At 73.0% G+C, this 57,409-nt stretch carries 45 protein-coding genes, 3 tRNA genes and 1 pseudogene (2 of these 49 only partly in view); 27 read left to right on the forward strand and 22 right to left on the reverse strand.

Features of this window, described 5'->3' with window-relative positions:
- From purL to ACH4PY_RS04830, 3 genes are all read left to right on the forward strand, one after another.
- Window positions 1-1,078, forward strand: the final stretch of a protein-coding gene (purL, locus tag ACH4PY_RS04820) for a phosphoribosylformylglycinamidine synthase subunit PurL (protein WP_398175880.1). 1,181 nt of this gene lie to the left of the window's left edge; only the last 1,078 of its 2,259 coding nucleotides appear in the window; its start codon lies beyond the left edge, outside the window; the stop codon is at window positions 1,076-1,078.
- 479 nt (window positions 1,079-1,557) lie between these two features.
- Window positions 1,558-2,160, forward strand: a complete 603-nt coding sequence (locus ACH4PY_RS04825) for a Uma2 family endonuclease (RefSeq protein WP_398175882.1) — start codon at window positions 1,558-1,560, stop codon at window positions 2,158-2,160.
- Between the two features lie 53 nt (window positions 2,161-2,213).
- Window positions 2,214-2,651 carry a GNAT family N-acetyltransferase gene (locus ACH4PY_RS04830; RefSeq protein WP_398175884.1) on the forward strand — a complete coding sequence of 146 codons (438 nt, stop codon included), beginning with the start codon at window positions 2,214-2,216 and terminating at the stop codon, window positions 2,649-2,651.
- Window positions 2,652-2,661: 10 nt separating this feature from the next.
- On the opposite strand, the pseudogene ACH4PY_RS04835 reads toward ACH4PY_RS04830, so the two are convergent.
- Both ACH4PY_RS04835 and ACH4PY_RS04840 read right to left on the reverse strand, forming a co-directional pair.
- Window positions 2,662-2,940, reverse strand: a pseudogene (locus ACH4PY_RS04835) (Uma2 family endonuclease); the annotation flags it as partial.
- A gap of 93 nt (window positions 2,941-3,033) precedes the next feature.
- Window positions 3,034-3,906 (reverse strand): helix-turn-helix transcriptional regulator, encoded by an 873-nt coding sequence (locus tag ACH4PY_RS04840; protein WP_398175886.1) that lies wholly within the window; start codon window positions 3,904-3,906, stop codon window positions 3,034-3,036.
- A gap of 170 nt (window positions 3,907-4,076) precedes the next feature.
- On the opposite strand from ACH4PY_RS04840, the gene ACH4PY_RS04845 reads away from it, so the two are divergent.
- The 3 genes from ACH4PY_RS04845 to ACH4PY_RS04855 all read left to right on the forward strand — a co-directional run bounded on the left by ACH4PY_RS04845 (window position 4,077) and on the right by ACH4PY_RS04855 (window position 6,618).
- Window positions 4,077-5,117 (forward strand): aldo/keto reductase, encoded by a 1,041-nt coding sequence (locus ACH4PY_RS04845; protein WP_398175888.1) that lies wholly within the window; start codon window positions 4,077-4,079, stop codon window positions 5,115-5,117.
- Between the two features lie 79 nt (window positions 5,118-5,196).
- The gene (locus ACH4PY_RS04850) at window positions 5,197-5,970 is read left to right on the forward strand and encodes a glycosyltransferase family 2 protein (protein WP_398175890.1); all 774 of its coding nucleotides are present in this window, start codon (window positions 5,197-5,199) and stop codon (window positions 5,968-5,970) included.
- A 270-nt stretch (window positions 5,971-6,240) separates the two neighbouring features.
- On the forward strand, window positions 6,241-6,618 hold the full coding sequence (locus tag ACH4PY_RS04855) for a nuclear transport factor 2 family protein (protein WP_398175892.1): 378 nt from the start codon (window positions 6,241-6,243) through the stop codon (window positions 6,616-6,618).
- Window positions 6,619-6,645: 27 nt separating this feature from the next.
- Here the strand turns inward: ACH4PY_RS04855 and ACH4PY_RS04860 are convergent, their stop codons facing one another.
- Window positions 6,646-7,092 carry an ATP-binding protein gene (locus ACH4PY_RS04860; protein WP_398175894.1) on the reverse strand — a complete coding sequence of 149 codons (447 nt, stop codon included), beginning with the start codon at window positions 7,090-7,092 and terminating at the stop codon, window positions 6,646-6,648.
- Here ACH4PY_RS04860 and ACH4PY_RS04865 point away from each other — a divergent pair.
- From ACH4PY_RS04865 to purM, 7 genes are all read left to right on the forward strand, one after another.
- Window positions 7,078-7,662, forward strand: a complete 585-nt coding sequence (locus tag ACH4PY_RS04865; protein WP_398176098.1) for a DUF5753 domain-containing protein — start codon at window positions 7,078-7,080, stop codon at window positions 7,660-7,662. The two genes, ACH4PY_RS04860 and ACH4PY_RS04865, sit on opposite strands and share 15 nt — an antisense overlap.
- Window positions 7,659-7,871 carry a DUF397 domain-containing protein gene (locus ACH4PY_RS04870; protein WP_398175896.1) on the forward strand — a complete coding sequence of 71 codons (213 nt, stop codon included), beginning with the start codon at window positions 7,659-7,661 and terminating at the stop codon, window positions 7,869-7,871. The genes ACH4PY_RS04865 and ACH4PY_RS04870 overlap by 4 nt, the downstream gene beginning before the upstream one ends.
- 443 nt (window positions 7,872-8,314) lie before the next feature.
- Window positions 8,315-9,577 (forward strand): MFS transporter, encoded by a 1,263-nt coding sequence (locus tag ACH4PY_RS04875; RefSeq protein WP_398175898.1) that lies wholly within the window; start codon window positions 8,315-8,317, stop codon window positions 9,575-9,577.
- 87 nt (window positions 9,578-9,664) lie between these two features.
- Window positions 9,665-9,868: a DUF4177 domain-containing protein gene (locus tag ACH4PY_RS04880; RefSeq protein WP_398175900.1), complete on the forward strand. Its 204-nt coding sequence runs from the start codon at window positions 9,665-9,667 to the stop codon at window positions 9,866-9,868.
- 74 nt (window positions 9,869-9,942) lie between these two features.
- Window positions 9,943-10,749 (forward strand): sterol carrier family protein, encoded by an 807-nt coding sequence (locus tag ACH4PY_RS04885; RefSeq protein WP_398175902.1) that lies wholly within the window; start codon window positions 9,943-9,945, stop codon window positions 10,747-10,749.
- 606 nt (window positions 10,750-11,355) lie between these two features.
- Window positions 11,356-12,873 (forward strand): amidophosphoribosyltransferase, encoded by a 1,518-nt coding sequence (purF, locus tag ACH4PY_RS04890; RefSeq protein ID WP_398175904.1) that lies wholly within the window; start codon window positions 11,356-11,358, stop codon window positions 12,871-12,873.
- Between the two features lie 42 nt (window positions 12,874-12,915).
- Complete coding sequence (gene purM, locus ACH4PY_RS04895; protein ID WP_398175906.1) at window positions 12,916-13,983, forward strand: phosphoribosylformylglycinamidine cyclo-ligase; 1,068 nt, start codon at window positions 12,916-12,918, stop codon at window positions 13,981-13,983.
- Between the two features lie 87 nt (window positions 13,984-14,070).
- Here purM and ACH4PY_RS04900 read toward each other — a convergent pair whose 3' ends face one another.
- Both ACH4PY_RS04900 and ACH4PY_RS04905 read right to left on the reverse strand, forming a co-directional pair.
- Entirely contained in the window at window positions 14,071-14,346 is a 276-nt protein-coding gene (locus tag ACH4PY_RS04900) for a DUF3073 domain-containing protein (RefSeq protein ID WP_398175908.1), read from the reverse strand.
- Window positions 14,347-14,642: 296 nt separating this feature from the next.
- Window positions 14,643-15,761, reverse strand: a complete 1,119-nt coding sequence (locus ACH4PY_RS04905) for a Leu/Phe/Val dehydrogenase (protein WP_398175910.1) — start codon at window positions 15,759-15,761, stop codon at window positions 14,643-14,645.
- Window positions 15,762-16,044: 283 nt separating this feature from the next.
- Between ACH4PY_RS04905 and ACH4PY_RS04910 the strand changes: the two genes are divergently transcribed.
- Both ACH4PY_RS04910 and bldC read left to right on the forward strand, forming a co-directional pair.
- A complete protein-coding gene (locus tag ACH4PY_RS04910; RefSeq protein ID WP_398175912.1) occupies window positions 16,045-16,893 on the forward strand; it encodes a hypothetical protein in 849 nt (282 codons plus the stop codon).
- 463 nt (window positions 16,894-17,356) lie between these two features.
- Entirely contained in the window at window positions 17,357-17,563 is a 207-nt protein-coding gene (gene bldC, locus ACH4PY_RS04915; RefSeq protein WP_003949541.1) for a developmental transcriptional regulator BldC, read from the forward strand.
- Between the two features lie 513 nt (window positions 17,564-18,076).
- Here bldC and ACH4PY_RS04920 read toward each other — a convergent pair.
- Together ACH4PY_RS04920 and hrpA are read right to left on the reverse strand one after the other, a co-directional pair.
- Window positions 18,077-18,151: transfer RNA gene (locus ACH4PY_RS04920), tRNA-Asp, on the reverse strand.
- Between the two features lie 68 nt (window positions 18,152-18,219).
- Window positions 18,220-22,161, reverse strand: coding sequence for an ATP-dependent RNA helicase HrpA (hrpA, locus tag ACH4PY_RS04925; protein ID WP_398175914.1), 3,942 nt, complete (start codon window positions 22,159-22,161; stop codon window positions 18,220-18,222).
- 172 nt (window positions 22,162-22,333) lie between these two features.
- On the opposite strand from hrpA, the gene ACH4PY_RS04930 reads away from it, so the two are divergent.
- Complete coding sequence (locus ACH4PY_RS04930) at window positions 22,334-23,359, forward strand: ABC transporter permease (RefSeq protein WP_398175916.1); 1,026 nt, start codon at window positions 22,334-22,336, stop codon at window positions 23,357-23,359.
- Window positions 23,360-23,422: 63 nt separating this feature from the next.
- Here ACH4PY_RS04930 and ACH4PY_RS04935 read toward each other — a convergent pair.
- The 4 genes from ACH4PY_RS04935 to ACH4PY_RS04950 form a co-directional block, all read right to left on the reverse strand.
- Window positions 23,423-23,496 (reverse strand) — tRNA-Phe (locus ACH4PY_RS04935).
- 4 nt (window positions 23,497-23,500) lie between these two features.
- Window positions 23,501-23,575 (reverse strand) — tRNA-Asp (locus ACH4PY_RS04940).
- Between the two features lie 182 nt (window positions 23,576-23,757).
- Window positions 23,758-24,309, reverse strand: coding sequence for a nucleoside deaminase (locus ACH4PY_RS04945; RefSeq protein ID WP_398175918.1), 552 nt, complete (start codon window positions 24,307-24,309; stop codon window positions 23,758-23,760).
- Window positions 24,306-25,115, reverse strand: coding sequence for an LLM class flavin-dependent oxidoreductase (locus tag ACH4PY_RS04950; RefSeq protein ID WP_398175920.1), 810 nt, complete (start codon window positions 25,113-25,115; stop codon window positions 24,306-24,308). The genes ACH4PY_RS04945 and ACH4PY_RS04950 overlap by 4 nt, the downstream gene beginning before the upstream one ends.
- Window positions 25,116-25,209: 94 nt before the next feature.
- On the opposite strand from ACH4PY_RS04950, the gene ACH4PY_RS04955 reads away from it, so the two are divergent.
- Complete coding sequence (locus ACH4PY_RS04955; protein ID WP_398175922.1) at window positions 25,210-25,665, forward strand: Lrp/AsnC family transcriptional regulator; 456 nt, start codon at window positions 25,210-25,212, stop codon at window positions 25,663-25,665.
- Between the two features lie 6 nt (window positions 25,666-25,671).
- Here ACH4PY_RS04955 and ACH4PY_RS04960 read toward each other — a convergent pair whose 3' ends face one another.
- The gene (locus tag ACH4PY_RS04960; RefSeq protein ID WP_398175924.1) at window positions 25,672-26,286 is read right to left on the reverse strand and encodes a YbhB/YbcL family Raf kinase inhibitor-like protein; all 615 of its coding nucleotides are present in this window, start codon (window positions 26,284-26,286) and stop codon (window positions 25,672-25,674) included.
- 154 nt (window positions 26,287-26,440) lie between these two features.
- On the opposite strand from ACH4PY_RS04960, the gene ACH4PY_RS04965 reads away from it, so the two are divergent.
- A complete protein-coding gene (locus ACH4PY_RS04965; RefSeq protein WP_398175926.1) occupies window positions 26,441-27,340 on the forward strand; it encodes a helix-turn-helix transcriptional regulator in 900 nt (299 codons plus the stop codon).
- A 12-nt stretch (window positions 27,341-27,352) separates the two neighbouring features.
- On the opposite strand, the gene ACH4PY_RS04970 is transcribed toward ACH4PY_RS04965, so the two are convergent.
- The 7 genes from ACH4PY_RS04970 to ACH4PY_RS05000 form a co-directional block, all read right to left on the reverse strand.
- Window positions 27,353-28,225 (reverse strand): LLM class flavin-dependent oxidoreductase, encoded by an 873-nt coding sequence (locus tag ACH4PY_RS04970; protein ID WP_398175928.1) that lies wholly within the window; start codon window positions 28,223-28,225, stop codon window positions 27,353-27,355.
- Window positions 28,226-28,297: 72 nt separating this feature from the next.
- Window positions 28,298-28,615, reverse strand: coding sequence for a putative quinol monooxygenase (locus ACH4PY_RS04975; protein WP_398175930.1), 318 nt, complete (start codon window positions 28,613-28,615; stop codon window positions 28,298-28,300).
- Between the two features lie 103 nt (window positions 28,616-28,718).
- Window positions 28,719-30,740, reverse strand: a complete 2,022-nt coding sequence (locus ACH4PY_RS04980) for a beta-galactosidase (RefSeq protein WP_398175932.1) — start codon at window positions 30,738-30,740, stop codon at window positions 28,719-28,721.
- 92 nt (window positions 30,741-30,832) lie between these two features.
- The gene (locus tag ACH4PY_RS04985) at window positions 30,833-31,843 is read right to left on the reverse strand and encodes a LacI family DNA-binding transcriptional regulator (RefSeq protein WP_398175934.1); all 1,011 of its coding nucleotides are present in this window, start codon (window positions 31,841-31,843) and stop codon (window positions 30,833-30,835) included.
- Window positions 31,844-31,959: 116 nt separating this feature from the next.
- The gene (locus tag ACH4PY_RS04990) at window positions 31,960-32,910 is read right to left on the reverse strand and encodes a carbohydrate ABC transporter permease (RefSeq protein WP_398175936.1); all 951 of its coding nucleotides are present in this window, start codon (window positions 32,908-32,910) and stop codon (window positions 31,960-31,962) included.
- Complete coding sequence (locus ACH4PY_RS04995; RefSeq protein ID WP_398175938.1) at window positions 32,907-33,959, reverse strand: ABC transporter permease; 1,053 nt, start codon at window positions 33,957-33,959, stop codon at window positions 32,907-32,909. Before ACH4PY_RS04995 ends, ACH4PY_RS04990 begins: the two co-directional genes overlap by 4 nt.
- Window positions 33,960-33,972: 13 nt before the next feature.
- Window positions 33,973-35,670 (reverse strand): ABC transporter substrate-binding protein, encoded by a 1,698-nt coding sequence (locus ACH4PY_RS05000; protein ID WP_398175940.1) that lies wholly within the window; start codon window positions 35,668-35,670, stop codon window positions 33,973-33,975.
- A gap of 532 nt (window positions 35,671-36,202) precedes the next feature.
- On the opposite strand from ACH4PY_RS05000, the gene ACH4PY_RS05005 reads away from it, so the two are divergent.
- The 4 genes from ACH4PY_RS05005 (at window position 36,203) to ACH4PY_RS05020 (ending at window position 44,927) form a co-directional block, all read left to right on the forward strand.
- The gene (locus tag ACH4PY_RS05005) at window positions 36,203-39,166 is read left to right on the forward strand and encodes a glycoside hydrolase family 3 C-terminal domain-containing protein (RefSeq protein ID WP_398175942.1); all 2,964 of its coding nucleotides are present in this window, start codon (window positions 36,203-36,205) and stop codon (window positions 39,164-39,166) included.
- 582 nt (window positions 39,167-39,748) lie between these two features.
- Window positions 39,749-41,488 carry a TIGR03767 family metallophosphoesterase gene (locus tag ACH4PY_RS05010; RefSeq protein ID WP_398175944.1) on the forward strand — a complete coding sequence of 580 codons (1,740 nt, stop codon included), beginning with the start codon at window positions 39,749-39,751 and terminating at the stop codon, window positions 41,486-41,488.
- Between the two features lie 106 nt (window positions 41,489-41,594).
- A complete protein-coding gene (locus ACH4PY_RS05015) occupies window positions 41,595-43,922 on the forward strand; it encodes a glycosyl hydrolase family 95 catalytic domain-containing protein (protein ID WP_398175946.1) in 2,328 nt (775 codons plus the stop codon).
- A 165-nt stretch (window positions 43,923-44,087) separates the two neighbouring features.
- Complete coding sequence (locus ACH4PY_RS05020) at window positions 44,088-44,927, forward strand: SAM-dependent methyltransferase (RefSeq protein ID WP_398175948.1); 840 nt, start codon at window positions 44,088-44,090, stop codon at window positions 44,925-44,927.
- Window positions 44,928-44,984: 57 nt separating this feature from the next.
- Here the strand turns inward: ACH4PY_RS05020 and ACH4PY_RS05025 are convergent, their stop codons facing one another.
- Window positions 44,985-45,467, reverse strand: a complete 483-nt coding sequence (locus ACH4PY_RS05025) for an ATP-binding protein (RefSeq protein ID WP_398175949.1) — start codon at window positions 45,465-45,467, stop codon at window positions 44,985-44,987.
- A 637-nt stretch (window positions 45,468-46,104) separates the two neighbouring features.
- Entirely contained in the window at window positions 46,105-49,296 is a 3,192-nt protein-coding gene (locus ACH4PY_RS05030) for an AfsR/SARP family transcriptional regulator (protein WP_398175951.1), read from the reverse strand.
- Window positions 49,297-49,528: 232 nt separating this feature from the next.
- On the opposite strand from ACH4PY_RS05030, the gene ACH4PY_RS05035 reads away from it, so the two are divergent.
- Window positions 49,529-51,940: an ATP-binding protein gene (locus ACH4PY_RS05035; RefSeq protein WP_398175953.1), complete on the forward strand. Its 2,412-nt coding sequence runs from the start codon at window positions 49,529-49,531 to the stop codon at window positions 51,938-51,940.
- 531 nt (window positions 51,941-52,471) lie between these two features.
- Here ACH4PY_RS05035 and ACH4PY_RS05040 read toward each other — a convergent pair.
- Window positions 52,472-53,611, reverse strand: coding sequence for a hypothetical protein (locus tag ACH4PY_RS05040; RefSeq protein ID WP_398175955.1), 1,140 nt, complete (start codon window positions 53,609-53,611; stop codon window positions 52,472-52,474).
- Window positions 53,612-54,024: 413 nt separating this feature from the next.
- Here ACH4PY_RS05040 and ACH4PY_RS05045 point away from each other — a divergent pair, with 413 nt between their 5' ends.
- The 4 genes from ACH4PY_RS05045 to ACH4PY_RS05060 all read left to right on the forward strand — a co-directional run.
- Window positions 54,025-54,372, forward strand: a complete 348-nt coding sequence (locus ACH4PY_RS05045; protein WP_398175957.1) for a polyprenyl synthetase — start codon at window positions 54,025-54,027, stop codon at window positions 54,370-54,372.
- On the forward strand, window positions 54,365-55,423 hold the full coding sequence (locus ACH4PY_RS05050; protein WP_398176100.1) for a polyprenyl synthetase family protein: 1,059 nt from the start codon (window positions 54,365-54,367) through the stop codon (window positions 55,421-55,423). The genes ACH4PY_RS05045 and ACH4PY_RS05050 overlap by 8 nt, the downstream gene beginning before the upstream one ends.
- 128 nt (window positions 55,424-55,551) lie before the next feature.
- Window positions 55,552-56,718: an oxygenase MpaB family protein gene (locus ACH4PY_RS05055; protein WP_398175959.1), complete on the forward strand. Its 1,167-nt coding sequence runs from the start codon at window positions 55,552-55,554 to the stop codon at window positions 56,716-56,718.
- Window positions 56,719-56,844: 126 nt separating this feature from the next.
- Window positions 56,845-57,409, forward strand: partial view of a hypothetical protein gene (locus ACH4PY_RS05060; RefSeq protein ID WP_398175961.1) — the 5' portion only. Its footprint extends 1,499 nt past the window's final position; 565 of the gene's 2,064 nt are visible here — the first part of the coding sequence; it begins with the start codon at window positions 56,845-56,847; the stop codon falls past the right edge of the window.

A 57,409-nucleotide genomic window follows, 5' to 3' on the forward strand; every position in this document is an offset into this window, starting at 1 on the left:
CCGCCCCGACTGGCAGGACGCGCTCCAGGCCGACACCGCCGACACGCTGGCGCGCCCGGCGAACGGCGACGAGCTGCGGGCGCAGGTGCTGCGGGTCGTCTCCTCGCCCAACCAGGCGTCCAAGGCGTGGGTCACCGACCAGTACGACCGCTTCGTGCAGGGCAACACGGTGCTGGCGCAGCCGGAGGACTCCGGCGTCGTCCGCATCGACCCCGACACCAACCTCGGCGTCGCCCTCGCCACGGACGGCAACGGCCGCTTCGCGAAGCTCGACCCGTACGCGGGCGCGCAGCTCGCGCTCGCGGAGGCGTACCGCAACGTCGCCGCGACCGGCGCGAAGCCGCTCGCCGTCTCCGACTGCCTCAACTTCGGCTCGCCCGAGGACCCGGCGGTCATGTGGCAGTTCGCCGAGGCCACCCGCGGTCTCGCGGACGGCTGCCTGGCGCTGGGCACCCCGGTGACCGGCGGCAACGTCTCCCTCTACAACCAGACCGGGGACGCGGCGATCCACCCGACGCCCGTCGTCGCCGTGCTCGGCGTCATCGACGACGTCACGCGCCGCACGCCCATGGCGTTCGCGGAGCAGGGCCAGCTCCTGCTGCTGCTCGGCGACACCCGCCCCGAGTTCGGCGGTTCGGCCTGGTCGCAGGTCGTCCACGACCACCTCGGCGGGCTGCCGCCCGTGGTGGACCTGGAGCGGGAGAAGCTGCTCGCCGAGATCCTCATCTCCGGCTCGCGGGACGGCATGATCGACGCCGCCCACGACCTGTCGGACGGCGGCCTGGTCCAGGCCGTCACCGAGTCCTGCCTGCGCGGCGGCCACGGCGCCCGCCTCGTCGTCCCCGACGGCCTGGACGCCTTCACCTTCCTGTTCTCCGAATCCGCGGGCCGCGCGATCGTCGCCGTCCCCCGCTCGGAGGAACTGCGCTTCACCGACATGTGCGCGGCCCGCGGTCTGCCCGTGGCGCGCGTCGGTGTCGTCGACGGCGACGCGGTCGAGGTGCAGGGCGAGTTCACGATCCCCCTCACCGAACTGCGGACCGGCTACGAGGCCACGATCCCGTCCCTACTGGCCTGACCGCCCCTTCGCACCGCCCGACGGCGCGCCCCCCACGACGGGGAGCGCGCCGTCGTGCTGCGCGGCTCAGGCGGCGCCTTCGGCCTTCGCGAGCTTCACGGCCTGCGCGGTGACGAGCTTCGCCGGGACCTCGGGGGTGCCGGCGGCGGGCACGGCCTCGGCGCTCTCCAGCTGCGCCTGCGTGAGGGTGGGTGCGTCCCCGACCCTTCGGGCTCGGTGCGTTCGCCGCGCCCTTCCCCTCCCCGCCCCCGTCCCCGCAGCCCGCCGTCGTGACCAGCGCGGCCGTGAATGAGGGGTGCGGTGAACGGAGTTGCGGGGTCCGACCACCGGGGATGGAGGGGTGATCACTCGCATGAGTGAATGAATATGCTTCTGGCATATTCATTCATGCTGGGCCCTGAAGGGTGCGGCTCATGAGTGAACAAGCTGTCACCATGGGTTACGGGCTTCCCGGACGCCTTCCGGATAACGTGGACGACATGGAGCCTGAGACGTACGCCGCCCTCCGCCGAGTGGCCGAGGATCTGGCCGAGCTTCCCCAGGTGGGGAAGGTGGAGATCGCCGACGGCCACGTCATCGTCATGATGGCGCCGGTCAGGCGGCACGAACTCGCTGTCCTACGGCTCCGCCGCCAGCTGGACGCGCAGGTTGCCAGGACGCACCCCGGCTTCGTCGCCCACGCGGGCGCCCACCTCGAGGAGGCCGGACTCGGGAGGCTCCGCTGCCCGGACATCATGGTCTTCCCTGAAGTGGCCCTTGAGGAAACGGGATCGGCTCTGCACCCCCGCGAGGTGATGCTGGTCGTCGAGATCGTCTCGCGCTCGAACCCGCTGAACGACTACCGCGACAAGGTCGCCGACTACGCCGCCATGGGAATCCCGCACTACGTGCTCGTCGATCCTCGGGACGGCACGGGCATCGTCCACTCCCTGCCCGGCTATCCGCAGCGCACCCCGTTCGTCTTCGGGGACACCGTCGCGGTCGGCCCGTGGAAGCTCGATACGACGGTGCTGCTTCCCTATGGCTCCGGTGTGGTCATCGACGAGGAAGAGGCGGACACGCCCGGCGCGGCGAGCGCCTAGGTCTCCGCGAAAACCGCTGGCCCGGGGGTGGGGCGGGCTGGTTGGGTGCGGGGATGGGAAAAGGTGAGCTTCCGGGCGGGTACGAGATATCCGCCGACCCCGCACGGATCGATGTCGCGCGGGTGCACGCGTGGCTGTCGCAGGACGCGTACTGGGCGCGCGGGCGCGCCCGCGAGAAGCAGGACGCGGCCATCGCGGGGTCGTTGAACTTCGGGGTGTACGACAGCGCGTCCGGCGAGCAGTGCGCGTACGCGCGGATCATCACGGACATGGCCACCTTCGCGTGGCTCTGCGACGTCTACGTGGACCCCGCCGCCCGCGGCAAGGGCCTCGGCACCGCCCTGGTCGCCGCGATCCGCGACCACCTCGCCCCGCACGGCCTGCGCCGCATCCTGCTGGCCACGGCGGATGCGCAGGGCGTCTACGCGCAGGTCGGCTTCACGCCGATCGAGAACCCGGAGCAGTGGATGGTGCTGGGCCTCCAGATGTAGCGGCCCGCCGTCACTCCTCCTCGGTGGCCCAGCTCAGCAGTTGCTGGGTGTCCAGCCCGAAGCCGACGGGCTCGGGAAGGGGAACCGTCTTGCCGAAGGGGACGGTCAACCGCCCTGCATACGCGCCCTGTTCGGGCCGGCTGTGGACGGTGACCTCGCGCGTGTCGGGGTCGACGAGCAGGTACACGGGGATCCCGGACTCCGCGTACGCGCGCGGTTTCCCGACGCGGTCGTGCTGCGTGGTGTCGCGGTCGAAGGACGTGACCTCGACGACCATCAGCACGCCGTCCGGATCCGCCCACTCGCCGGACCGGACGAAGTGGGCCGACCGGAACGAGCGTGGCCGTAGGGCCCGGCAGCCGCCGGGAAGCGGCGGGCGGCCTCAGCGCGCGGCCCGCGCGGTTTCGTGGGACCAGGTTGCGAGCAGGCGCAGGGCTGTCGCGGAGGGGGAGTCGGGTTCGACCGTGTGGATGACGAGGGCCTGGTCGGGGGTGTCGGGGAGGCGGAAGGTCTCGAAGGCGAGGTCGAGAGGGCCGACCACGGGGTGGTGGTAGCGGTAGCCGCCGTGGGTCTTGTCGCGGAGGCGGTGTTCGGACCAGACCTCGCGGAAGAGGGGGCTGGACGCGTCGAGTTCGGCGAGGAGGGCGGCGAGGGCGGGGTCGTCGGGGTGGCGGGCCGCGTCGAGGCGGAGGTAGGCGGCGACGTCCTGGGCCTTCGCGCGCCGGTCGGCGTACAGGCTGCGCGTCGCCTCGTCGAGGAAGACCAGGCGGGCCATGTTGCGTTCGCGGGGCGGCAGCGCGCCGAAGTCGGTGAGCAGGGCGGCGGCGAGCGTGTTCCAGGCCAGGACGTGGGTGCCGCGGCCGATGACGTACGCGGGGACGTCGGCGGCGGAGTCGAGCAGGCGGCGCAGCCCGGGGCGTACGCCGTCGGGGTACGGGTGCGGGTTCGGGTCGGTGGGGGAGGCGGGGGCGGCGGGGCGGGCCAGCCGGTAGAGGTGCTCGCGTTCGACCGCGTCGAGCCGCAGCGCGCGGGCGACCGCGTCGAGGACGGCCTCCGAGAAGTGCAGGGTGCGGCCCTGCTCCAGCCGGACGTAGTGGTCGACGCTCACCCCGGCGAGCTGGGCCAGTTCCTCCCGGCGCAGGCCGGGGACGCGCCGCAGGCCGCCGTGCCGGGGCAGTCCCAGGTCTTCGGGGCGCAGCCGGGCGCGGCGCGAGCGCAGGAAGTCGCCCAGTTCGGTCCGTCGGTCCATCGCCATGCCCCAAGTATCGCGGCAGAGGGGGACGGTGGGCGCGCGGTGCCTGGTCATGCCGTGCCCAGGCACGGGAGGGCCGTGGCTGCGCGGCGCGAACCCGGCGAGGGTGGGAGGACCGGAAGCGTTCCGGGGCCCGGCGCCGACCGGGCCGCGTACACGGGGAGTTCACCGTCATGAGCAGCATGGACACCGTCCCGCTCGGCCGCAGCGGCCTGCACGTCTCCCGCCTGGGCTTCGGTTCCTGGGCGGTCTCCGGCTCCAACTGGTCCTACGGGTGGGGTGACACGGACGACACCGAGTCGATCGAGGCGATACGGCACGCGGTGCGCTCGGGCGTCAACTGGATCGACACCGCCGCGGTGTACGGCCACGGCCACTCCGAGGAGCTGGTCGGCAAGGCGGTCGCGGGGCTCGCCCCGGCCGAACGCCCCTACCTCTTCACGAAGGTGGGCCTGGTGTGGGACCCGGCGGACCCCTCGGCCGCGCCCCTGCGGACGATGCGGCCGGACAGCGTACGGCGCGAGGTCGAGGACTCGCTGCGGCGGCTCGGCGCCGAGCACATCGACCTCTACCAGGTGCACTGGCCCGACACCGGTGAGGTGCTGGGCGAGGGCGGCTCCCTCGCGCCCGTGGACCCGACACCGCTGGAGGTCTACTGGCAGGTCATGGCCGACCTCAAGGCCGAGGGCAAGGTCCGTGCGATCGGCCTGTCCAACCACGCGCCCGCGCTGCTGGACGCGGCCGAGCGCATCGCGCACGTGGACGTCGTCCAGCCGCCCTTCTCCGCGATCAACCGCTCCGCGGCGGACGAGATCGCCTGGGCGCACGCCCACGGCACGGGCGTGATCGCCTACTCGCCCCTCCAGTCCGGACTGCTGACCGGCACGTTCTCCGCCGAGCGGGTCGCGGGTCTGCCCGCGGACGACTGGCGCCGCTCCCACCCGGACTTCACCACCGCCCTCCCCGCCAACCTCGCCCTCGCCGACGCGCTGCGCCCGATCGCCGCCCGCCACGCGGTGAGCGTCACCGAGGTCGCCCTCGCCTGGGCCCTGGCCTGGCCCGGTCTGACCGGCGCGATCGTCGGCGCCCGCACCCCGGCCCAGGTCGACGGCTGGCGTGACGCCGCGTCCCTGCGGCTGACCCCGGAGGACATCGAGGAGGTGGCCGCCGCGATCACCGCGACGGGGGCGGGTACGGGCCCGGCCCGGCCGTGAGACCGCGCCGGGGGGCCGCGTAGCCTTGGCCGGCGGCACCAACGCCGTCCATGACGACCCATCGGGGAGGAGCACCGCCGTGCCGCTGGTTTCCGTGGTGATGCCCGTGCACAACTCCGCGGCCACACTCGGCGCATCGGTGCGCTCGGTGCTCGCGCAGACCCACGCGGACGTGGAACTCCTCGTCACCGATGACGCGTCCACCGACGACTCCATGGACCTGCTGCGGGAGCTGGCCCGCCAGGACGAGCGTGTGCTCCCGCGGGCCGCGCCCGAGCAGGGCGGTGCGGCCAGGGCCCGCAACCTCGCCATGGAGCGGGCGCAGGGGGACTACGTCGCGTTCCTGGACAGCGACGACATGTGGCTCCCGGAGAAGCTGGAGCGGCAACTCGCCTTCGCCGCCGCGGGCGACGCCCCGCTGACGTTCACCTCCTACTACAAGGTCGACGGCGACCACACGGGCGAGGCCTGCGACTTCACGCCCAACGGCCGCGTGGTCGCGGCACGCGAGCGCGTGACCTACCGGGACATGCTGGTGCAGGACCACATCGGCGCCCTGACGGCCATGTACGACCGCGACGCGCTGGGCACGAGGCTCATGCCGGACATGCCGAAGCGGCAGGACTACGCCCTGTGGCTGTCGATCATGCGCGACGGGCACCCCGCCCGCGGCCTCCAGGAGCCGCTCGCCGTCTACCGCGCGGGCCGCGCCGGATCGCTGTCCTCGAACAAGCTGGCCCTGGTGGAGCACAACTGGCGCCTCTACCGCGAACACGAGCACCTCTCGGTGCCGCGGTCCACGCTGGCGCTGTCCGGCGCGGTGTGGCACTCGCTGCGCAAGTCCCGTATCTAGGGTCTGTCGTTTGGATCTCCGTGGAGGAAGGAGCGGGGTCCGGTGCGTGCAGCTGCAAGGCGGAGGAGGGAGGCAACGCGGAGCGTTGTCGACCGACGACAACGCTGGGGGCACCTCCCGCCGAAGGCAGGGGGAAGATGTGCGTGCCGGGGCACGCGACGCCGCGGAGATCCAAACGACAGACCCTAGTCCCGTGACCGGAACGGCCGACCGCGATCGGAAGGTGATTCGCGGGACGAGCGCACACGAATCGGCTGGTATTACTGGGGCATGCAGGAAGAGACCGCACGCTCCGCGATCGACACGTTCATCTCCGCTTTCAACGCCTCGGACGACAGCTATGTGACCGCCCTGCTCTCCCAGGCCCTGACCTCGGACGTGGTCTTCTGGGGGCCGCTGGGCCGCAGCGAGGGAATCCTGGCGGTCGAGCGGTTCGTGCTGGACATCCGCCGCCACCCGGCGGGGACCGGCACGATGGTGCGCTGCTCGGCGGTGGACATGCCCGACGAATGGGCCCGGTACCAGTGGGTCTTCACCACGCCGGACGGCGGCCCCCGGCTCGCGGGAACGGACGTCGTCCACCTGCGGCGGAGCCTCATCGACCAGCTCATCGTCTTCGCGGGCGAGATCGAGCCGACCGCCCCCTGAACCGGTCTGCCGCCGCCCCCACGGGCCTCATCGGGTCGGCCCGGAAAGCGTCTGCGCCGCGGCCAGGTCCAGGACGAACCACACGACCTTGCCGACATGACGGCGCGGGTACGTCCCCCAGCGCGCCGCCAGCGCCTCCACCAGCAGCAGGCCCCGCCCGCCCTCCGCGTCCGGGGCGTCCGCCGGGCGCGGCACCGGCGGGGCCTCGCACGCGTCCGCGACCTCCACGCGGAGCAGCCGGCCCGGGGCCAGCTCGACGTCCACCGCGACGAGGCGCCCGGTCGGACGGACGGCGTGCCGCACGGAATTCGTCACCAGCTCGCTGAGCAGCAGCTCGGCGGTCGCGCTCGCCGCGCCGTCCACGTCCCACTCCGCGAGCTGCTGCACCAGCAACCGCCGCGCCCGCTTCGGCGACCTCGCACTCCGGGTGAACGTCCACCCCGTGCACACACCCGGGCCCTGCACCGTGCTCATACGCGTCTTGCGGATGTCGTCGCCCTGATGACGCGCGCCCTGACCATCCGCCAGTTCTCGTCAGCGCTCGTTCCCGGCCTGTTCCAGACTGAGGCGTACGCCCGTGCACTGTTCGAGTCGGCGGACCCGTCGCGTTCCGCAGACAGGGTGGCGGGGATGGTCTCCGCCCGGCTGGCCCGCAGGTGGCTGCTGGACGACCCAACGACGCCCAAGTTTTGGGTCATCCTGCACGAAAACGTCCTGCGGATGCCCGTCTGTGACCGCGAAGGGATGCACGAGCAGCTCATGCACATCGCGCAGGTCGCTCGCTCCCGGCGGGTGACCTTCCAGGTCATGCCGGTGGCGGCGGGCGCGCACCCGCTGATGGGAAGCGAAGTCACCCTGATGACCTTCCGCGACGCCCCTCCCGCCACGTACGTCGAAGTCGCCCGCTCAGGGCATTTGTTGGATTCGCCGGACATGGTGACCGGCTACGCCGAGGCCTACGATTTTGCGCGGGCGATCGCCCTCTCGCCGGCGGCGTCCCTGCACATGATCGAATCAGTGGCCAAGGAGTTCAGCGCGCAATGAGCACATCGCAGGTCCCCGTCACTGCCCAGTGGCGTACGTCGTCGTACAGCAACTCCGACGGCGGCAACTGCGTCGAGGTCGCGGACGGGCTCACCGGTATCGTGCCCGTTCGCGACTCGAAGGATCCCGAGGGCCCCGCCCTCGTCTTCGGCGCCGACGCGTGGGTCGCCTTCGTCGGCGCCGTGAAGGCGGGGGAGCTCGCGGGCTGAGGGTCAGCTTCCCGATGCGAGCCGCTGTGGAAGCTACCCAGGGAGGCCTGCGGGCGCCCCGCCTGCAGACAACGGTGCCGCGCTCAACGACATACTGTCCGCCTGTCGCCCGGACGACGACTTCGCGTGGGACGTTCAGGAGGCGCGGGAGCTGCTCACGGATGGGCCGAGTGCGTCGTCCCGACGCCTGACAAGACGCGATCGAGGTCGGCGGTCGTCGCGGCGACGAGGCGGATCTGCCCCCGGGTCACGAGGTGCGCGTAGCGCTCGGAGTGGGGTGCGGCAGCAGGCATGGTGCCCCCGCTGTTGTGCGGCGGAGCCGTTCCGCCTCGTGCTCCATGGGAGCAGAGGAGGCTATGCGCGGACGGGCCTGAGCGCCCCGCGCGCCCCCCGGGCGGCAGTGCCGTGGACAGGCCCCCGCCCGCGGTGCCAGCATCGGGACGGTGACTGTCGAGGAGAAGAGCCTGTTCAGGCACCGGGACTTCGCGCTGCTGTGGGCCGGGCAGACCGTCAGTGAGGTCGGGTCGCAGATCTCCGTGCTCGCGCTGCCGCTCGTGGCCGTCGTCGTGCTGGGGGCGAGCGCGTGGCAGGTGGGGCTGCTGTCGGCGGCCGGGACGTGCGCGTATCTGCTGGTCGCGCTGCCCGCGGGGGCGATCGTGGACCGGGTGCGCAAGCGGCCGCTCATGCTGGGGTGCAACCTCGGGCTGCTGGTCGTCATGGGGTCCGTGCCGGTCGCGCACGCGTGCGGGGTGCTCACGCTCGGACAGCTCTACGGGGTCGAGTTCGCGGACGGTGTGCTGTCCGTCTTCTTCGTCGTCGCCTACCAGAGCCTGGTGCCGCACCTGCTGCGCGACGAGCAGCTCATGGACGGCAACGGCAAGCTCGCCGCGACCCAGTCGGGCGCGCAGATCGCCGGGCCGGGGCTCGGGGCCGGGCTCGTCTCGGCCTTCGGGGCCGCGACCGCCGTCGTCGCGGACGCCGCCTCGTTCGCGGTCTCCGCCGTCACGCTCGCCGGGATCCGCACGCGCGAACCGAAGCCGGAGAAGGCGGCGGGCGGGCCGTCACTGCGGGCCCAGATCGCCGAGGGCCTGCGGCACGTGCTGCGCGACCCGATCCTGCGCAACTCCGTCGCCTTCAACGGCACCGCGAACTTCTTCGTCATCATGGTCGAGACGCTCGGCCCGGTCTTCCTCATCCGCACCCGGCACGTCGACCCGGGCCTGGTCGGGCTGCTGCTCGCGCTCGGCGCGGTCGGCGGCGTCGCGGGCGGGGCGGCGGCGAAGTCGCTCGCCCGGCAGGTCGGCTCCGCGCGCATCAGCTGGATCGCCATGACCGTGCTCGCGCTGCCCGGACTGCTCATCCCGCTCTCGGGCAGCGGGCCGCGCGCGGTGCTCTACGGGGTCGGGTGGAGCGCCTGGACCTTCTCCTCCGTCGTCACCGGCATCTCGCTGGTCAGCTACCGGCAGGCGACCTGCCCGCCGGGCATGATCGGCCGGGTCAGCGCGGCCGCGCGCTGGATCACCTGGGGGACCCTGCCGCTCGGCGGCCTCGCCGGGGGCGCGCTGGCCAGCGTGCTGGGCGTACGGGCCACGCTGTGGATCGCCGTCGTCGGCGGCTGCTCCTCGGGGCTGTGGCTCTTCTTCTCGCCGCTGCGGCGCATGCGGGACATTCCGCTGGGCGGGGCGGTGGCGGCTGCCGCCGTCTGACCCGGCAGTGGCCAAGGGCCCTGACACCGCACCGGTGTTCGTGGTTGGCTGGGCCGGTCACTCACTCGCCCGAACCGAAGGCAGAGCATGTACGAGTACAAGGTCGTCACCTTCCGTGAGTCGCTGATAGGCGACGCGCTCGACAGCGACAAGCTGGAGAAGACGCTGAACAAGCACGCGGAGGACGGGTGGGTGCTGAAGGACATCACGTCCGGTGATGTGAAGGGGCGGGTCGGGCCCGGGGCCGTGGAGGGGCTGCTGCTCACGTTCGAGCGGCCTCGCCAGCGCTGAGGGCCGCGCCCCCGGCGCTGCGGGGTGCCACTGCGGTGGGCCGGGGTGTCGGACCCCGCGGATAGGCTCGGCCCATGTCGAACTCCGGGCGCCGGCGGGCGCGAGCGTACGATCCCGACCGCACATGGGGGGCGCTGCTCGCGCAGAGCGGGAACGTGCGGGACGCCGTGCGGGGGCTGGGCGCCGAGCAGTACGCGAGGCCTTCCGGGCTGCCGGGGTGGGACGTGCGGCTGCTGGTCGCGCACATCGTGCGGCAGATCGACGTGCTCGGGGTGCTGCTGGGGGAGCCGGAGCCGGTGGGCGGGCGGCGGCTGACCGGGCTGGACGCCTGGACGCAGGCGACGGAGCCGATCGCCGCGCAGCTGGACGCCGGGACGAAGGAGACGGCCGGGGCGATGGGGGATCCGGTCGCCGCGATCGAGGCGGCGGTGGAGCGGCTGCCGTCGCTGCGGGCGGAGGCGTTGCGGCCGGGGCGGCTGCTGCCGGAGCCGTTCGGGGGGATGCGGGCGCTGGACTTCACGGTGACGCGGCTGGTGGAGCTGGTCGTGCACACCGACGACCTGGCGCGGGCGACGGGCGCCGAGCCCGTGCTCGACCGGCAGGCGCTCGCCGCGACCGTGCGGGTGCTCGCGGACGGGCTCGCGGCGAAGGCGCCGGGGAACGCGGTGGAGGTGCGGGTGCCGCCGTTCGTGGCGGTGCAGTGCGTCGAGGGGCCCCGGCACACCCGCGGCACGCCGCCGAACGTCGTCGAGACCGACCCGCTGACGTGGGTACGGCTGGCGACCGGCCGGACGGAGTGGGCCGCGGCCGTCGAGGACGCGGCGGTCTCCGCGAGCGGTGAGCGCGCGGACCTGGCGGCGTATCTCCCGGTGATGCGCTGAGGCACGTCCACCCGGACGGCGTACGCCGGGCGGACGACACGGCCCGTGACCGTCAGCCGTTGACAGCCCGGTCAGTCCGTGGCACGTCCGTCATGCACTGCCGTATCCGTATCGTCCGGGAACGCACCCCTTCCGGGGTGGCGTAATTACGCCGGTAGACCCGTGTTCCCCGGGTGTGGCACGGCCCGCGCTCCTACTATCGACAACGGCGATGCCGACCGCTGAACCCGAACCTTCCGGTCGGGATCGCCCGGAAGACACGCCCGCCGGAACCCCCGTACCGGCGGGCGTTTCCGTGCGCGCACACCCGCGGAGCCGCCCGCAAGATCGTTCCCGGCCGCCGCACCGCCCACTTCCGGCCACCGGCGGGCGGCCCCTTCACGCGCTCTGCGCGATGCCGCCCCGGCGTGAACACCTGAGCCCTATGATGCGGGCGAAGTCTCGCCGGTCGGACAGGACCCCATGAGTGACCGGCGGCCCCGCCTTGGGGGGTACGTCACACCCCCGTGCCCCCCAAGGCGCTACGCGCATAGAAGTCCTGTTCGGCGGCACTCCGTGACCGTCCCCCGTTCGGACGACGCGCGATCCTGCCCTAGACTCGACAACGTGCCACGTGGTGACGGACGACTCAGCCACGACCTGCTCCCCGGCGAGAAGGGCCCCCAGGACGCGTGTGGCGTCTTCGGTGTCTGGGCCCCCGGCGAAGAGGTCGCCAAGCTCACCTATTTCGGGCTGTACGCCCTGCAGCACCGCGGACAGGAGTCCGCGGGCATCGCAGTGAGCAACGGCTCGCAGATCCTGGTCTTCAAGGACATGGGACTGGTGTCCCAGGTCTTCGACGAGACCTCTCTCGGCTCGCTGACCGGCCATATCGCCGTCGGCCACGCCCGCTACTCGACCACCGGCGCCTCGGTGTGGGAGAACGCGCAGCCGACCTTCCGGGCCACCAGCAACGGTTCGATCGCGCTCGGCCACAACGGCAACCTGGTCAACACCGCCGAGCTGGCCGAGATGGTCGCCGAGCTGCCGCAGACCCCGGGCCGGGCCACCAAGGTCGCCGCGACCAACGACACCGACCTGGTCACGGCCCTGCTGGCCGGGCAGAGCGACGCCGAGGGCAACCCGCTGTCCCTGGAGGACGCCGCCCCGCAGGTGCTGCCGAAGATCAAGGGCGCCTTCAGCCTGGTCTACATGGACGAGCACACCCTCTACGCCGCCCGTGACCCGCAGGGCATCCGCCCGCTGGTGCTGGGCCGGCTGGAGCGCGGCTGGGTCGTCGCCTCGGAGACCGCGGCGCTGGACATCTGCGGTGCGAGCTTCGTCCGGGAGATCGAGCCCGGCGAGCTGGTCGCGATCGACGAGCAGGGCGTGCGCACCTCGCGCTTCGCGCCCGCCCGCCCCAAGGGCTGCGTGTTCGAATACGTCTACCTCGCGCGCCCCGACACCGAGATCGCCGGCCGCAGCGTCTACCTCTCGCGGGTCGAGATGGGCCGCAGGCTCGCCGCCGAGTCGCCCGTCGAGGCCGACCTGGTGATAGCCACGCCGGAGTCCGGTACGCCCGCCGCGATCGGTTACGCCGAGGCCAGCGGGATCCCGTACGGCTCCGGCCTGGTGAAGAACTCCTACGTCGGCCGGACGTTCATCCAGCCCTCGCAGACCATCCGGCAGCTCGGCATCCGGCTCAAGCTCAACCCGCTCAAGGAAGTCGTCCGCGGCAAGCGGCTCGTCGTGGTGGACGACTCGATCGTCCGCGGCAACACCCAGCGGGCCCTGGTGCGGATGCTGCGCGAGGCGGGCGCCGCCGAGGTGCACGTGCGGATCTCGTCGCCGCCGGTGAAGTGGCCCTGCTTCTTCGGCATCGACTTCGCCACCCGCGCCGAGCTGATCGCCAACGGCATGAGCGTCGACGAGATCGGCGCGTCGCTGGGCGCGGACTCGCTCGCGTACATCTCGCTCGACGCGATGGTCGAGGCGACCACGATCGCCAAGCCCAACCTGTGCCGCGCGTGCTTCGACGGCGAATACCCCATGGAGCTGCCCGACCCCGAGCTGCTGGGCAAGCAGCTGCTGGAGGTCGAGCTGGCGGGCGGCGCGGACGCCGCCGACGCCCTGCGCAGGCCGTGAGCCCGGCCGCTTCCGCGATCCCCCGACACGAAAGTGCCTGCAATGCCTGAGACAAACGGTGCGAGCTACGCCGCCGCCGGCGTCGACATCGAGGCCGGCGACCGGGCCGTCACGCTCATGAAGGAATGGGTCCGCAAAGCGTCCCGCCCCGAGGTCGTCGGCGGCATCGGCGGCTTCGCGGGGCTCTTCGACGCCTCCGCCCTCAAGCGCTACGAACGCCCGCTGCTGGCCTCCGCGACGGACGGCGTCGGCACCAAGGTCGACATCGCGCGCCGGATGGGCGTCTACGACACCATCGGCCACGACCTGGTCGGCATGGTCGTCGACGACCTGGTGGTGTGCGGGGCCGAGCCGCTGTTCATGACCGACTACATCTGCGTCGGCAAGGTCCACCCCGAGCGGGTCGCCGCCATCGTCAAGGGCATCGCCGAGGGCTGCGTGCTGGCCGGCTGCGCGCTGGTCGGCGGCGAGACCGCCGAGCACCCCGGGCTGCTCGGCCCGGACGACTTCGACGTCGCGGGCGCCGGCACCGGCGTGGTCGAGGCGGACGCGATGCTCGGCGCGGACCGGATCCGTTCGGGTGACGCGGTGATCGCGATCGAGTCCTCCGGGCTTCACTCGAACGGGTACAGCCTGGTCCGCCATGTGCTGAGCGAGGCCAACGGCTGGGCGCTGGACCGCGAGGTCGCCGAGCTGGGCCGCACCCTCGGCGAGGAGCTGCTGGAGCCCACCAAGATCTACGCGCTGGACTGCCTGGCGCTCACCCGGACCACCGAGGTGCACGCCTTCGCGCACATCACGGGCGGCGGGCTCGCCAACAACCTGGCCCGGGTCGTCCCCGACGGGCTGAACGCCACCGTCGACCGCTCCACCTGGGTGCCCTCGCCGATCTTCAACCTGGTCGGGGTCGAGGGCCGGGTCGAGCGGTCGGAGCTGGAGCGCACCCTCAACATGGGCGTCGGCATGATCGCGGTGCTGCCGCAGAGCGGTGTCGAGGTCGCGCTCAGCGTGCTGGCCGACCGCGGGGTGGACGCCTGGGTGGCCGGCGAGGTCGGCGCGCGGGAGGACGGCGACGGGGCCGTACGGATGATCGGCGACTACGCGGGGTGACCCCGGGCACGACGAAACCCGGTCGGAGGCTGACCGCCCCCGACCGGGTCACCGCAGATGGTGCCGTTGCGGGTGTCGTTTACCGCGTCAAGCGCGACGGCGTTGCGACGACGCGGACGACGAACCCGAGGACTCGTCGCCCTCGTCCTCGTCGTCATCGTTGTACAGATCCGCGTACTGAGCGTACGGGTCGTCGTCGTCCAGCTCGTCGTCGTCATCGTCGTCGACGGACTCCGGATTGACCGGCATCGACGACGATGCGCCCAGCTCGTCAGCCAGACGGGCAAGATCCGTGCCGCCAGTGTTGTACTTCAACTGGCGGGCGACCTTCGTCTGCTTGGCCTTGGCCCGGCCGCGCCCCATGGCTCGACCCCCTTAACGGCGGGGCTCATGGCCCCGAGTCTTGACACGCGTTCATGATGCGGAAGGCCTCCTGCGCGGAGGACCTGCCCGTAGGGCCTCAACGGTACCTGCTTCCGACGCCGCACGGTACGTCGCCCGCACGACGCGCGTCGGAACAGGGGCTGTTCAAGGCCCTGTCCTGCCTGGTCAGGCCCGATTTTACCTTCTTCTAGCACCAACTTGCTATCGGGCCGTGCGTTCGGTCACGTGCGTCACTCCGGACTACTCGCGCATACTCGCGAGTACCCCCGGCTCGTTCACGGACGCAACCATTCCTCCGACGGTGTCCGCTCGGCCATCCGCTGCTCGGCGAGCCGGTCGGCGGCGACCGCGGGCGGCACCCCGTCGGCGCTCGCGCGCTCGAAAATCGCCAGCGTCGTGTCGTAGATCCGCGTCGCCTTGGCCTTGGCCCGGTCGAAATCGAAACCGTGCAGTTCGTCCGCGACCTGGATGACACCGCCCGCGTTCACCACGTAGTCGGGCGCGTACAGGATGCCGCGGTCGGCCAGGTCCTTCTCGACGCCGGGGTGGGCGAGCTGGTTGTTGGCCGCGCCGCACACCACCGTCGCCGTCAGGGCGGCCACCGTCTTGTCGTCGAGCGCGCCGCCGAGCGCGCACGGCGCGTACACGTCCAGCGGGGTGCGGACCAGCACCTCCGCGTCGCTGACCACCGAGACCTCGGGATGCCGGGCGGCGACCGCGTCGACCGCGGCGGAGCGCACATCGGTCAGCACGACCTCGGCGCCGTCCTCCAGCAGGTGGTCCACGAGGTGCTTGCCGACCTTGCCGACCCCGGCGATGCCGACCCGGCGGCCGTGCAGCGAGGCCGTGCCCCACTGCACCCGGGCGGCGGCGCGCATGCCCTGGAAGACGCCCCACGCGGTGAGCACCGAGGAGTCGCCGGCCCCGCCGTTCTCCGGGGAGCGGCCGGTCGTCCAGCGGTTCTCGCGCGCGACCACGTCCATGTCGGCCACATAGGTGCCGACGTCGCACGCCGTCACGTACCGGCCGCCGAGCGAGGCGACCGCGCGGCCGTAGGCCAGCAGCAGGGCCTCGGTCTTGTCGGTGTCCGGGTCGCCGATGATCACGGCCTTGCCGCCGCCGTGGTCGAGCCCGGCCAGCGCGTTCTTGTACGACATGCCGCGGGCGAGGTTCAGCGCGTCGGCGACGGCCTCCTCGTCGGAGGCGTAGGGGAAGAAGCGGGTGCCGCCGAGGCCGGGGCCCAGGGCGGTGGAGTGGAGCGCGATGACGGCCCGGAGGCCGGACGCGCGGTCCTGGCAGAGAACGACCTGCTCGTGTCCGCCCTGCTCCGATCGGAACAGCTTGGCGATGACACTTCCGGTGTCGGTTACGTCGGTCACGGTGGTGACTCCCATAGTCCGGTGGCCCAGTGGTGCGGATGGCTCTCGCCCCCGTGCGGGTGTGGTTCCTCGACCGAGCGCGATGCTGGGCTCAGCGTAGGCCCTCCCGGGGACGACGGCGTGGCACGCGGCCCCCACACCACCCCCTACGGATCGCGCGGGCCGCGGGGGTCGCCCGTGGGCGTGGCCAGTGGCCGGGATCACGTCCCGGGGGTGCGGGCGCGTGGGACGATCGACGGTGACGCCGTGGACGGTCGACGGGGACTCCGCGGCGGCACGGCGGCGCGAGGGAGCGGGTGTGAGCGGTTCACCGGTAGTGGTCCCGTACGCGGCCTATTTGCGCGTCTACGAGCCGCTGGCGGCCTTTCCCGAGCCCGAACGCACCCATTGGTACCGCTACGCCGCGGCCGGTACCTGCCGGACCGCGCAGGACGAGCTGCGGCAGTCGCTGGCGGCCCTGGTGCCCGTGCCGCCGATCGCCGTCCCCGTGCACGAGAGCGCCGACGCCTTCGTCGCCGAGATCGGCGGGGTCACCCACGTCTGCCCGTGGCGCACCCGGCTGCGCGGGTGGCTCGCGCTGGAGACCTTCGGGCAGCAGCTGCCGCAGCCGGTGCTGGACGCGATGCTGCCGCCGGTCGTGCGCCGGCAGGTCGCCGCCGACCACGACTCATGGCGCGAGCGCAACCCCGACGCCCGGCCCTGGATCCGCACCGCGACCTGGCACGTGCCCGTGCGCTGGTTCGTCCTCGTCGGGGACGACGAGCGGGAGTACGAGCCGGCGGGCGAGGGGGAGCGCAAGGAGCCGCTGCTGCGCTACCGCACCCCGATGGTGCAGGCCCGCCGCCGGGTGGCGCGGGGCCTGCGGGTGCTCAAGGACGCGCTGGACGACGGCGGCCCGCTCATCGACGGGCTCGTCGACGTCGGCCGCTGGCTGGAGGAATTCCACCCGCGCTCGCTCGTCGAGCTGGACTACGGGGGCCTCGTCCACATCATGGGCCCCGAGCGGCTGGCCGAGGACCGCTCGGCCGCGGACGTCGCCGAGGGCCTGGCCTCGCTGCGGGAGGGCGACTCGGCGGCGGCGAGCGTCGCGTACGAGCGGCTGACCGAGCGCTGGCGGGCGGTGCGGGAGCTGCAGTTCTCGAACTGATCTTCCGGTCCGGACACGGGGCAACCTCCTTGCGGGCGGAGGACGTTTCGGGCGTCCGGCCGGGGGGCGATTCGGATTTTCGGGTCAAGCGTGATGGAGAGCACGTACCTGGAGTCTTGCCTGGATCACCATCTGTCATGCCAAAATGGGACAACGGGTCCGCCTCGGGCTCGATTCGAAGGTGGGGATGTTGCAGTTGATCGTCCTGTGACTGATCGTCACGCTCGCGTGACTGTCCGTTATGGCACGGTCCATCGGCTTCCGCCGAGCTTGAACACCTGAGAGGGCAAATCCATCGGTTTGGCCGACGCGGCTGGACGGATGGTGTAGTTGTAGTGCCGAGGACAAGCCGTTCGTCCTATTACCGACTCGGCCCGCGCCTGCCATTTCGGGCAACGCGGGTCAAGGTGCAGAATTCAGAGGAAAGAACCGCGCTGGTTCGGTTCTCTCAAGGAGGCCGCTCATGACCGCTCGCACCCCTGATGCCGAGCCGTTGCTCACCCCTGCCGAGGTCGCGACCATGTTCCGCGTCGACCCCAAGACGGTCACGCGCTGGGCCAAGGCAGGCAAGCTCACGTCCATCCGCACGCTGGGCGGCCACCGCCGCTACCGCGAGGCGGAGGTACGTGCGCTGCTCGCGGGCATTCCGCAGCAGCGCAGCGAGGCCTGACCGGCACTTTTGGACGCCGTCCCCCTTTGCGGCGCCCGGTCCCGGCAGATCGCCTGCCCCCATCAGGCATCCCACGGGACCCAGCTCCACCGGCTCCATCAGCAGTGCTTCGGCAGTTGCTTCGTATGACGCGGATCCCGCCGGATCCGCACCAGCAGGACAGCAGGACCACAGCAGCACCACAGCTTCACCGTGATCGCATCGGACTCCGCCGGGTCCGGTGCGATCCGTTTTTGTGCCGTGTTCGTGCCCTCTTTCGTGCCTTGGCACCACGTCCCGGACGTGGTGCCATTGCACATATTAAATCGACGCCCTTCCGGAGGGCGTCGGGTTCCGTGATTCCGGAACGACTTCACGTGACTCCCGTCACATGCCACGGGCTTGTGGATCTTGCGTACGGTGCGGTAGTGAACTCCCGCGCCGGAAGGGGGTGTCGGGAGGACGAAGGCATACAAAAAGACCCGGCTCCTTGCGGAACCGGGTCTCCGGGTTGAACGTGTGCGGTAACTCTTGCGGTCCTGACGGGATTTGAACCCGCGGCCTCCACCTTGACAGGGTGGCGAGCACTCCAAACTGCTCCACAGGACCTCGCTGCGGAACAGACTCTACAGCAGGTCAGGGGGTGCGGTCGAACTCGATCACGAGAGGGGCCGCGGTCAGGCCCAGGCGGCGTCCAGGGCCTTGAAGACGCGCTTGTCGGAGACCGGGAAGGCCGTGCCCAGGGCGTGGGCGAAGTAGCTCACGCGCAGCTCCTCGATCATCCAGCGGATGTCGCGGACCGACGCCGGGACGGGACGGCCGGCGGGCTGCGCGGCCAGCAGTTCGGCGTACTCCGACTGGATCTCGCGGACCTTCTCCATCCGGGTGGCGTCGCGCTGGGCGCCCGTCGGCATCTGCTGGAGGCGGCGGTCGGCGGCCACCAGGTAGCGCATGACGTCCGGGAGGCGCTTGAGGCCCGCCTCGGTCACGAAACCGGGGCGTACGAGGGCCGCGAGCTGCTCGCGGACGTCGGCGGTGTTGGCCAGCAGCGCGGGGCTCGTGGTGTCCTTCAGACGGCGCTCGCAGGAGTGCCAGGCGGCCAGCACCTGCTGGACCTGGCGGACCGTGCGGACGGTCAGCTCGACCAGGTCCGCGCGCACCGCGTCGTAGAGCTTGCGATAGCCCTCCTCGTCCCACGCCGGGCCGCCGTGGTCGGCGATCAGCCGGTCCGCGGCGGCGGTGGCGCAGTCCTCGAAGAGGGCCTGGACGCTGCCGTGCGGATTGCGGGACAGATTCAGCTTCTGCTGGTTGGAGAGCTGGTCGGCGACGAACTTCGCCGGGTTGACCGGGACGTTCAGCAGGATCAGCCGGCGCGTGCCGCGCCACATCGCCGCGGCCTGCTCCGGCTCGGTGTCGAAGAGCTTGACCGCGACCGTGGCGCCCTCGTCGACGAGCGCCGGATACGCCTTGACCGGCTGCCCCGCGCGCCGGGTCTCGAAGGTGCGCGGGAGCGCGCCGACCGTCCAGTCCTTCAGGCCCGTGCGCTGCTCCACGGAGGCCAGCGCGGGGTCCGAGGCACGCTCGAAGGCCTTGGTGATGGCCGCGCGCGTCTTCGGCTTCAGACGCAGCTTGAGCGCCTCCAGGTCCTTGTCCTCGGCGACGGTACGGCGCCGCTCGTCGAGGACCCGGAAGGTGACCTTCAGGTGGTCCGGCACCTTCGCCAGATCGAAGTCCTCGGCGGCCACCGGCACACCGACCATCCGCTGCAACTCCCGTGCCAGCACGGACGGCAGGGGGTCGGGCCCGGCGACCGCCCGCTCCAGGAACGCCTTCGCGTAGTTCGGCGCGGGCACGTAGTGCCGGCGGATCGGCTTGGGCAGCGAGCGGATCAGCTCGGTCACGACCTGCTCGCGCAGGCCCGGGATCTGCCAGTCGAAGCCGTCCGGCACCGCCTGGTTGAGCACCTGGAGCGGGACGTGCACGGTCACGCCGTCGGCGTCCGCGCCCGGCTCGAACTGGTAGGTGACACGGAACTTGAGCGAGCCCTGCCGCCACGAGTCCGGGTAGTCGGCCTTGGTGACCGCCTCCGCGTTCTCGTTGATCAGCATCGAGTGCTCGAAGGTCAGCAACTCCGGCTCTTCGCGCCGCCGGTGCTTCCACCAGGAGTCGAAGTGCGCGCCGGACACGACGTGTTCGGGGATCCGGGCGTCGTAGAAGTCGTACAGCGTCTCGTCGTCCACCAGGATGTCGCGGCGCCGGGCGCGGTGTTCCAGCTCCTCGACCTCGCCGAGCAGCTTGCGGTTGTCCTGGAAGAACTGGTGGTGGGTGCGCCAGTCGCCCTCGACCAGGGCGTTGCGGATGAACAGCTCGCGGGAGATCTCGGGGTCGATGCGCCCGTAGTTGACCTTGCGCTGCGCCACCAGCGGCACGCCGTACAGCGTCACCTTCTCGTACGCCATCACCGCCGCCTGGTCCTTCTCCCAGTGCGGCTCGCTGTAGCTGCGCTTGACCAGGTGCTGGGCGAGCGGCTCGACCCACTCCGGCTCGATCTTCGCGTTGACCCGCGCCCACAGCCGGGAGGTCTCCACCAGCTCCGCGGACATGATCCACCGCGGCGGCTTCTTGAACAGCGCCGAACCCGGGAAGACCGCGAACTTCGCACTGCGGGCGCCCAGGTACTCGTTCTTCGCCTCGGGATCCTTCAGCCCGATGTGCGACAGCAGACCCGCCAGCAGCGACTGGTGCACCCGCACCGGATCGGCCGCGTCGTCGTCCGACGCCGGCTCGGTCACGGTGATGCCCATGGACTTCGCGACCTGCTTGAGCTGGCTGTAGATGTCCTGCCACTCGCGGATCCGCAGGTAGTTCAGGAACTCCCCGCGGCACGTCCGGCGGAAGGCCGACGACGACAACTCCCGCTGCCGGCCCCGGACGTACGTCCACAGGTGCAGGAAGGACAGGAAGTCGCTGCCCTCGTCGCGGAACCGGGCATGGCTCTGGTCGGACTGCTGCTGCTTGTCCGCGGGCCGCTCGCGCGGATCCTGGATCGACAGCGCCGCCGCGATCACCATCACCTCGCGCACGCAGCCGTTGCGCTCCGCCTCCAGCACCATACGGGCCAGCCGCGGGTCCACGGGCAGCTGCGCGAGCTTGCGGCCGGTCTGCGTGAGCCGCTTGCGCGGATCCTTCTGGGCCGCGTCCAGCGCGCCCAGCTCCTCCAGCAGCTGCACACCGTCCTTGATGTTGCGGCTGTCCGGCGGATCGATGAAGGGGAAGCGCGCGATGTCGCCGAGCCCGGCCGCGGTCATCTGCAAGATGACCGAGGCCAGGTTCGTCCGCAGGATCTCCGCGTCCGTGAACTCCGGACGGGAGAGGAAGTCCTCCTCGTCGTACAGCCGGATGCAGATGCCGTCCGACGTACGGCCGCAGCGCCCCTTGCGCTGGTTGGCGCTCGCCTGGCTGATCGGCTCGATCGGCAGCCGCTGCACCTTCGTACGGTGGCTGTAGCGCGAGATACGGGCCGTGCCCGGGTCGACCACGTACCGGATGCCGGGGACGGTCAGCGACGTCTCCGCGACGTTCGTCGCCAGCACCACCCGGCGCCCCGCGTGCTGCTGGAAGACCCGGTGCTGCTCGGCCGACGACAGCCGCGCGTACAGCGGCAGCACCTCGGTGTGCCGCAGATTCCTCTTGCCCAGCGCGTCCGCCGTGTCGCGGATCTCCCGCTCGCCCGACAGGAAGACCAGGATGTCGCCCGGCCCCTCCGCCTGCAGCTCGTCCACCGCGTCGCAGATCGCCGTGATCTGGTCCCGGTCCGCGTCCTCGCCGCCCTCTTCGAGCAGCGGGCGGTACCGCACCTCCACCGGATACGTCCGGCCGCTCACCTCGACGATCGGGGCGTCCCCGAAATGCCGCGAGAAACGCTCCGGGTCGATCGTCGCCGACGTGATGACGACCTTCAGGTCCGGGCGGCGCGGCAGCAGCTGGGCCAGATAGCCCAGGATGAAGTCGATGTTCAGGCTGCGCTCGTGCGCCTCGTCGATGATGATCGTGTCGTACGCGCGCAGCTCGCGGTCCGTCTGGATCTCCGCGAGCATGATGCCGTCCGTCATCAGCTTGACCAGGGTCTGCTCGCCGACCTGGTCGGTGAAGCGGACCTTCCAGCCGACCGCCTCGCCCAGCGGCGACCGCAGCTCCTCCGCCACCCGCTCGGCGACCGTACGGGCCGCGATCCGGCGGGGCTGCGTGTGCCCGATCAGGCCGCGCACCCCGCGGCCCAGCTCCAGGCAGATCTTCGGGATCTGCGTCGTCTTGCCCGAACCCGTCTCACCCGCGACGATCACCACCTGGTGGTCGCGGATCGCCGCGAGGATCTCGTCCCGCTTCTGGCTCACCGGGAGCGCGGCGGGGTAGGTGATCTCCGGCACATTCGCCCTGCGGGCGGCTATACGCTGCTCCCCGCGGTCGATCTCCCGGTCGATCTCGGCGAGCACGGCGTCGCGCGCCTCGGCCTTCCTGATCCGCCGGACGCCCTCCAGCCGCCGCCCGAGCCGCTGCTCGTCGCGCAGCGAGAGTGCGGGGAGGCGGCGGGCCAGGTCGTGGGTTGCGTAAGTAGACATACGGTCCTCATGCTCGCACCTGCGGTGGGCCTGGAGCGAACCCATTTCGCCGGGCGGCGGCGCCGTGAGCTCGCGGCTGCGCCGCGGGGTGCCCGGCGCGGTGGCGGGGGATGTCGCCCGGCGGGCGTAACTGCGGGGGCGCGGGGGGCGGGGGGTGGTTAGCGTGGCGGGTATGAGGGCGAGGGCGGCGGCGGGGTGGAAGGGGCTCCGCAGCTCACCCTTCTGGCCCGCCTGCGTGCTGGTCGTCCTGATCGCCGCCGCCGCGGGCCTGTTCGCCGGCTCGTACACGTACGCCATGGCGAATCCGACGCCGCGGTTCATCCCGACGGCCGTCACCGGCATCCCGACCTCGCAGGTCAAGCGCGCGGAGTTCGTCGCGGGGATGGAGAAGGCGCTGGGGGCGTCGCTCAAGCTGCACCACTACGACACGTTCGCGCAGGCGAAGGACGCGGTCGAGGAGCAGCGGGTCTTCGCGATCCTGCGCGAGCCGGGCCGGGCGGAGGTGGGGGAGGCGATGGACGCGCCGCGGCTGTACGTGTCGTCGGCGTCCGGCGCGAGCGTCGCCGAGCTGCTCGCGCAGACCGCGCCCGCGGTGGGCGGCTCGATCGGCGTGCCGGTGACTGTCAGCGACATCAACCCGCTGCAGAAGGGCGACCCGCGGGGGCTGGCGATCTTCTACATCTCGCTGGCCGCCGTGATCCTCGGCTTCGTCGGCGCGATCCAGCTCAGCGTGCACGCGCGTGCCCTCAACCCCGCGGAGCGCATCGCGTTCATCGTGGCGTACGCGATGCTCGGCGGTTTCTCGATCGCCGCGGTCGTGGACTGGGGGCTGGGGGCGCTGCGGCTGCCGTTCGCGGAGTCGTGGGCGATCCTGGCGTTCACGATGTTCACGTCGGGCATGGTCTTCACGATGTTCAACACGCTGGTCGGGCGGTGGGCGATGCTGCCGACGTGGGGCCTGATGGTGCTGCTCGGCAATCCGTCGTCGGGCGGGGCGGTGTCGTGGCCGCTGCTGCCGTCGCTGCTGGGGCGGATCGGGCGGTGGCTGCCGCCGGGCGGGTCGGTGAACGCGCAGCACACCGCCGTCTACTTCGGGGGGCACCAGCACGCCTTCCCGTTCCTGGTGCTCGCGGGGTGGGCGGCGGTGTCGACCGCGGTCTTCGTGGGGTGGCGGCACCGGCATCCGGGCGGGCGCTGACCCGTACCGCCGGAAAACGGTGGAGGCCCCGCTCCACCAGGGAACGGGGCCTCCACCGTGCGGTGGCTGGGGCCGGGGTCGAACCGGCGACCTACCGCTTTTCAGGCGGTCGCTCGTACCAACTGAGCTACCCAGCCGCAGCGGTCCTGACGGGATTTGAACCCGCGGCCTCCACCTTGACAGGGTGGCGAGCACTCCAAACTGCTCCACAGGACCTTGCTGTACTGCTCTGCACTGCTTGTGTGCGGAACAAGTCTGACACACCAGGTGCCATGCTCTCGCACGGGTTTCGCGACCCTCCGGAGGACCTTGCCCTCCGTGACCGGCCGGGCACCGCCCGCAGGCCGTTGTCGCTGGATCAGCGTATCAGACCTGCGAGGGCGTCCCGAAACGCATGATCAGCCGGTCGCGGCGGCGCCCCCGTAGTACGCCTCGACGGGGGCGCGGGCCTCGTCGAAGAGGGCGGGGCCGCCCAGCGGGACGGTCGGCCAGGCGCCGGACTCCGGGTGGAGGGCGACGAGCTGGCCGGTGGACAGGGCGTACACGACGCGGCCGAGGCCGGAGCGCATGATCGCGCCCGCGCACATCGAGCAGGGCTGGCAGCTGGTGTACATGGTCGTGCGGCCGGCCTCCTCCGCGTCCAGCTCGCGGGCGGCCCAGCGGGCGAGCTTCAGCTCGGGGTGGGCGGTGATGTCGCTGTCGCGCCGCACGGTGTTGTGGTCCTCGGCGAGCACGGTGCCGTCCGGTCCGGCCAGCAGGGAGCCGAAGGGCGCGTCGCCGGTCTCGACGGCGCGGGCGGCGAGCGCGATGGCCCGCCGCAGCAGCGCCTCGTCGGCGGGGGTCAGGACGGTGCCGGTGCCCGGGTCGGAGCCGGTGCCGGGGTCCTGGGCGGACGACGGCTCGGGAGTGGGCCCGGGAGTGGGCTCCGGGGCGGGCGAGGGGTCGGTCATGGGGCGGTCCTCCGGTGGGCGGCGAGGGCGGCGAGGGCCTGCCAGGCCGGTTCGGGCGTACGGGTCTGCTCCGGGTCCCCGTGGTACGGGTCGAGGACGACGGCGGTGGCGCCGAGGCGTTCCAGTTCGGCGAGGTCGCCGGCTATCTGGTCGAGCGTGCCGACCCCGGCGGGACGGTCGGGGCCGGTGACGGGGGCGTCGGTCACGTCGAGGGCGATCCGGGGCGCGAGCGCGGGCAGGTCGGGGTGCTCGGCGAGGGTGGCGCGCAGCCGGGGCAGGGCGAGGCGCAGAGGGTGCCACGCGTCGCCGTGCCGGACGGCCCGCCGGATCGCCGCCCGGCTGCTGCCGCCGACCCACAGCGGTACGGGTGTCGCGCCGCCGGGCCGCGCCTCGTGCAGCGCGGCCAGGTGCGCGTCGGTGAGGCGGCCGCGGTCGGCGAAGGGCACGCCGAGGGCGGCGAACTCCTGCGGGGACCAGCCCACTCCGACGCCGAGCACGAACCGTCCGCCGCTGAGCTGCTGCAGGCCCTCCGCCATACGGGCGACCAGCAGCGGGTGGCGGTAGGGCAGCACGGTCACGGTGGTGCCGAGCCGTACGGAGCGGGTGAGGCCGGCCAGCCACGCGAGGGTCGTGAAGGGGTCGTAGAACGGTTCGGGGTAGCGCTCGGCGACGTCCGGGGTGACGGTCACGTGGTCGGACATCATGAGCAGGTCGTAGCCCAGCTCCTCGATCCGGATCGCCCATTCGCGCAGCACGCCCGGGTCGGTGCCCGGCCCGAAGTTCGGCACGTTGACGCCTAGTTGCATGGCGTCGAGGCTATCCCGGCGGATGCGCCGGACTGAAGGGACTTCTCGTGGTGACGGGAGCCTGTTGCGGTGAATCTCCCGGTAGTATCGGCGTATGGCCGGGAACCCCGATGAACTGGACGACGTGGACTGGGCGATCGTCGGACAGCTCCAGCACGAGGCGCGGCTCTCGTTCAGCGAGCTGGGGCGACGGGTCGGGCTGAGCGCGTCGGCCACCACCGAGCGGGTGCGGCAGCTGGAATCCCTCGGCGTCGTCACCGGCTACCACGCGGCCGTGGACCTCACGAAGGTCGGCTACCCCGTGCTCGCCGTCGTCCGCCTGAAGTACCCCGGCAACCGCCACCAGCCGCTGCACCGGCTGCTCACCGACCGCCGGGAGATCCTGGAGTGCCTGCGCACGACCGGTGACGACTGCTACACGCTCAAGGTCGCGGCCACCTCGATGGAGCACCTGGAGACGCTCGTGGACGAACTCGCCGGATTCGGCAGCACGACCACGAGCGTCGTCTACCGGCAGACGCTGCCCTTCCGGGGCCCGGCGCGGCCCTGAGCGTGGTCAGCGGCGGGCCGTCACCGTCATGTCGGCGTGCCCGACGACATGGCCCGACATCGTGAACGTCGTGACGGTCGCGGGCGTCTCGGCGGGCAGCTCCAGGGACGGCACGTCCAGCGCGTAGACCGTGATCCGGTAGTGGTGCGTGACGTCCCCGGCGGGCGGGCACGGGCCCAGATAGCCCTTCGCCCCGGCGTCGTTGGTGCCCACCACGCTGCCCGCGGGCGGGGTCGCGCCCAGGGCGCGGGCGGACGCCGGGATGTCCCACGTCTCCCAGTGCCAGAAGCCCGCGCCCGAGGGCGCGTCCGGGTCGTACATCGTCACCGCGTAGCTGCGGGTGCCCGCGGGCGCGCCGTGCCAGGACAGCCGCACCTGCCGGTTGCCGCCCGCGCAGCCGAAGGCGTTCGCCCAGGTGTCGGCGGGGAAGGTGCCGTGGTCGCGGACGTCGGGGCTGGTCACGGTGAAGCGCGCGGCACCCTGCGGGACGCCCGAGCGGATCTGCTGGTGGCCGTACGCGGGCTGCCGGGGCGAACTGCTGTGCGCGGTGACGGCGCCGGCCGCGGCGACGGCGACGGTGGCGGCCGCGACGGCGGTGGCGGTACGGGCGCTGCTCCTCATGGGGTCCTCCGGTGTGCTCGTGATCGGTGGGGCTCCACGATCGGGCGGTGCGGGGAGGGCGGGGAAGGCCGCGCGGAACCTGGCATCCGCAGTGCCAGGCTCCCGGGCGTATCCCGGTGGACGGTGGGGCGCGGCGGCGCCGATCATGGGCCGCATGAACGGCACGGCGGAGCGCGGGCAGGGGCGGGGCGGCGGGCCGCGGCGCCCCGAACTGGCGGAGTTCCTGCGGGCGATGCGCGCCCGGCTCACCCCGCACGACGTGGGCCTGCCGGACGCCGGGCGGCGCCGCACCCCCGGACTGCGGCGGCAGGAGGTCGCGCAGCTCGCCGCCGTCAGCATCGACTGGTACATCCGGCTGGAGCAGGGCCGGGTGGGCGTCCCCGGCACCGCCGTGCTGGACGCCGTGGCCGGGGCCCTGCGGCTGACACCGAGCGAGCGCCAGCACCTGCACCTGGTCGCACGGGGCGAGGCGCCGCCGATCGCGTACGCGCCCGTGCCCGTCGCCGACTCGCTGCGGATCCTGCTGGACGGCATGCCGCTGTGGCCCGCGTACGTCGTCGACTTCCGGATGGACGTCCTGGCGTGGAACGCCGCCGCCTCCGCCCTCTTCGGCGAGGACTTCGGCACGGGCGCCGCTGCCAACACCGCGTGGCTGCTCTTCGCCCCGGGCTCGCGGCTGCGCGCCGCCCAGCTCGACTGGCAGCGCGTGGCCCGCGAGACGGTCGGCAACCTGCGGGCCCAGTCCGCCCGCCACCCCGACGACCCGCGCCTGCGCGCGCTGGTGGCCGAACTGCGCTCCGTGAGCCAGGAGTTCGCCGCCTGGTGGGACGACCACACGGTCCGCACCCGCAGCCACGGCACGAAGCGCCTGCGGCACGCGGTGGTCGGCGAACTGACCGTCCGCTACGACGTGCTGGCTACGTGCGACGGCTCCGAGCAGTACCTGGTGGCCGTCACCCCGGCGGACCCCGCCACCGAACGCGGCCTGCGCCGCCTGCTGTCGGACCGCGGCGGACTGCACGGGGCGGACAACGTGCGGGCGATCGGGGCGTAGGGCCCGCGCGGGCTAGCCCTCGCGGGCCGCCAGCAGCGCCGCCAGCTGGCGGAGCGGTTCGGGGCCGAAGACGCGCAGGACGACCGTTTCCGCGCCCGCCGCCACCAACTCGTCCATGCGCGCGGCGGCTTGCCCGGCCGTACCGGAGACGCTGAAGAGTTCGTCCAGCGACTTGCCCAGCCACGCGCCCTGACCTGTGAGGAAGTTCCGCAGCGCCGCCGCCGCGCGGTCCGGGTCGTCGTCCACCGCGGCCGCCGCGTACGCGATGACGCCGAAGCCGTCCCCGGCGCCGCCTTTGCGGGCCAGCTCCCACGCCGTACGGACGTCGTCCGGGCCGTGCCCCTCGGCGATCAGCGTGCCGTCCGCGACCCGCCCCGCCAGCTCCAGCGAGCGCGGCCGCACCACCCCGGCGACGACCGGCGGCGCAACCTCCGGCGGATGCACCAGCCGCACTCCGTCGAGCCGCACCTCGCGCCCGTCCAGCTCGACCTTCTCGCCGCGCAGCAGTGCCCGCACCGCCGTGATCGTCTCGTCCAGCATCGCCAGCGGCGACCGCGGGGCGGCGCCCACCTGCGCCATCCAGTTCGACGCGCCGTGCCCGATCCCGGCGACCAGCCGACCCGGGAACGCCCGCTCCAGCGTGGCCAGTTCCATCGCCAGCAGGGCGGGGCTGCGCAGCGGCGCGGGCGCGATCCCGATCCCGACCCGGATCCGCGTCGTCGCCCCCAGCGCGATCGCGGCGGCGGACACACCGCCGTTCCACCCCAGGTCCTCGACGACCCACAGGTCGTCCAGCCCGATCTCCTCCGCCTGCCGCGCGAAGCCGGCGAGCCCGGCCGGATCCCACTCGCGGTCGTACATCACGCCGATGCGCACGTTCGTCATGCAGGGAACCTACGTCCGCCTCCACCGGCGATCAACGCCCCACCGGTCCCGACCTCGAGGCGGCGCCCCGGCTCACCCCGCCGCGGGCGTGACGTCCCCCGCGGGCACGTACAGCTGCACGTCCCGCGCGGTGGTGAGCGGCATGACCCGCCCCATCCCGACCTCCCGGAAGTGCTCCGACGCGCGGTGCGCCGCGAACGCCGCCTCGTCCGCGTACCGTTCGATGCTCACGAACCGGCCGGGCGCCTCCTCGGACCGCAGCACCTCGAAGGACAGGCAGCCGTCCTCTTCCCGGCACGCCGCCCCGAACTCGCCCAGGATCCGTGCGAATCCTTCGGCGTCCTCCGGCTCGCAGACCATCGTGGCAACGACAAGCACATGCGCGTCCATCCCCTCACCCTAGCCAGGGGATGCCGGCGACCGCTTCGAGGCGGGTCACGCCACGGGGACCGGCGCACCGTCCCGGCGTGGGGCGGGGCGGTGCGCCGGTCGGTCAGGGGTGGTCGCGGAGGACGGCCGAGCCGCCGGGGGGGAGGGTGAGTCCGGCGGCGGGGATGGTGCGGGCGGTGAGGAGGTCGTGGCCCGTGGCGGGGACGGTGACGGGGGCGGCCGTGTGGTTGATCAGGAAGAGCCAGCTGCGGTCGCCGGAGGGGGCGTGGCGGCGGATCGCCTCGACGCCCGGCGGCACGGGGATCTCGGGGCGGACACCGGACTCGGTGAGCAGGCGGGCGACGAGGGCCGTGTAGGACGGGTCGTCGAGGCGGGTGGAGGCGTACCAGGCGGCGCCGGAGCCGTAGGCGTGGCGGGTCAGGGCGGGTGCGCCCGCGAGCGCGCCCTCGGTGTAGGAGGCGACGGCCTCGGCCGGGTCGGTGAGGCGCAGCAGCTCGCTCCACTCGGTGGCGTGCGAGCCGTCGGACAGGGGGGCCACCGTGTCGGCGGCGAGCGGGCGGTGCTCCTCGACCCGTACGCCGAGCGCGACGCGCAGCGGCTCCGCGGGGTAGCCGCCGAGCCGGGCGTGGTGGCGTTCGTCGACGACGCCCGCGAAGTGCTGGACGAGGAGCGTGCCGCCGCCGTGGACGTACGCCCGCAGGCGTTCGGCGTCGGCGTCGGAGAGCAGGAACAGGGCGGGGGCGATCAGGAGTTCGTAGCGGCCGAGGTCGGCGTCGGCGGGGTGGGCGAGGTCCGCGGTGATCCCGGCGTCCCACAACGCGCGGTGGGCGCGGCGCAGTTCGCGGTGGTAGTCCAGCGACGCGGAGGGCAGGCCCTGCCCGTCGAGCGCCCACCAGCAGTCGGAGTCGTGCAGCACGGCGGCCCGCGGCCGTACGACCGAGCCGGCCAGTTCGCCGAGCCGGGCGACCACCGCGCCCGTGTCGGTGACCTCGCGGAAGACCCGGGAGTCGGGCCCGGCGTGCGGGACCATTGCGGAGTGCCAGATCTCGGCTCCGGCGCGGGACTGGCGCCACTGGAAGAAGAGCGTGCCCTCCGAGCCGCGCGCGATGTGCGCGAGGGAGTGCCGCAGCAGCTCGCCCGGCTCCTTCGGCAGTGTGCGGTCGGCGGTGTAGACGGTGTTGGCGCCCTGCTCGATCAGCAGCCACGGCTTGCCACCGCCGAAGGAGCGGGCGCGGTCGGCGCCGAAGGCGGTGTCGGCGGCGGCGTCGAGGCCGGGCGAGGCGGGGTAGTGGTCGATGCCGACGACGTCCACCTCGCGGCCGAACGCCCACAGGTCCAGCACCTGGTAGCCGGGCAGCATCAGGTTGGTGGTGACGGGGCGGTCGGGCGTGGTGTGCGCGCGGATCGCGTCGCGCTGCTCGCGGTAGGCGTCGAGCGCGAGGTCGGACCAGAACCGACGGTAGTCCAGGGCGAGTCCGGGGTTGCGGTGCCACTGGGTGGCGCGCGGCGGCAGGATCTGCTCCCAGGAGCCGTAGCGCTGGCTCCAGAAGGCCGTTCCCCAGGCGTCGTTGACCGCGTCGAGGGTGCCGTGCCGAGCGCGCAGCCAGATCCGGAAGGCCGCGGCGGCGTGGTCGCAGTGGCACAACGTTGCGTACTCGTTGTGGACGTGCCACATCGCGACGGCCGGATGGTCGCCGTAGCGCCGCGCGAGCGCGTCCGCGATCCGCACGCAGGCCTGCCGGTAGGCGGGCGCGGCCAGGCAGTAGGTGTCCCGGCTGCCGTGTGTGAGGCGTACGCCCTCGGCGGTGACGGGCATCGCGTCGGGGTGCGCCAGGGTGAACCACGGCGGGGGCGAGGCGGTGGGCGTGGCGAGGTCCACGGCGACGCCGCCCGCGTGCAGGCGGTCCAGGTGCGCGTCGAGCCACGCGAAGTCGTAGCGGCCCTCCTCGGGTTCGAGCAGCGCCCAGGAGAAGACGCCGACCGTGACGAGGTTGACGTGTGCCCAGCGCATCAGGAGGTCGTCCTCCTTCCACACGGCCTCGTCCCACTGCTCGGGGTTGTAGTCCCCGCCGAAGGCGAGCCGTCCGCCGAGCCGCCGCACGACACCGTCGGTGGCCCCGCTCATGACACCGACTGCCTTGCCTCAAAAGCGGGTTGCGCACGGAGAGCGGGCATGGCGAAGCCTTTCGGGGACGGTGGAGGGCGAGCGGGAAGGGTTCAGCGCACCGGCGCGGGGCCCGTGCTCTCGCGCGGGGTGAGCACCGGGGTGAGCAGGCTGACCTCGGCGGTGGGCCGGTCGTCCAGCCGGTTCATCACCAACTGCACGGCCTGCCGACCGAGTTCGTGCGCGGGTCCGGTCACCGCGGTGAGCCGCGGCGAATACTGCTCGGCCAGCGGCTCGGGGCACAGCGCCACCACCGACGCGTCCTCGGGCACGACCCGGCCGCTGGTGCGCAGCAGGCTCAGCAGCGGGCCGATCGCGCCCTCGTTCTGCACCACGAAGCCCGTGGTGGCGGGGCGGTCGGCGAGGATCCTGGACAGCGCGCCCGCGGTGGACTCGTAGCTGCCCTCGCACGGGCGGTGCAGCACCCGCAGCCCGCGTTCTGCGGCGCGCGCGCGGAAGCCGCTGAGGGTGCGCTCGGCGTAACCGGCGTGCCGCTGGTAGACGGCGGGGGCGTAGCCGATGAAGGCGATGTCCTGGTGGCCGAGGTCGGCGAGGTGTTCGGCGCACAGCGCGCCCGCGTCCGCGAAGTCGTGGTCCACGCAGGCCAGTCCGGTGGTGTCGGCGGGGAGTCCGATGAGCGCGGCGTGCGTTCCGGTCTCGCGCAGCACGGGGATCCGGGCGTCGTCGAGCTCGACGTCCATCAGGATCACCCCGTCGGCGAGCCCGCTCGCGGCCACCCGGCGCAGCCCCTCCGGGCCCTCGTCGTTGGTGATCAGCAGCACGTCGTAGCCGAAGCTGCGGGCCGCGACCGTCACGGAGATCGCTATCTCCATCATGACCGGCACGTAGACGTCGGTGCGCAGCGGCACGACGAGCGCGATGATGTGCGAGCGCTTGCCGGCCAGCGCGCGGGCGCCCGCGTTGGGGTGGTACCCCAGGTCGCTGATCGCCTTCTCCACGCGCTCCCTGGTCGGGGTCGAGATGGAGCGCTTGCCGCTGAGGACATAGCTGACGGTGCTCGCGGAGACGCCCGCGTGCTTGGCCACCTCGGCCAAAGTCACCATGCTGGTGAACCCTTCGTGTCGTGCCGCTGGTTGTCCATGGTGTCGCCCGGGGGCCGGTCCCGTCACGCAGCGGGGGATGGGCGTGCGGGACCGGCCCTGTCTGGGGTGGGGCGGCGTCAGCCCTTGATCGCGCCGGTGAGCATGCCCTTCGCGAAGTGCTTCTGCATGAACGGGAAGACGATGGTGATGGGGAGCAGGGTGAGGACGACGACGGCCATCTGGAGGGACAGCGGGGCCGTCTGCGAGTGGCCGGCGACGCCGAAGCCGCTGTTCACCTGACCCGGCATGTTCATACCCCGGTTGACGTATTCGTACAGCACCATCTGCAGCGGCCACTTCTGGTTGTCGGCCGGCATGTAGAGCATGGCGTTGAAGAAGGTGTTCCAGTAACCGACCGCGTAGAACAGGGAGATGACGGCTGTCACCGCGCGGGAGGTGGGCAGCACGACCGACCACAGGATGCGCCACTCGTTGGCGCCGTCCATGCGGGCCGCGTCGATGAGTTCGCCCGCGGTGTTGGAGTAGAAGCTGCGCAGCACCAGGATGTTGAAGACGCTGACCGCGCTGGGCAGGATCAGCGCCCAGTACTGCCCGAGGCCGCCGAGCCCGTTGATGACCAGGAAGGTCGGGATCAGGCCGCCGTTGACGAACATCGTGACGACGAGCAGGAGCAGCAGGAAGCGGTGGCCGAGCGAGCGTGCGCGGGACAGCCCGTACGCGCACAGGATCGACACGGCCATCGAGATCGCGGTGCCGACCACCGTGATGCCCAGCGTCACGAACAGCGAGCGGCGCACCGTGCCGTCACTGAGCATCGTGGTGTACGCGTCGAGCGTGAGCCCGTCGGGGACGATGACCAGGCCGCCGGCCCGGTTGATCGCGCCCGGTGTGGAGAAGCTGGTGAGGATCACGCAGTACAGCGGCAGCAGGATGAGCAGCACCACGGCGCCGAGCGTGAGCCCCTTGGCGCCCTGGCCGACGGCGGACGGCGGCTCCTCCCACGCGGGGCGGTTCGGGTTGCGCCGGCGGGCGGGCACCCGCGCGGGGGGTGCGGTCAGAGTCGTCATTTCCGGTACAGTCCGTCCTCGCCGAAGCGGTGGGCCAGCTTGTTGGCACCCCAGATCAGCAGCAGCGAGATGACGCTCTTGAAGATGCCCGCGGCAGCGCCGTAGCTGTAGTTCTGGGTCCCGATGCCGTAGTAGAAGGAGAAGGTGTCGAGGACGTCGGCGGCGTCGTGGCCCACGGCGAAGCGCTGGACGAGCAGCTGCTCGAAGCCGACCGAGAGCGTGTTGCCGAGCCGCAGCACGAGCATCAGCACGATGACGCTGCGCATGCCGGGCAGCGTGATGTGCCACATCCGCCGCCAGCGGCCCGCGCCGTCGGACGCGGCCGCCTCGTACAGGTTCTGGTCGATGGCCGACAGGGCGGCGAGGAAGACGATGATGCCCCAGCCCGCGTCCTTCCACACCACCTGCGAGGTCACCAGCAGCGAGAAGGTGTGCGGGTTGGTCATCACGTCCCAGGTGCCCAGATCGTGCTGGCGCAGGAAGTGGTTGAGCAGGCCCGCGCCGCCCAGCATCTGCTGGAAGAGCGTGACGACGAGCACCCACGAGTAGAAGTGCGGCAGGAAGGTGATGGCCTGGATGACCGACCGCAGGCGGGAGTTGAGGACGGAGTTGAGCAGCAGCGCCAGCAGGATCGGGATCGGGAAGAACAGCACGAGCTGCACGGCGCTGATGTAAAGGGTGTTCTCCAGCGCGTGCCAGAACAGCGGGTCGCCGAAGAGCTGGCGGAACTGGTACAGCCCGACCCACTCGCTGTTCCTGATGCCGTCCAGCGGGTCGTAGTACTGGAAGGCGGTCACGGTGCCGAAGAGCGGCAGGTAGTTGAAGACGAGCAGCAGCGCGATGGCCGGCAGCGTCATCAGGATCAGCGACTTGTCGCGGCGCAGCCGGATCCGCCAGGTGAGCCGGTTCCGGTCGGGCAGGGCCGCGAGGGCCTGCCGGGCCTGCCGCCGGGCGGCGCGCCGGGAGGGCTTCCCGGCGGCGCCGCCCTCGGGACCGTCGCCCGGGTGCTGCTGTTCGTCCTCGCCCTGGTCGGCGACGGTCGAGGCCATGGTCCGATTCCCCTTACTGGCCCGTGCCGAGCTTGTCGAGGACGTTCGCCTGGTACCAGGCGACCATCGCGTCGCCGCCGCCGCTGCCCTTCCAGGTGCTGACCGCGTCCTGGAAGGCCGAGACCGGCTTGATGCCGTGGTAGACGTCCTTGATGGTGTCCTCGACGGCCTGCCCGGCGTCGGCGGTGGCGTAGCGCTGCGGCACGGTGATGTTCATGTTCCAGAACACCGGCTTGTAGGCGTACTTGGCCGCCTCCGCGTTCCACGCGCAGCGGTCCTTGGTGACCTGCGGGAAGTCCGGGTTGTTGATGACGTTGACCCCCGTCGCGAGGAAGGGGTACGTCTGCGCCTGCACGTCGGCCAGGCCCGCCTTGGTGGCCGTCGGGCCGCTGGCGCCCATCGTGAAGTCGGTACCCTCGACGCCGAAGTTGACCAGCTGGTACTCGACCGTGCCGTACGGCGCCGCCAGGTAGTCGGCGATCCGCAGGCACTCCTCGATCTGCGCGGGCCTGAGCTTGGCGTTGAGGTAGCTGAACTCGCCCGCAGAGGGACTGAGGAACAGCCGCGGCGCCTTGGTGCCGTCCGCCGAGAAGGGCTTGAACGAGCCCCGCCGGTAGTTCTTGTCGGCGGCCACGCCCGCCTGTGCGTCGGCCCCGTTCCAGGCGCCCGTGCCGTCACCGTTGATGAGGGCCTTGCCCGCGTAGAAGCGGGTCTTGGCGTCGTTGTTGTTGCCCGCCAGCGCGTCGGGGTGCATGTAGCCCGACTTGGCCAGCTTGTAGCACCAGTTGAGCGCCTCCAGCAGCTCGGGCTGCTCGTACTTGTGCACCAGCTTGCCGTCGGTGACGGTGAACTTCTGCGAGAAGTCGAAGATCTGGAACATGTACTGCCACACGTCGTCGAAGGCCCACACGCTGCCCTTGGCGTCGGTGAGTTCCTTGCCGAGGCTCATGAAGTCGTCGGCGGACTTCACGTCGTCGGGGTTGATGCCCTTGGCCTCGAAGACGTCGGCCCGGTAGTAGAACTGGCCGGGCAGGCCGAAGCCGGTGGAGAAGCTCGGTATGCCGTAGAGCTTGTCCTGCCACATGCCGGCCGTCCACGCGCCGGTCGGCAGCGCCGCCAGGTTCGGGTACTTCTTGACCTTGTCGCCCGCGAGGTAGGGCGTGAGGTCCGCGAGCTGGGTACCGCACAGCTCGCCGACCTTGAAGGTGGAATTCCACCAGCCCGGCAGCTGCACCCAGTCGGGCAGCTTGCTCGCGGCGGTGAGCGTGGTGATCGTCGTGTCGTACGTGACGCCGTTGGCGGGCTTCATCGTGAGCGTGGCGCCCAGCGCCTCGTTCATGGCCTTGTAGAAGGAGTTGCCCGCCGACGGGATGGTGCCCCACAGCGGGGTCAGCGTGGTGTACGTGCCGCCCGCGCCGGGCTTGTTGGCGACCGACTTCGCCGGACTGGACGGGTACTTGAGGAAACCGGGGTCGGTGACCGCCCCGGCGGCGCCGGTCGCCGAGGGGATGTCGGCCTGCACGGCGGTGCTCGGCACGTACGCCGGAAGGGCCGCGGCGGCGCCCTTCTTGGTGTTCGTACCGCCCTTGCGCTTGGTCTCGCTGTTCTTGCCACCGCCGCCGCACGCGGCGAGCAGCGGGGACAGCGCGGCGGTTCCGGCGACGGCGACCGCGCCGTTCACAAAGGATCTGCGGTTCAACTCGATGCTCATGATGGGGCGGCCCTTCGCCTGAGAGGTTCCGTGACGAGCGTCGTGCAAGGCAGGTGGGAGAAATCCTGGGCGTCGCAAGCGAGAGGGGATGCCGTCCGCATCAATCGAAGCGCTTCGACGTTGCGGTGAGAGTAACGACGGCCTACACGTTCGACAAGTAGTTGCGCACAAACTTTTCGGCGGTCGCCTCTTCGCCCACGTCAGGACGATATGAGCTGGTCAGGGCCGGTGAACCGGGCGCAGTAACGGGTTTCTTGGCCCTTGGTGATCATTCCTCGTGACATGGTTGACACGGCACCGGCCCGCATGTCAGCGTCGAAGCGTTTCACCTCGGGTGTGTGTCCGCGGGCCGCCGGGCGCGTTCGCGACGCCCGGCGGCCCGCCCGTCCCGGAGCCGCCCAGGACGCACGCTCCCCGCTGCCGCTGTCCCTTTGACGCGCCGGTGCCGTCCGCACCCGCACGCCCCCGTACGGCCTGCCCTGTCCTCCTCCAGTCGCGGCCCAACGCCGCACTTCGCAAGGGGTTTTCCGCTGTGAGTACCGTCTCCGTGCCCGCCGAGCTGCCCGCCGAGCCGCCCGCGGACCCGCCCGTGGACCCCGCCGTGCGGCAACTGCCCTTCCGCGACCCGGCGTTGCCGCTCACCGACCGGGTCGAGGACCTGCTCGGCCGGCTCACGGCCGCCGAACGCATCGCGATGCTCCACCAGTACGCCCCCGGCGTCCCGCGGCTGGGCGTCGGCGCCTTCCGCACCGGCACCGAGGCACTGCACGGCGTCGCCTGGCTCGGCACCGCGACCGTCTTCCCGCAGGCCGTCGGCCTCGGCGCCACCTGGGACGACGACCTGCTGCACGAGATCGCCACCGCCACCGCGACGGAGGTGCGCGCCTACCACCACCACCGCGCCCCCGCCCTCGGCGAGGGCCGCATCAGCCTCCAGACGTGGGCGCCCGTCGTGAACCTGCTGCGCGACCCGCGCTGGGGCCGCAACGAGGAGGGCTACTCCGAGGACCCGCTGCTGTCCGCGCGGCTCGGCCACGCCTTCTGCCGCGGCCTGGCCGGCGACGACCCGCAGCGGCTGCGCACCGCGCCCGTCCTCAAGCACTTCCTCGCCTACAACAACGAGGACGACCGCACCACCACCTCCTCCGGCGTGCGCCCGCGGGTGCTGCACGAGTACGACCTCGCGGCCTTCCGACAGGCCGTCGCCGAAGGCTCCGCGACCGGCGTCATGGCCGCGTACAACCTCGTCAACGGCCGCCCCTGCCACGTCACCCCGCTGCTGGAGAGCGAACTGCGGCGGTGGGCGGAGCCGACCGGGCGGGAGCTGTACGTCGTCAGCGACGCCGAGGCGCCGTCCAACCTCGTCGAGGACGAGCACTACTTCGACGACCACGCCGTCTCGCACGCGGCCGCGCTGCGCGCCGGCATCGACAGCTTCACCGACCACGCCGACGACTCCTCCGTGACCGTCGCCCGCGTCACCGACGCCGTGGAACGCGGACTGCTCACCGCCGCCGACATCGACCGGGCGGTACGCCGCCAGCTGTCGATCCGCTTCCGCCTCGGCGAGTTCGACCCGGACGGCGGCCCGTACGCGGACACCCCCTGGTCCGTCGTCGACTCCGCCGAGCACCGCGCGCTCGCGCTGCGCGCCGCGACGGAGGCGGTCGTGCTGCTCAAGAACGAGGCGGTGGGCGGCGGTTCGGCCCCGCTGCTGCCGCTCGCCGCGGACGGCAAGCGCGTCGCCGTCCTCGGGCCGCTCGCGGACAGCCTCTTCGAGGACTGGTACGCCGGCACGATGCCGTACCGCGTGACCGCGGCGGACGGGCTGCGCGAGGCCGTCGAGGCGGCCGGCGGCAGCACCGAGACGATCGAGGGCGTCGACCGTGTGGTGCTGCGGGCCGCCTCGACGGGCGGGCTGCTCGGCGCCTACGGGGACGACGCGCGGCTGTCGGCGGGAGCCGCCGGAAACGATGACGACGGGGCTCGCCCGGAAGGCGCCCTCTTCGACCTCTTCGACTGGGACCTCGGCGTGCTCACCCTGCGCAACGTGCGCACCGGACGCTACGCCGGGCTCGTCGACGCGGACGCCTCGCTCGCCGCCGACCGTGTCCAGCCCGCCGGGTGGGACGTGCACGAGACCTTCCGGCTCGAACCCGTAGGTGAGGCGGGCGCGTTGGCGCTGCGCGCGGTCCTCGGCGGAAGGTACGCGGTCGTGGACGCCGCCACCGGGGCGGTCGCCATGACCGCCGAACGGCTCGAGGACGCCGAGCAGTTCACCCTCACCGTCGTCCGGGACGGCGTCGCGCAGGCCGTCGAGGCGGCCGCGCGGGCGGACGTCGCCGTCGTCGTCCTCGGCAACGACCCCATCATCAACGGCCGCGAGACCGTGGACCGCGCCGGGATCACCCTCCCGCCCACGCAGGAACGGCTGCTGGCCGCCGTCGCCGCCGTCCGCCCCGAGACCGTGCTCGTCGTCATGAGCAGCTACCCGTACGCCGTGGACCGCGCCGAGGACAGCGTCCCCGCCGCGCTGTGGACCTCGCACGCCGGGCAGGAGACCGGGCACGCGCTCGCCGCCGTCCTCCTCGGCGACGCCGACCCCGCCGGCCGCCTCCCGCAGACCTGGTACCGCGCCGACGACCCGCTGCCCGGACGGCTGGACTACGACATCATCAAGGCGGGCTGGACCTACCAGTACCACCGGGCCGCGCCGCTCCACCCCTTCGGACACGGACTGTCCTACACCGACTTCACCCTCTCCGACCTCAGCGTCCCGGCGGACGCCGTCGCCCAGGACGGCACCTTCACCGCGAGCGTCACCGTCACCAACACCGGTACGCGCGACGGCGTCGAGACCGTGCAGCTGTACGTACGGGCGACCGCCGCCGAGACCTACCAGGCACCGCTGCTCACACTCGCCGCGTACGGCAAGGTGCGGCTGGCCCCCGGCGAATCCGCGCGGCTGGACTTCCCGCTGGCCGCGGCGGAGGCGCTCGCGCACTGGTCCGTGCGGGAGGGCGGCTTCGCCGTCGAACCCGGCACGTACGAGGTCCTCGCGGGGCGGTCGGCGGGGGTGCTCCCGCTGACCGCGCCGCTCACCGTCCGCGGGCCCGCGCCCGCACCCCGTACCGTCGTCGGGCGCCGCGTCGCCGCGGTGGACTACGACGACCACGAGGGGGCGCGGCTCGTCGACGCGAGCCGCTCCGCGGGGGACGCGGTGGCGTCGGCGGGGGAGGCCGAACTCCTCTACCGCGCCGCGGACCTGGGTGGGGCCCGGCGCTTCAGCGCGGAGGTCGCGCTTGCCTCCGGCGAGGCCGCGCTGGACGTCCGCGCGTCCGGCTCGCTCCTCGGGAGCGTGCCGATCCCTGTGACCGGATCCCGGTACGACTGGACCTCCGTCTCCCTCGACCTGCCCGAGACGTCGGGCGTCCACGACCTCACCCTCACGGTGCGCGGCGCGGCTTGCGTGAGGTCCTTCACGTTCGAGGGCTAGCCCCTCGGACCCTGCGCGCTGCCGCGCGGGGTGCCCGTTTTCGGGCTGTGCGTGCCGCGCCGGGCGAGCGTTTTTAGGGGCGCGGGGAACTGCGCGACAAGCCCCCACCGGGGCGCGGGTAGTCGACCGGCCGAAAGGGGCAGTTCGGTCCGCTCCGGACCACCGGCCGGTGGTGGGTTGCTCGCGCAGTTCCCCGCGCCCCTGGGGGGTGCCCGGTGGCGCAACCGCGGCCCCTGGGGGTGGCCGGTGGCGCAACCGCGGCCCCTGGGGGTGGCCGGTGGCGCAACCGCGGCCCCTGGGGGGTGCCCGGCGGGGCATCCGCGCCCCCCGGTGGTTGCCCGGCGCGGCATTCGCGGCCCAGAACGCTCGCCGCCCTGCGCAAGGGTCGGGTCAGGCCCCCCGCAGGGGGCCCGCGGCGCAGGCGCGAGGTCGGTCCCCCGGGGTGGGGGGAAAACGACCGCGCCTGGTTAGGACGTGTTCACGTCATGGCCAGGGAGTGCCATGATGCTGGCGCACGGAGATTACCCGCCGGTAGGCGGGATGGGTGAGGACGGATCCCCGACCGCGTCAGGAGAGTTCGGCATGGCCTCTTACAGCAGGCGCACGTTCCTCGGTGGTGCCGCGGCGGTCGCCGCGGGGCTGAGCCTCGCGGACAGCCCGTACGCGTCCGCCGCCGCGTACGACCGCGCGCTGGCGACGACCGCCGCGCGGGCCGTGCGGGTGGCGGGGACCACGCTGGAGCAGGTCGCGACGCCCGCGGGCACGGGCCCGTACGTGCGGCTGGGGGCCGGGCCCGGCTGGCCGCTCGTGGTGCGGACGGAGCTGGCCGCGGGCGCCGCGGGCCGCGACGACCGCCGTACCGGCCTCGCCTCCTTCGTGCAGTTCACCGACCTGCACCTGGCGGACACCGAGTCTCCGGTGCGGTTCGAGTACCTCGCGCCCTTCATCGACTCGGCGCACCGCCCGCACGAGACCCTGACCGTACGCGGCGCGTCCTCGCTCGTGGACCGGGTGAACGCGCTGGCCGGCGGCCCGTACACGGGGCAGCCCTTCTCGCTGGTGATGGCGACGGGCGACAACACCGACAACCACGAGCTCGTCGAGCTCGACTGGTACCTGTCGGTGATGAGCGGCGGCACGATCACCCCGTCCACCGGTGACACCGGCCGCTACGAGGGCGTGCAGAACTCCGGGTCGTCGAACTACTGGAACCCGGAGTCGTCCTTCCAGGACGACTACAAGACGAAGGGCTTCCCGCAGGTTCCCGGTTTCCTGAGCGCGGCGGGCCGCCCGTTCACCGCGACGGGCCTGCGCGCGCCCTGGTACACGACGGTCGGCAACCACGACGACAGCATCGAGGGCACCCTGCCGGACCTCGGGCTGCTGGGCTCCCTCTACACGGGCGGCAACAAGATCGAGGGCCTGGACTCCGCGACCGCAGCCAAGCTCGCGGACGCCATTCAGCACGACCCGGCGGCCGCCGTGACGCTGCTGGCCACGCTGCTCGCGACCGGCCCCGTCCGCAAGGTCACCCCGGACGCGCGCCGGGCGCCTTTCACCCCCAAGCAGTTCGCGGCCGCGCACCTCAACTCGGCCTACACCGGCTCGGGTCCGTACGGGCACGGCTTCACGCAGTCCGCGGCCGACAGCGGCAAGCTCTACTACACCTTCCCCGTCGCCCCCGGTGTGCTCGGCGTCAGCCTGGACACCACCAACCGGGCGGGCTGGGCGGACGGTTCGATCGGCACCACGCAGCTGAAGTGGCTGGAGTCGGTGCTCCAGGCCACCAGCACGCACTGGTACGACAGCGACGGCAACGTGGTGCGGCGCGGCTCGCAGGACCAGTACGTGCTGGTCTTCAGCCACCACACGAGCACGACGATGGGCAACACGCTGCCCGACCCGTACAACCTCTTCGAAGCCCGGCACAGCGGCGCCGAGTTGGTGTCGCTGCTCCAGCGCTACCCCAACGTCCTGGCGTGGGTGAACGGGCACACGCACGCGAACCAGATCACCCCGCACGCGCACGCCGTCGCCGAGCGGTCCTTCTGGGAGATCAACACCGCCTCGCACGTGGACTTCCCGCAGCACGCCCGGGTCATCGAGGTGGCCGACAACGGCGACGGGACGCTGTCGCTCTTCACCACCCTCATCGAATCCGCCGCGCCCTACGCGACCGACTTCGGCGACACCTCCGAGCGCGGCCTCGCGGCGCTCTACCGCGAGCTGTCCTACAACGACCCCTACGCCACACCCGCAGACAAGATCGGCGCCGCCGGAGACCACAACACCGAACTGCTGCTGGCCCGTCCGGGCGCCTGAGCAGCGCACCGACGTGATCCCGGCGGGGGTTCCGCCATGGCCCCCGCCGGGATCACGGGGGTAGGCTCGCCTGCGGCTGGGGAGCTGACGTGATCAGGGGTTTGCCGTGTACGTGACGCCGGAGCCGTCCTCGCCGGTCTGGTACGACCGCCCCGCCGCACGCTGGGTCGACGGGCTGCCCGTCGGCAACGGGCGGCTGGGCGCGATGATCTGGGGCCCGCCGCACGAGCAGCGGCTCTCCCTCAACGAGGACACCTTCTGGTCCGGCCCGCCGCCCGCCGGGCACCCCGCTGTGCCCGCGGGGCTCGTCGAGGACGTCCGCGCCGACCTGCGCGCCGGGCGCCACACCGCCGCGGGCGAGCGGCTGAAGGCGGCGCAGGGCCGCGGCGCGGAGGCGTACCAGCCCGTCGGCGACCTGGTGCTGCGCGTCACGGGGCCGGGCGGCGCGCCCTTCCCGTTCCGCTTCCGCGAGCTGGACCTCGACACGGGCGTGGCCCGGCACGTCACGGACGGCGTCGAGCAGACCGTCTTCGCCGACACCGCGACCGGGCTGCTGGTCATCGATCTGCGGGCCGCCGCGGGGCGCCTGTCCGCCGAGCTGAGCTGGCGCACCCCACAACTGCGCCATGCCGTACGGGCCGTGGACGGCGACGGGCTCGCGCTGCTGCTGCACGCCCCCTCGCATGTCGGCGACGACGCCGAGCGCCGCCCGGTCGTCGAGCACGGCGACACCGGCATGGCGGCGGCCGCGCTGGCCCGCGCGTCCTGCGAGCCGGGCGAGGGCGCCGGTACGGTCGAGGTCGCCGACGGGACCCTGCGGGTGCGGGACGCCGCGCGGTGCACGATCCTCGTCGACGTCCGTACCGGCTTCACCGCCTGGAACCGGGCCCCGCGCACCGACCCCGGGGAATGCCTCGCGCGCGCCGCCGAGGCCGTCGCCCTGGCCCGGGGCCGTACCGATCTGCTGCCCGTGCACGCCGCCGAGCACTCCGCCGCCATGGGCCGGGTACGGCTGCGGCTCGGCACCCGACCGGCGGACGCGGCCCCGCTCGACGTACGGCTACGGGCCTCCGACGCCGGACCGCGCGACGAGCAACTCGCCGCTGTCCTCTTCGACTTCGGCCGCTACCTGCTGCTCGCCTGCTCCCGCCCCGGCACGCAGGCCGCGCACCTCCAGGGGCTGTGGAACGACTCCGTCACCCCGCCCTGGCACTGCGACTACACCGTCAACATCAACACGCAGATGAACTACTGGCCCGCGGAATCCACCGCCCTGCCCGAATGCCACGAGCCGCTGCTCGACCTGGTCGCCGACCTCGCCGACGCCGGGCGCGAGGTCGCCCGCGAGCTGTACGGGGCGCAGGGCTGGACCGTCCACCACAACACCGACCTGTGGCGGGCGACATGGCCGGTCGGCGGCGGCAACGACGACCCGATGTGGTCCAGTTGGCCGCTCGGCGGCGCGTGGCTCAGCCTCCACCTCGCCGAGCACTGGCGGCACGGCCGCGACCGCCGCTTCCTGCGCGAGCGCGCCTGGCCGGTCGCCGCCGAGGCCGCGCGCTTCCTGCTCGGACTGCTGCACGAGGACCCCGACGACCCCGAGGGCCACCTGATCAGCGCCCCCGCCACCTCGCCGGAGAACCGCTTCGCGACCCCCGACGGCCCCGCGTCCGTGGACCGCTCCACCGCCATGGACCTCACCCTGGCCCGCGAGCTGTTCGGCTTCCTCACCGAATCCGCCGCCGAAGCGGGTCCCGCCGCCGACCCCGGCCTGGTCGCCGCGCTCACCGCCGCCCTGCCGCGGCTGCGGCCGCTCGGCGTCGGCAGCCGCGGTGAGCTGCTCGAATGGCACACCGAGCGCCCCGAGACCGAGCCGCACCACCGGCACGTCTCGCACCTGATCGGGCTCCACCCCGGCCGCACCTTCACCGACCCGCGGCTGCGCGCCGCCGCCCGGCGCAGCCTGGAGCTGCGCGGCGACGAGGGCACCGGCTGGTCCACCGCGTGGAAGACCGCGCTGTGGGCGCGGCTCGGCGACGGGGCCGCCGCGCACCGCCTGCTCGGCGTGATGCTGCGGCCCGTCGAGGCCGACGCCGACGGGGGCGGCGTCTACCCCTCGCTGCTGTGCGCCCACCCGCCCTTCCAGATCGACGGCAACTTCGGGGCCACGGCCGCGATCGCCGAGATGCTGGTGCAGTCGCGCGGCCCCGACCTGCTGCTGCTCCCCGCATTACCGCCCGCCTGGCCGGACGGCGCGGTCAGCGGGCTGCGCGCCCACGGAGCCGTCACCGTCGAGCGCCTGACCTGGGCGGACGGCGCCCTGACGGCGGCGACGCTGCGGGCCGCCCGCGACACCACCCTCACCGTCCGCTGGCCCACCGCCCACCGCACGATCAGCCTGCGCGCGGGCACCCCGTACGACGTCACGCCGTGAAAGCGGCGGCAGTGTGCCCGGCTCGCCCTTCCTGCGACGGCAACTCGCCTACGCTGACCGCTATATGACGGATCGGCAGTGACGACGGCGCCGCTGCTCAGCGCGCCCCTCCCCGGGACGGCCGGGGGAGGGGCGGGCGGTGCCCCGCAGCGAAGGGATGCACGCATGTCCGAGGACCTGGCCCGGCCCGACGTCGAGGACGCGGACGGGCGACCGCCGCTGATCGACACCAGCGTCGCGCACTCCGCGCGCGTCTACGACTTCATCCTGGGCGGCAAGGACAACTACCAGGTCGACCGCGAGGCCGCCGAGCAGATGCTCGCCGGCTGGCCGAACCTGCGCACCTCGATGCGGGAGAACCGCAAGTTCATGCACCGCTCCGTGCGGTACGCCGCCGAGCAGGGCATCGACCAGTTCCTCGACATCGGCACCGGCATCCCGACCTCGCCGAACCTGCACGAGGTCGCGCAGGCGGTGAACCCCGCCGCCCGGGTCGTCTACATCGACAAGGACCCGATCGTCTTCGTGCACGCGGCCGCCCGGCTCACCGGCACCCCCGAGGGCGACATCGCCTACCTGCGCGCCGACATGCACGACCCGGACGCGATCTTCGCCTCCCCCGAGGTCACCGGCACGCTCGACCTCGACCGCCCGGTGTCGCTGTCCCTCATCGCCGTCCTCCAGTTCGTCCTGGACAAGGAGGAGGCGTACGCGCTCGTCCGCCGCTACCTCGACCGGCTCGCCCCCGGCAGCATGCTCACCATCACCACGGTGACCACCAACACCGACCCGGACGACGCGACCACCGTCACCGCCGAGTACACCAAGCGCGGTCTGCCGGTCCGCGACAGCTCCCGCGCGGACGTCGAACCCTTCTTCGCCGGGCTGGAGTTGACCGACCCCGGCGTCACTCTCATCCACCGCTGGCTCCCCGAGCCCGGCACGGAGGACGCCGTCCGGGACGACGAGGTCGCGATGTACGCGGGCGTGGCCCGCAAGCCGTAACTCACCCCCGCCGTCCCACTGTTCGCCCCGCGTCCGATGCGCGGGGCGTCCGCGTCCCTACGGCTGCGGGAAGAGCTCGGCGCTCACGATGCGGCCGCCGCACGGGGCCTCGGTCACACCCCAGTGCGCGCACAGCGCGTCCACGAGCAGCAGCCCCCGCCCGTCCACGTCCCCCGGCCCGGGCTCGCGCCGCTCCGGCCGGTCCGGCGTCCCGCCGTGGTCCTCGACCTCCAGCCGCACCCGCACCCCGTCGAAGTGCACCCGGCACTCGAAGACCGGACTCGCGGTGTGCCGCACGGCGTTGGTCGTCAGCTCACTCACCAGCAGGGCCGCGGTCTCCACGGTGTCCCCGTCGCACCCCGCCCCACCCAGGTACGCCCGCACCCGCCGCCGCGCCACGGCAATGGCCTCCCCGCGCGCGGGAAGCGTGAACCCCAGCCCCGCCGTCATCCCGCCCCCGGGGCGGAAAGCGGACGCCGTCGCCGTACCGGACGATCCGATACCGGACCGCCGCGGGATGTCGTTGCTCGGTAAGGCCACGGTGTGCGTTCCTCTCAACGGGAGGCGTACGTGCCAGGCGTTCGGGCGGCGCGCGGTGACGCCACGTCACTATATGCCCATGGGCAACGCAAGTTGGCAAGGAACACTGTGTAATTTGCAGATCCGGAAGTCCAGGATGTGTCCCGGCGGACCGTTGTCCGGGCGTTTCCGGTAGGGGTGGGCGGAATGCGGCCGGACGGCCCGGGGCGCGGTGCGCCCGAGGCCGCCCGGCCGGGGGTCCTACAGGACGATGCACTTGTCCGGTCGCATCACCAGGGATATGTCCGCCGTGCCCCGGACCACGGTTACCGTCGGCAAGGAGCCGGACACGGCAGCTTGACTTGCCTCCGGCATATGCGGAATGCTGGCGGGCGTCGAAGGAGCGAGCTGCGACGGTGCCGCGGAGGCGGTCTGTCCGGCGGCCATCCATGCGAGGCAGCAGACGGCGGACGCGACGGCGACTCTGGTGCAAGTGGCTTTCACGGGTGTTCCTGTCGAGCGAATTTCGGATAGTGGCCGCACTGTTGCACCGGTTCTGCGCGCGCGTGCGCGGGGAACGGGGTGCATTTCGGGTGCGTGGCATGCTGAACAGCCGTTCCCGACCCGCCCATTGGTGCGGGTCAGCGAACGTATTGGATCATGCCAGATGCCGCCGTAGCTCCGTCAATCGCTGGCCAATATTTGCCGTTTCGCGATGCCCTTGTGCTCGTGCGGTGTCGAACGCCTGTTGTAAAAGCGTGTAGGCCTCGCGCGGTAGGCCGGACCTCCGGTGAACCGTGGCCAGGAGAATTCCGCTCTCGACGGTTTCGTCGAGATCCTGCGTTCTGACCGCCATGGTCAGTGCGGCGCGCAGGTGCTGGGCGGCGGCATCGAGCCGTCCCGCCTCGAAGTCGACGTGGCCCAGCCCGCGCAGGGCCTGGATCTCCTGGTGCGCCGCGCCGATGCTCCGGGCGAGGCGGAGGGCCGCCGAGTAGCACGAGGAGGCCTGGGCGTGGTCGGCCTGTATGCGCATCGCGCCCCCCATGCTGATGAGGGTGTCGGCCTCGCCCTTGCTGTCGGCCATGGACTTGTAGACCGGAAGGGCCTCCTGGCACAGCGCCAATGCCGCGGACGTTTCCCCCAGTTCCGTGAGGAGATCGGCGAGGCTGCTGCGTACCGTGGCCTGCGCGTGTCGATTGCCGATACGGTCCAGCAGGGTGATCGATTCCTCGAACGCGTCCCGGGCGAGATTCAGCTCGCCTTTTCTGTGCAGCAGGTCGCCGATGTTGTTCATGACCACCGCTGCGAATTTGTCGTCCCCGAGTTCGTCGAAACCGTTCCGGGCCCGCTGGAAATGCTCCAGGGCGCGGTCGTTGTCCCCCAGGTAGAGCCGCGCCACGCCGAGGTTGTTGTGCAGGCGAATAACCAGTTGCGCGTTTCCGGAATGCGTCGCGGAGACAAAAGCCCGCTGGTAGTACCTGAGGGCGTCCAGATGTTCCCCCCGATGCCAGTGCATCGAACCCACCGCCCGGAGGGCCTCCGCCTGGGCCGCCGTGTCCGCCAGTTCCACCGCCAGGTCGAGGGCGCGGCGGGCGGCGTCGGCGGCGCGGTCGTACTGGCCCGTGCTGGCCAGGGCGTCGGAGAGGCGGAGGAGGGCACGGCAGAGGTGGGCGGTGGGGGCGTCCGGGGGCCACCGGGTCACCGCGCGGGTGAGGAGGTCCACCGCGGTGGGCCAGTAGCACTCCGCGTTGAGGTATCCCGTGAGGGAGAAGGCGAGTTGGGCGGCGAGTCCGGCGTGGCCGCGCGCCAGCGCCATACGTTCCACCGCGAGGATGTTCTCCCGTTCCGCCGCCAGCCAGGCAATTGCCGAGGGGGCGTCGGCGAAGATCGCCGGGGATGCCGCACCGTCCTCCGATTCGGCGGCCTCGCGTCGGTACGCGACGCGATCCGCCTGGTCCACCATCTGGACGTAATAGTTGATCAGCCGTAAGGCGATGTGCTCGCGCAGCGGCTCGTCGTCCTCGCACGTCACCAATTGCACGGCATATTCGTGCAGAAGATCATGAAACGAACACCGTTCGGCGACCGGTTCGCGCAGCATGTGCGCGGAGAGCAGTCCCTCGATGAGTCTTTCCGCGTCGCCCGGCGCGATGTTGAGGATCGCCGCGGCCACCGGGACGGTGATGTCCGGGCCCGGGTGGAGGCTGAGGCGGCGGAAGGCCTGGCGTTGGGGGAGGGGGAGGCCCAGGTAGGAGAGCTGGAAGGCGGGGCGCAGGGCGGCGCCGTCCGCGTCGTGGATCTGGTCGAGGCGGTCGGGGCCGGTGAGGCGGTCGTGGAGGGTGGCGAGGGTCCAGGCGGGGCGGCCCTGGAAGCGGTTGGCGACGAGTTCGATGGCCAGCGGCAGCAGGCCCGCGAGGTGGACGATGCGGTCGACCGCCTCGTCGTCGGAGGTGCGGTCGTCGCCGGCGAAGCGGCGGAAGAGGGCGGCGGCGTCGGCGGGCGGGAGGACGTCGAGGTGGAGGGCGCGCGCGGCCGGGAGGCCGGTGAGGTGGCGGCGGCTGGTGAGGATGATGAGGGAGGGCGTGCCGTGCGGCAGCAGCGGGCGGACCTGGTCGGCGTCGGCGACGTCGTCGAGGACGACGACGGCCCGCCGCCGTTCCAGCGTCGTACGCCATAACTCGGCCAGTTCGCCGACGTCGAGCGGCAGTTCGGCGGACGGGGTGCCGAACTCCCGCAGCAGGCGGGTGAGGGCGTCGGCGGTGGTCATGGGTTCCTGGACGGCGGAGTGGCCGCGCAGGTCGAGGCACACGCAGCCGTCGGGGTAGCGCGGGGCGAGGGCCAGCGCGCTCTGCACCGCGACGGCGGTCTTGCCGATGCCGCCCATGCCGCTGACCGACTCCAGGGCCACCACGGCGCCCGCCGTGCCGACGGTGGCGGTGAACGCCGAGGTGAGCAGGCGCAGTTCGTCCTGGCGTCCGATGAGCGGCGGCTGGTTCGGCAGGCTGCGCGGGACGTGCCGGGCGGCGGTTTCCGCGGGCGGTCCGGGCGGTCCGGGGGGTGCGGCGGCCGGGACCGTGGGGCGGGGGGCGACGGCCTCGTGGATCAGGTCCGTGACGGGGACCTGGCGCAGCACGCCGACGTGGATGCGTTTGAGGGCGTCCCCGGGGTGCGTCCCGTACTGCTCCATGAGCAGGTGCCGGGCCCGGTCGTAGACGCGCAGGGCGTCGGTGTAGCGCTCGCTGCCGTAGTAGGCGAGGGTGAGCAGGCCGAGGAGGGTCTCGTCGTCGGGGTGCTCGGCGACGAGCTGGTCGAGGTCCGGGACGAGGGCGCGGTAGTGGCCCAGGCGCAGGTCCAGGGAGATGCGGGAGACCGCCGCGGCCAGCCGCCGTTCGCCGAGCGAGCGCCGTACGGTCTCGGGCCACAGGCCGGTCAGGCCCGTGAGGGCCTCGCCCTGCCAGAGGTCGTCGGCCTCGCGGTAGAGGCGGAGCGCGGTGGTGTCGTCGGCCTGGGCGGCGTGGCGCAGCAGGTGCTGGAAGCGGTGCCAGTCGACGGTCGCGGGGTCGGCTTCGAGGACGTAGGTGTGGTCGCGGCTCGCGATGCGCGGGGCGTCGGGGGTGCGGGCGGCCTTGCTCAGCCGGCCGCGCAGCCGGGAGACGTAGGAGTGGGTGTTCTCCCGTGCGCGGGGCGGGGCGACACCGTCCCAGAGGCGGCCGATGAGGGTGTCGATGGGGACGGCGCGGCCGACGTCGAGCGCGAGCGCGGCGAGGACGGTGCGCTCCTTGGGTGAGCCGAGCGCGAGGGGTTGTCCGCCGGTGTGCACCGCCACCGGTCCGAGCAGTCGGAAATCCACCAGCGCCCGCCTTCCCCCGGCTGGCCGTCCTTCATTCCCCGCTGGTTCTCCTTGATGATGAGCATGACACGAACGTGCGAATGGTCACCAGAGACCGTGGACGGGCTGGCCGAATCGCTGCTGCGGGCCGCCCGGGCGTGCGTCTCCTGTGCGCCGTGCGCGCGTTTGGCATATGCGCGGCGCACATGCGCCGTGCGGGCCGGATCGCCGGCGGGCCGACAAGGGGGCGCAGATGGACCGTTCGCCGTACGAGACCCACCGCAACAGCATCGCGGGAGATGCCCAGCTCGGGGGGCCCGCGATACAGGCCAGGGACATCCACGGCGGAGTGCATCTGCACGCACCGGCGCCGCGCGCGGTGCCGCGGCAGTTACCGCCTGTTCCCGGCCATTTCGTGAACCGCCGGGCCGAACTCGCCGACCTCGACGCGCTGGTGGCCCGGCGCGGCGGCGCGGCCGCGGGCGCGGTACCGCTGATCGTCGTCAACGGGCCCGCGGGCGTGGGCAAGACCACGCTCGTCTCCCGCTGGCTCGGCGGCCGCGCCGCCGACTTCCCGGACGGCCTGCTCTACGCCGACCTGCGCGGCCACACCACGGAGGGGGCCGCGCCGCCCGGCGAGGTCCTGGGCCGCTTCCTGCGCGCGCTGGGCGCCGCGGCCGTACCCGCCGACCTCGCCGAGCAGACCTCGGAGTGGCGCACCCGCTGCGCGGGCCTGCGCGTCGCGGTGCTGCTCGACAACGCCTTCACCGCCGCGCAGATCCGCCCGCTGCTGCCGGTGGGCCCGGGCAGCGTCGCCGTCGTCACCAGCCGCAGCCGGCTCACCGGACTCGGCCTGGACGGCGCCGCCTTCCACCGCCTGCACGGCATCGGGCGGGCCGACGGGGTGGAGTTGCTCTCCCGCGGCATCGGCGCCGAGCGTGTCAGCGGCGAGATCGCCGACGCCCGGCGGATCGTGGACCTCTGCGCGGGCCTGCCGCTCGCCGTGTGCCTGGCCTCCGCGCGGCTCGCCTCCCGCCCGCGGCAGCGCGTCGCGGCCCTCGCCGACGCCCTCGCCCCGGACGCGGACGGCCTCGCCGCCCTCGACATCGAAGGAGAGACCACCGTGCGCAAGGCCCTGGACGCGACCTACGGCAGCCTCGGCCCGGACGCCGCGCTCCTCTACCGCCGCCTCGGGCAGCTCCCGCTCGCCGTCTTCGACCCGCCCACCGCCGCGGCCGCGTGCGCCCGCCCGCAGCGCTGGGCCGAGGACCGCCTCGACCAGCTCACCGAGGCCAACCTGCTGGAGGCCACCGGTCCCGAGCACGGCGGCCGCAGCCCCGGCTACCGCTTCCACGACCTCGTCCGCGTGCACGCCGGAGCGCTCGGCGCCGCCGACACCGCGGACGGCGGCCCCGACACGACACTGCGCCGTGTGTCCGACTGGTACCTGCACACCGCCACCGCCGCCCAAGCCCGCCTGACCGCCGTGCAGTTGGTGCTCCCGCGCGACTACGTCCACCCGCCCGCACACCTCCCGCCGCCCTTCACCGACGACCTCGGCGCGACCCGCTGGCTCGACACCCGCCGCCACGACCTCATGACCCTGCTGCGGACCGCCGCCGCCCGCGGCTGGCACGCCCTCGCCTGGCAGACCGCCGACGCGATGTGGCCGCTCTTCCTGCGCATGCGCCACTACGACCTGTGGATCGAGGCGTACGACATCGGGCTCGCCGCCGCCCGCGCCGACGGCGACGCGCGCGCCGAGCGGCAGATGCTCAACTCCGGTGCCATCGGCCTCAATGCCGCCCGCCGCTTCGACGCCGCCATCGCGCGCTACGAGGAGTCGCGGCAGGCCGCGCACACCGCGGGCGACGTCCGCGACGAGGGCCAGGCCCTGCTCGGTATCGGCCGCTGCCACCGGGAGGCGGGCCGTCCCGAACAGGCCGTGCCGTACCTGGAGGAGGCCATCTCCCTGTGGGAGCAGTGCGGTTACCCGCGCGGGACGGCCCTGGCCCGTACCGTCCTCGGCGAGATCGCCCTCGCGGAAGGGGACGCGACGCGCGCCGCGGAGTGCTTCGCGCGGGCCCGCGCCGTGCACACGTCGGTCGGCGACACGCACGACGCCGCACGCAACCAGGCCCTGCTGGGGAGGGCCCGCGCGCGGGGCGGCGACCACCCGGGCGGGGTGGCGGACATGGACGGCGCGCTCGCCGTCTTCACCGCGTCCGGGGCGGCGCACTGGCAGGCGCGCACCCTGGAGATGCTCGGCGACAGCGCCCGCGAGCGCGGCGACCACCTGGCGGCGGCCGCCCTGCACTCGCGGGCGCTGGCCTGCTACGAGCTCACCAGCCCCGCGGACGCCGGCCGGCTGCGGGACGCCCTTCCCGCGCAGCCCCGGCCCGCGGCACCGGCAGCAGCGGACCCGGCCACGGATGCGCCCGCGCCCGCCCGGGCGGCCGCGCCGCCTGAAGCGGGTCCGGGGGCGGGGCCTGGCGCGGATCCGGATCCGGCTGTGGCGTCGGGCGGTTCGCCGGACGGTCCGCCGGATGGTCCGCCGGATACGCGGGCGGACACGGCGCCGGGCGGTCCGTCGGGCGCGGCGCCGTACAGCCCGCCGGACAGCCCGCCCCGCACGCCTCCGGGTACGGCCCCCGGCAGTCCGTGACGGTCACCGCCGCCGCGGCCAGGCCGCGCAGCGTCGCGCCCGGCACGAGGACGAGGCAGGCGTGCAGGCACGACGGCAGCAGCGGGTGCTGCCCCGGGCCCCGGGCCGGGCCTGGGCCCGGCGGCCCCAGGACGAGCGGGCCCGGGTGCGCCGCCCCGGCCACCGCCCAGCCGCCCTCGGTGAGCGGGACGGCGGCGAGCGCTGCGCCGGGGTGCCGGACCAGCGCCGTGGCGAGCCACGCGCGGGCTTCGGCCGCCGTGCGGAGGCGGCTGCCGGTGAGCACGTCGGCGTAGGCGGCCGCGGCACTGCCCGGCCGACTGTCGGTGTCGAGGACGAAGTGCTCGTCGAGCGCGGCCGGGCGCCGGCGGGGCCCGGCGGGGTGCGCGCCCGCCGTCCCCGGCGCCCCCGCCGCCCCCGGCGTGGCGGTGAGCGTCACCCGCCGCACCCCCCACCGCAGGGTGACCGTCAGCCCGCCCGTGGCCGGGGCGGCGGCCGTGCCCGGCGGGTGGCGGCGTACCGTCACGAGGCCGGTCATGCCGACCTCCGGTCGGGGCCGCCCACCAGGGTCTGCCAGGGCGGGGGCACCGGCAGCGGTTCGGTCACCGCGGCGTGGGCGGGTTCGCCCAGGTTCAGCAGCCGGTAGAGCAGGGTGCGCATGTTGCGGACGAAGCGGCCGGGCTCGGAGGTGATCCGGGCCGCGATGGCGGCCCGTTCGGTGTCCCGCCGCTCGGCGGCGGCGTAGGCGAGCTGGTCGACGAGCGGGTGGCTCGGCGACAGCGCGGGGACGGTCCGGGCGAGCGCGGCGGCGGGCGAGGCCGGGTTGGTCTCCTCCGTGGCGGGACCGGCGAGCAGCAGCGCGGCCTTCGTCAGGGTTCCGTACAGCGTGACCGATCCGTGGTCGCCGATGATGCAGTCGGCGGCGACGAGCACGCTGCGCCAGTCCGCGTCGGGCGGCACGAGGGCGATGCCCGCCCGCCGGCAGCTCGCCATCCATGAACGTACCTGGTAGGCGCCGTGCCCCGAGTACACGTTGGGGTGCACGAGGATCGCCACCCGGTGCGACTCGCGCGGCAGTTCGCCGAGCAGCCGGGGCAGCAGCGCCTCGAAGCGGCTGAAGGACGACCACGGCCCCCACGTGGACGCGGCCACCACGAGCTTGCGGCCCCCGGTGAGACCGAGCGCGCGGCGGAAGCGCCCGCGCAGCGGCAGGCTCGCGACGATCCGGTCGTGCACCGGGTCGCCGACGACCCGTGCCAGCGGCAGCGCCTCCGGGCACTGCCGCCGCAGGTCGCGCAGGTCGGCGCGGTGCGGAAGGACGACGGCCGCGGGCAGTTTCCCCGCGGCCGTCAGGTCCACCCGGCGCAGCCCCGCCACCCCGGGATCGTTCGTCCCGAGCACGCGTTTGAGGTAGGCGGCGCCGTGCGGCATGGTCACCAGCGGTGCCCGGATGCCCTCGACGCCGATCCGCCCCGCGGCCAGCGCGAGGTCGAAGTCCATCTGCAGGGCCTCTTCCCACGGGATGACCGCGCATCCCATGCGGGCGAGGAAGGCCGGTACCTCGTCCCCGAACACGTGCGGCGGCGCGGTGAAGACCGCCTGCACCCTGAAGTCCCCGTCGATCACGGACAGCACGTCCATGAGACGTTTGGCGTAGGTGACGGTCTGGGTCACCACCAGGATCCTCTTGCACCCGACAACCGTCAGATACTGGCGCGCTCCGGCGCCCGGTATCCTCCCGACCGGTCGTAACGCTGACACGAAATCCCCCAGGATTTGTCTGTCTGCCGCGGGCGGCGGTCCGCCGCCCGCACCTGGTGACGGGATGCCCGAGCGGGTGGACGGAATCCTGCCGGGACCCTTGCAGGAAGCTTGCAGAAGCCTGGATGTGCGGCCGGAGCTTCCCGTTCCGTGAGCACGCGACGCGCCGATGGCCGGATTCGCACGTCAGAACGGCCTGATCCCTCGTTCGTGAGTTTCCGCCGCAGGCCGTGACGTCGCGGGCCGACGCTCGTGACAGCGGCATCTGGCATGTGCCGCCCGGGAGTTGCGAGCCCACGGGGGTTGCGATGGCGGAACGGTCGGCAATGCGGGCGGGGTTGGACGGGCAGGCGGTGCTGGTGGCCGCCGGGGTCGCCGATGTGGCGCTCGGGGCACTGGGCGCGGCCGTCGGGGCCCTGCGGGATCTGCTGGGGCGCGCGGACGGCCCCGAACTGGCCGAGCAGGCGGGGCAGGATCTCGCCGCGCGCGGCCGGCTGGCGCTCGACCGGCACGTGCACGTACCGCCCGCGCATCTGGAGGTGCTGGCCCGCAACTCGCGGGCGGCGGCGCGGGAGGAGGCGGCCGCACGCGGGTCGGCCGCACGCGGGTCGGGCGTACGCGTGTCGGGCGTACGGGAGACGGCGGTACGGGACGGCGGTGGCGGCGGTGCCTGAGCGCTGGGAGCCCGCGGCGTTCAAGGCCCGGGTGGACGACGTGCTGCACGACTTCGTGGGGGCCGAGGCGGGCCAGCTCGCCGCCATCGACCCGCAGTTGGGGCCGGTCGCCGAACAGGTCGCGGCCGCCGCCGTGGACGGCAAACGGCTGCGGGCCGCCTTCTGCTACTGGGGCTGGCGGGGCGCCGGGCAGCCGGAGAGCGACGCGCTGCTGCGGGCCGCCGCGTCCATGGAACTCGTGCACGCCGCCGCCGTCGTGCACGACGACCTCATCGACGACAGCCCGCTGCGGCACGGCCGGCCCACCGCGCACATCGCGCTGCGCCCCGCCGTCCGCGGCCGCCCCGGCGCCCCCGCGGCCGCGCGCTCGCTCGCGATGCTGGTCGGCGACCTGCTCATGGCACTGGCCGGGCAGATGTTCGCCACCAGCGGGCTGCCCGCCGCCTACCTCGCGCGGGCCCGCCCGCTGTGGGCGGTGATGGCGCGCGAGCTGATCGCCGGGGAGTGCCTGGAGATCCTGCGCACCGGCGCCGCCGCCGACACCGAGGCCTCGCTGAAGGTCGTGCGCTACAAGACCGCCAAGTACACGGTGGAGCACCCGCTGCTGATCGGCGGCACGCTGGCCGGTGCGGGCGGGCGGCTGCGCGCGGGCTACTCGGCGTACGCGCTGCCGCTCGGCGAGGCCTTCCAGCTGCGCGACGACCTGCTCGGGATCTTCGGCGACCCGGACCGTACCGGCAAGAACGGCGCCGACGACGTACGCGGCCGCCGCCCCACCGCGCTGCTCGCGCAGACCTGGCAGCTCGCGGGCACCGCCGACCGGGCGCGGCTGCGCGCCGCCCTCGGCCGCCGCGGGCGGGACGCGGGCGCGGCCGCGCTGGACGCCGTCCGCGAGGTCATGCGGCGGCTGCGGGCGCCCGAACGGGTCGAGGAGATGATCAGCGCGCGGGTGGCCGCGTCGCTGGAGGCGCTGCGCGGCCTGGACATCCCGGCGTACGCGTCGGGCGCGCTGACCGCGCTGGCCCGCTCGGCGACGGAACGCACGGCCTGACCGGCCCACCCGGCTCCCTTCCTGCCCGGCTCCCTTCCTGCCCGCCGCACGACGACCCCCGCCGCACGACGACCCCGCCGCCCACGACCCCGCGCGTGCGATCCGCGCGCCCAGCCGAGGAGGCCGCCATGACCGCCACCGACGACGACACCTCCATGGACGCCCTGCTGCACGCGGGCGACGAACTCGCCGACGCCACCGTGGCCGCGCTCTTCGAACGCGGTGAGGTCGGCACCTTCAACACCCTCATGCGGTACGTCTCCACCGCCGGATCACCGCTGCCCGACGGGCTCCCGGACGTCGCGCGCGACTACCTGGAGGCCACCCGCGTGCCGCCGCCGTGGGTGGACTGGAGCGTGATGGAGCGGGCGCGGCTGTTCTTCATCGACAACAACGTCCACATCTCCACCGCCCTGTCCTTCGCCTCCATGCCCGCCTGTTACGTCGTGCCGCGCGTCGCCCGGCTGCTCTCGACGACCCACGGACTCAGCTACCCGTCCAAACGCATGGCGGAGACCGGGCAGTTCACCGTCCACCTGATGCAGCCGGACGCCTTCGAGGCGGGCGGCAGGTTCGTCCCCGCCGCGCAGAAGGTACGGCTCCTGCACGCGTCGATCCGGCACCACCTGCGGCGCGACGGCCACTGGGACACCGCCGAACTCGGCACGCCCATCTGCCAGCAGGACATGATCGGCGGGCAGATGTTCTTCTCGCTGCTGGTGCTCGACAGCCTGCACCGGCTCGGGATCCACATGACGCAGGAAGGCGCGGAGGCCTACTACTACGCGTGGCGGGTCGTCGGCGCGATGCTCGGCGTCGACCAGGACGCGGTGCCCCGCACGCTGGACGACGCACGGGACTTCCTCGACCGCTACATGGTCGCGAACATGGGCCCGTCCGAGGAGGGCGCCCACCTGACCCGCCAACTCATCGACCTGTACGAGGAAGTGGTGCCCGGCACCCTCCTCGACCCGCTCGTCTCCGCCCTCATCCGCTACCTCGTCGGCGACACCTGCGGCGACTGGCTGCGCGTCCCGCGCACCCCCTGGGACACCGTCGTCCGCGCCGTCCCGCACCTGCTGAACGTCCTGGAGACGATCGAGGACCGCTCGCCGCTCGGCGCCTGGGCGCTGGACCGGCTCGGCCACCTCACCACGGCCCTGGAGCTGTCCTCCCTCACCCGCGGCCGCGTCATGCACTACGCCATCCCCGAGGAACTCCGGAAGGACTACGGCGTGTCCGACGCCGTCCCGCGCACCCGCCGCTGGACACCCCCGCCCGCCTCCGTCGGCTGAACCGGCGCCGCGCCCCGCGCGGTTCGCACCCGGAGTGCGTGGCCGGGCATCTAGAGTGAGGACGAGGATCTTGAGGGCGTGCCCCGCGCTGCCGGGGCGGCCGCGGACGGCGGGAGCGGAGTCGCGATGACAGTGGAACTGCCCGCCGCACCACGCCCGTTCGTCGACCGCGACGAGGAGCGCGCCCGCGCCGAACGGGCCGCCCTGGAGGGCGCGGGCAGCGGCCGGGCCGTCGCCCTGTCGCTGAGCGGGCCGCCCGGCGTCGGCAAGAGCGCGCTCGCCTACCGCATCGGCCGCGCCCTGCACGACGGCGGCGGCTACACGCACGTGCTGGCCGTCGATCTCGACGACTACCGCGGCCCGGACGGCTGGCTCGACACCGGCGACGTGCTGACGCAGCTGCTGGAGTCGCTGGACGTCGAACCGCAGTCCGTGAAGACCGCGTTCGCCGCCCGCCGCCGCCAGTACCGGGCCGTGACCGCGCGCTGCCGCGTCGTCCTGGTGCTGGACAACGCGCGCTACGGGTCCGAGGTCGCCGACCTGCTGCCCGCCTCCGACGGCGTGCTCATCACCACCGGCCACCGCCCGCTGCACGACCTCGACGGCGGCGCGGGCCTCGACCTGCCGGTCGGGCCGCTCGACGAGACCGCCGCCCGCGAACTGCTGGAGGGCATCGTCACCGACGGCCGCC

It is taken from the genome of Streptomyces sp. NPDC021224 (assembly GCF_044332905.1).
Lineage (GTDB): Bacteria > Actinomycetota > Actinomycetes > Streptomycetales > Streptomycetaceae > Actinacidiphila.

Coding starts and splice junctions, on each gene's coding strand:
- bldC (WP_003949541.1), top strand. CDS start 17,357: ATGACCGCTCGCACCCCTGATGCCGAGCCGTTGCTCACCCCTGCCGAG.
- ACH4PY_RS05020 (WP_398175948.1), top strand. CDS start 44,088: ATGTCCGAGGACCTGGCCCGGCCCGACGTCGAGGACGCGGACGGGCGA.
- ACH4PY_RS04860 (WP_398175894.1), bottom strand. CDS start 7,092: ATGAGCACGGTGCAGGGCCCGGGTGTGTGCACGGGGTGGACGTTCACC.
- ACH4PY_RS04960 (WP_398175924.1), bottom strand. CDS start 26,286: ATGAGGAGCAGCGCCCGTACCGCCACCGCCGTCGCGGCCGCCACCGTC.
- ACH4PY_RS04930 (WP_398175916.1), top strand. CDS start 22,334: ATGAGGGCGAGGGCGGCGGCGGGGTGGAAGGGGCTCCGCAGCTCACCC.
- ACH4PY_RS04995 (WP_398175938.1), bottom strand. CDS start 33,959: ATGGCCTCGACCGTCGCCGACCAGGGCGAGGACGAACAGCAGCACCCG.
- ACH4PY_RS04880 (WP_398175900.1), top strand. CDS start 9,665: ATGTACGAGTACAAGGTCGTCACCTTCCGTGAGTCGCTGATAGGCGAC.
- ACH4PY_RS04985 (WP_398175934.1), bottom strand. CDS start 31,843: ATGGTGACTTTGGCCGAGGTGGCCAAGCACGCGGGCGTCTCCGCGAGC.
- ACH4PY_RS05035 (WP_398175953.1), top strand. CDS start 49,529: ATGGACCGTTCGCCGTACGAGACCCACCGCAACAGCATCGCGGGAGAT.
- ACH4PY_RS04905 (WP_398175910.1), bottom strand. CDS start 15,761: ATGGGAGTCACCACCGTGACCGACGTAACCGACACCGGAAGTGTCATC.
- ACH4PY_RS05010 (WP_398175944.1), top strand. CDS start 39,749: ATGGCCTCTTACAGCAGGCGCACGTTCCTCGGTGGTGCCGCGGCGGTC.
- ACH4PY_RS05045 (WP_398175957.1), top strand. CDS start 54,025: ATGCGGGCGGGGTTGGACGGGCAGGCGGTGCTGGTGGCCGCCGGGGTC.
- ACH4PY_RS04980 (WP_398175932.1), bottom strand. CDS start 30,740: ATGAGCGGGGCCACCGACGGTGTCGTGCGGCGGCTCGGCGGACGGCTC.
- ACH4PY_RS05055 (WP_398175959.1), top strand. CDS start 55,552: ATGACCGCCACCGACGACGACACCTCCATGGACGCCCTGCTGCACGCG.
- ACH4PY_RS04990 (WP_398175936.1), bottom strand. CDS start 32,910: ATGACGACTCTGACCGCACCCCCCGCGCGGGTGCCCGCCCGCCGGCGC.
- ACH4PY_RS04855 (WP_398175892.1), top strand. CDS start 6,241: ATGCAGGAAGAGACCGCACGCTCCGCGATCGACACGTTCATCTCCGCT.
- ACH4PY_RS05000 (WP_398175940.1), bottom strand. CDS start 35,670: ATGAGCATCGAGTTGAACCGCAGATCCTTTGTGAACGGCGCGGTCGCC.
- ACH4PY_RS04955 (WP_398175922.1), top strand. CDS start 25,210: ATGGCCGGGAACCCCGATGAACTGGACGACGTGGACTGGGCGATCGTC.
- ACH4PY_RS04885 (WP_398175902.1), top strand. CDS start 9,943: ATGTCGAACTCCGGGCGCCGGCGGGCGCGAGCGTACGATCCCGACCGC.
- ACH4PY_RS04845 (WP_398175888.1), top strand. CDS start 4,077: ATGAGCAGCATGGACACCGTCCCGCTCGGCCGCAGCGGCCTGCACGTC.
- ACH4PY_RS04965 (WP_398175926.1), top strand. CDS start 26,441: ATGAACGGCACGGCGGAGCGCGGGCAGGGGCGGGGCGGCGGGCCGCGG.
- ACH4PY_RS04950 (WP_398175920.1), bottom strand. CDS start 25,115: ATGCAACTAGGCGTCAACGTGCCGAACTTCGGGCCGGGCACCGACCCG.
- ACH4PY_RS04840 (WP_398175886.1), bottom strand. CDS start 3,906: ATGGCGATGGACCGACGGACCGAACTGGGCGACTTCCTGCGCTCGCGC.
- ACH4PY_RS04830 (WP_398175884.1), top strand. CDS start 2,214: ATGGGAAAAGGTGAGCTTCCGGGCGGGTACGAGATATCCGCCGACCCC.
- ACH4PY_RS04825 (WP_398175882.1), top strand. CDS start 1,558: ATGGAGCCTGAGACGTACGCCGCCCTCCGCCGAGTGGCCGAGGATCTG.
- ACH4PY_RS04945 (WP_398175918.1), bottom strand. CDS start 24,309: ATGACCGACCCCTCGCCCGCCCCGGAGCCCACTCCCGGGCCCACTCCC.
- ACH4PY_RS04870 (WP_398175896.1), top strand. CDS start 7,659: ATGAGCACATCGCAGGTCCCCGTCACTGCCCAGTGGCGTACGTCGTCG.
- purM (WP_398175906.1), top strand. CDS start 12,916: ATGCCTGAGACAAACGGTGCGAGCTACGCCGCCGCCGGCGTCGACATC.
- ACH4PY_RS04970 (WP_398175928.1), bottom strand. CDS start 28,225: ATGACGAACGTGCGCATCGGCGTGATGTACGACCGCGAGTGGGATCCG.
- hrpA (WP_398175914.1), bottom strand. CDS start 22,161: ATGTCTACTTACGCAACCCACGACCTGGCCCGCCGCCTCCCCGCACTC.
- ACH4PY_RS04975 (WP_398175930.1), bottom strand. CDS start 28,615: ATGGACGCGCATGTGCTTGTCGTTGCCACGATGGTCTGCGAGCCGGAG.
- ACH4PY_RS04900 (WP_398175908.1), bottom strand. CDS start 14,346: ATGGGGCGCGGCCGGGCCAAGGCCAAGCAGACGAAGGTCGCCCGCCAG.